Source organism: Arthrobacter sp. 210 2 (assembly GCF_059093025.1).
Map to the genome: position 1 here is coordinate 1 of NZ_JBNHIE010000007.1, position 56427 is coordinate 56427.

55 protein-coding genes and 1 riboswitch (1 of these 56 only partly in view) are annotated in these 56427 nt (G+C 66.8%); of the genes, 30 read left to right on the forward strand and 25 right to left on the reverse strand.

Annotated elements, in window-relative coordinates; translation table 11 throughout:
* Positions 1–181 precede the first annotated feature (181 nt).
* Positions 182–1195 (reverse strand): UDP-glucose 4-epimerase GalE, encoded by a 1014-nt coding sequence (galE, locus tag AC5RWA_RS13875; protein ID WP_494058032.1) that lies wholly within the window; start codon positions 1193–1195, stop codon positions 182–184.
* 107 nt (positions 1196–1302) lie between these two features.
* Between galE and AC5RWA_RS13880 the strand changes: the two genes are divergently transcribed.
* Positions 1303–1911, forward strand: a complete 609-nt coding sequence (locus AC5RWA_RS13880; protein WP_494058033.1) for a TetR/AcrR family transcriptional regulator — start codon at positions 1303–1305, stop codon at positions 1909–1911.
* Positions 1912–2010: 99 nt separating this feature from the next.
* The gene (locus AC5RWA_RS13885) at positions 2011–2622 is read left to right on the forward strand and encodes a hypothetical protein (RefSeq protein WP_079597333.1); all 612 of its coding nucleotides are present in this window, start codon (positions 2011–2013) and stop codon (positions 2620–2622) included.
* Between the two features lies 1 nt (position 2623).
* Here AC5RWA_RS13885 and AC5RWA_RS13890 read toward each other — a convergent pair whose 3' ends face one another.
* Both AC5RWA_RS13890 and dapD read right to left on the reverse strand, forming a co-directional pair.
* The gene (locus AC5RWA_RS13890) at positions 2624–3493 is read right to left on the reverse strand and encodes a transglycosylase SLT domain-containing protein (protein WP_494058034.1); all 870 of its coding nucleotides are present in this window, start codon (positions 3491–3493) and stop codon (positions 2624–2626) included.
* A gap of 3 nt (positions 3494–3496) precedes the next feature.
* On the reverse strand, positions 3497–4525 hold the full coding sequence (gene dapD / locus AC5RWA_RS13895; protein WP_494058035.1) for a 2,3,4,5-tetrahydropyridine-2,6-dicarboxylate N-succinyltransferase: 1029 nt from the start codon (positions 4523–4525) through the stop codon (positions 3497–3499).
* A gap of 51 nt (positions 4526–4576) precedes the next feature.
* Here dapD and dapE point away from each other — a divergent pair, with 51 nt between their 5' ends.
* Positions 4577–5752, forward strand: coding sequence for a succinyl-diaminopimelate desuccinylase (gene dapE / locus AC5RWA_RS13900; protein WP_494058036.1), 1176 nt, complete (start codon positions 4577–4579; stop codon positions 5750–5752).
* A gap of 76 nt (positions 5753–5828) precedes the next feature.
* Here the strand turns inward: dapE and AC5RWA_RS13905 are convergent, their stop codons facing one another.
* The 4 genes from AC5RWA_RS13905 to AC5RWA_RS13920 form a co-directional block, all read right to left on the reverse strand.
* The gene (locus tag AC5RWA_RS13905; RefSeq protein WP_476246091.1) at positions 5829–6668 is read right to left on the reverse strand and encodes an amino acid ABC transporter permease; all 840 of its coding nucleotides are present in this window, start codon (positions 6666–6668) and stop codon (positions 5829–5831) included.
* Positions 6665–7315, reverse strand: coding sequence for an amino acid ABC transporter permease (locus tag AC5RWA_RS13910; protein WP_079597328.1), 651 nt, complete (start codon positions 7313–7315; stop codon positions 6665–6667). The genes AC5RWA_RS13905 and AC5RWA_RS13910 overlap by 4 nt, the downstream gene beginning before the upstream one ends.
* Before the next feature lie 86 nt (positions 7316–7401).
* Entirely contained in the window at positions 7402–8289 is an 888-nt protein-coding gene (locus tag AC5RWA_RS13915) for a glutamate ABC transporter substrate-binding protein (protein ID WP_115525134.1), read from the reverse strand.
* An 85-nt stretch (positions 8290–8374) separates the two neighbouring features.
* Positions 8375–9130: an amino acid ABC transporter ATP-binding protein gene (locus AC5RWA_RS13920; RefSeq protein ID WP_079597326.1), complete on the reverse strand. Its 756-nt coding sequence runs from the start codon at positions 9128–9130 to the stop codon at positions 8375–8377.
* A 103-nt stretch (positions 9131–9233) separates the two neighbouring features.
* On the opposite strand from AC5RWA_RS13920, the gene AC5RWA_RS13925 reads away from it, so the two are divergent.
* The 4 genes from AC5RWA_RS13925 to AC5RWA_RS13940 all read left to right on the forward strand — a co-directional run bounded on the left by AC5RWA_RS13925 (position 9234) and on the right by AC5RWA_RS13940 (position 12129).
* Positions 9234–10016 carry an LOG family protein gene (locus AC5RWA_RS13925; protein ID WP_079597325.1) on the forward strand — a complete coding sequence of 261 codons (783 nt, stop codon included), beginning with the start codon at positions 9234–9236 and terminating at the stop codon, positions 10014–10016.
* A 30-nt stretch (positions 10017–10046) separates the two neighbouring features.
* The gene (locus tag AC5RWA_RS13930; protein ID WP_494058037.1) at positions 10047–10466 is read left to right on the forward strand and encodes a DivIVA domain-containing protein; all 420 of its coding nucleotides are present in this window, start codon (positions 10047–10049) and stop codon (positions 10464–10466) included.
* Positions 10463–11725: a hypothetical protein gene (locus tag AC5RWA_RS13935; RefSeq protein WP_494058038.1), complete on the forward strand. Its 1263-nt coding sequence runs from the start codon at positions 10463–10465 to the stop codon at positions 11723–11725. Before AC5RWA_RS13930 ends, AC5RWA_RS13935 begins: the two co-directional genes overlap by 4 nt.
* A 236-nt stretch (positions 11726–11961) precedes the next feature.
* Complete coding sequence (locus AC5RWA_RS13940) at positions 11962–12129, forward strand: DUF3117 domain-containing protein (protein ID WP_009357720.1); 168 nt, start codon at positions 11962–11964, stop codon at positions 12127–12129.
* Positions 12130–12195: 66 nt separating this feature from the next.
* Here the strand turns inward: AC5RWA_RS13940 and AC5RWA_RS13945 are convergent, their stop codons facing one another.
* Positions 12196–12828 carry an O-methyltransferase gene (locus AC5RWA_RS13945; RefSeq protein WP_079597322.1) on the reverse strand — a complete coding sequence of 211 codons (633 nt, stop codon included), beginning with the start codon at positions 12826–12828 and terminating at the stop codon, positions 12196–12198.
* A gap of 229 nt (positions 12829–13057) precedes the next feature.
* Here AC5RWA_RS13945 and sigE point away from each other — a divergent pair, with 229 nt between their 5' ends.
* The 3 genes from sigE to AC5RWA_RS13960 all read left to right on the forward strand — a co-directional run bounded on the left by sigE (position 13058) and on the right by AC5RWA_RS13960 (position 15002).
* Positions 13058–13672 (forward strand): RNA polymerase sigma factor SigE, encoded by a 615-nt coding sequence (gene sigE / locus AC5RWA_RS13950; protein WP_079597321.1) that lies wholly within the window; start codon positions 13058–13060, stop codon positions 13670–13672.
* Positions 13673–13760: 88 nt separating this feature from the next.
* On the forward strand, positions 13761–14522 hold the full coding sequence (locus AC5RWA_RS13955) for an anti-sigma factor (RefSeq protein ID WP_494058039.1): 762 nt from the start codon (positions 13761–13763) through the stop codon (positions 14520–14522).
* A gap of 69 nt (positions 14523–14591) precedes the next feature.
* A complete protein-coding gene (locus tag AC5RWA_RS13960) occupies positions 14592–15002 on the forward strand; it encodes a twin-arginine translocase TatA/TatE family subunit (protein ID WP_079597319.1) in 411 nt (136 codons plus the stop codon).
* A gap of 27 nt (positions 15003–15029) precedes the next feature.
* Here the strand turns inward: AC5RWA_RS13960 and AC5RWA_RS13965 are convergent, their stop codons facing one another.
* From AC5RWA_RS13965 to AC5RWA_RS13975, 3 genes are read right to left on the reverse strand one after another with little or no spacing between them, the layout of a single operon-like run.
* Entirely contained in the window at positions 15030–16172 is a 1143-nt protein-coding gene (locus tag AC5RWA_RS13965; RefSeq protein ID WP_494058040.1) for an Mrp/NBP35 family ATP-binding protein, read from the reverse strand.
* Positions 16173–16187: 15 nt separating this feature from the next.
* Positions 16188–16892 (reverse strand): DUF1003 domain-containing protein, encoded by a 705-nt coding sequence (locus tag AC5RWA_RS13970; RefSeq protein ID WP_104443484.1) that lies wholly within the window; start codon positions 16890–16892, stop codon positions 16188–16190.
* On the reverse strand, positions 16876–18159 hold the full coding sequence (locus AC5RWA_RS13975; RefSeq protein WP_079597317.1) for a magnesium transporter MgtE N-terminal domain-containing protein: 1284 nt from the start codon (positions 18157–18159) through the stop codon (positions 16876–16878). Before AC5RWA_RS13975 ends, AC5RWA_RS13970 begins: the two co-directional genes overlap by 17 nt.
* Positions 18160–18236: 77 nt before the next feature.
* Here AC5RWA_RS13975 and AC5RWA_RS13980 point away from each other — a divergent pair, with 77 nt between their 5' ends.
* Positions 18237–19187, forward strand: coding sequence for a YflT domain-containing protein (locus AC5RWA_RS13980; protein ID WP_494058041.1), 951 nt, complete (start codon positions 18237–18239; stop codon positions 19185–19187).
* Between the two features lie 105 nt (positions 19188–19292).
* On the opposite strand, the gene AC5RWA_RS13985 is transcribed toward AC5RWA_RS13980, so the two are convergent.
* The gene (locus tag AC5RWA_RS13985) at positions 19293–20873 is read right to left on the reverse strand and encodes an aminopeptidase P family protein (RefSeq protein ID WP_494058042.1); all 1581 of its coding nucleotides are present in this window, start codon (positions 20871–20873) and stop codon (positions 19293–19295) included.
* 80 nt (positions 20874–20953) lie between these two features.
* Here AC5RWA_RS13985 and AC5RWA_RS13990 point away from each other — a divergent pair, with 80 nt between their 5' ends.
* Positions 20954–21802 carry a PHP domain-containing protein gene (locus AC5RWA_RS13990; protein WP_494058043.1) on the forward strand — a complete coding sequence of 283 codons (849 nt, stop codon included), beginning with the start codon at positions 20954–20956 and terminating at the stop codon, positions 21800–21802.
* A 71-nt stretch (positions 21803–21873) separates the two neighbouring features.
* On the opposite strand, the gene AC5RWA_RS13995 is transcribed toward AC5RWA_RS13990, so the two are convergent.
* The 4 genes from AC5RWA_RS13995 to thiE form a co-directional block, all read right to left on the reverse strand.
* Positions 21874–22746, reverse strand: a complete 873-nt coding sequence (locus AC5RWA_RS13995; protein WP_494058044.1) for a DNA-methyltransferase — start codon at positions 22744–22746, stop codon at positions 21874–21876.
* An 8-nt stretch (positions 22747–22754) separates the two neighbouring features.
* The gene (locus AC5RWA_RS14000; RefSeq protein WP_494058045.1) at positions 22755–24437 is read right to left on the reverse strand and encodes a DEAD/DEAH box helicase; all 1683 of its coding nucleotides are present in this window, start codon (positions 24435–24437) and stop codon (positions 22755–22757) included.
* A gap of 300 nt (positions 24438–24737) precedes the next feature.
* Positions 24738–26234, reverse strand: a complete 1497-nt coding sequence (locus AC5RWA_RS14005) for an RNB domain-containing ribonuclease (RefSeq protein ID WP_494058046.1) — start codon at positions 26232–26234, stop codon at positions 24738–24740.
* Positions 26235–26312: 78 nt separating this feature from the next.
* Positions 26313–27047 carry a thiamine phosphate synthase gene (gene thiE, locus AC5RWA_RS14010; RefSeq protein ID WP_115525123.1) on the reverse strand — a complete coding sequence of 245 codons (735 nt, stop codon included), beginning with the start codon at positions 27045–27047 and terminating at the stop codon, positions 26313–26315.
* A 27-nt stretch (positions 27048–27074) separates the two neighbouring features.
* Positions 27075–27193, forward strand: a riboswitch (TPP riboswitch).
* On the opposite strand from thiE, the gene thiO reads away from it, so the two are divergent.
* The 4 genes from thiO to AC5RWA_RS14030 all read left to right on the forward strand — a co-directional run bounded on the left by thiO (position 27186) and on the right by AC5RWA_RS14030 (position 29961).
* On the forward strand, positions 27186–28523 hold the full coding sequence (thiO, locus tag AC5RWA_RS14015; RefSeq protein ID WP_494058047.1) for a glycine oxidase ThiO: 1338 nt from the start codon (positions 27186–27188) through the stop codon (positions 28521–28523). It overlaps the preceding riboswitch by 8 nt.
* On the forward strand, positions 28520–28756 hold the full coding sequence (gene thiS / locus AC5RWA_RS14020; RefSeq protein ID WP_079597308.1) for a sulfur carrier protein ThiS: 237 nt from the start codon (positions 28520–28522) through the stop codon (positions 28754–28756). The genes thiO and thiS overlap by 4 nt, the downstream gene beginning before the upstream one ends.
* Before the next feature lie 4 nt (positions 28757–28760).
* Positions 28761–29576 (forward strand): thiazole synthase, encoded by an 816-nt coding sequence (locus AC5RWA_RS14025; RefSeq protein WP_079597307.1) that lies wholly within the window; start codon positions 28761–28763, stop codon positions 29574–29576.
* Between the two features lie 46 nt (positions 29577–29622).
* Positions 29623–29961, forward strand: coding sequence for a 4a-hydroxytetrahydrobiopterin dehydratase (locus AC5RWA_RS14030; RefSeq protein WP_275728946.1), 339 nt, complete (start codon positions 29623–29625; stop codon positions 29959–29961).
* 95 nt (positions 29962–30056) lie between these two features.
* Here AC5RWA_RS14030 and AC5RWA_RS14035 read toward each other — a convergent pair whose 3' ends face one another.
* From AC5RWA_RS14035 to AC5RWA_RS14045, 3 genes are read right to left on the reverse strand one after another with little or no spacing between them, the layout of a single operon-like run.
* On the reverse strand, positions 30057–30359 hold the full coding sequence (locus AC5RWA_RS14035) for a hypothetical protein (RefSeq protein ID WP_079597305.1): 303 nt from the start codon (positions 30357–30359) through the stop codon (positions 30057–30059).
* A 37-nt stretch (positions 30360–30396) separates the two neighbouring features.
* Positions 30397–30621, reverse strand: a complete 225-nt coding sequence (locus AC5RWA_RS14040) for a DUF3107 domain-containing protein (RefSeq protein ID WP_079597304.1) — start codon at positions 30619–30621, stop codon at positions 30397–30399.
* A 50-nt stretch (positions 30622–30671) separates the two neighbouring features.
* Entirely contained in the window at positions 30672–31337 is a 666-nt protein-coding gene (locus AC5RWA_RS14045) for a TetR/AcrR family transcriptional regulator (RefSeq protein WP_079597303.1), read from the reverse strand.
* Between the two features lie 84 nt (positions 31338–31421).
* On the opposite strand from AC5RWA_RS14045, the gene moeB reads away from it, so the two are divergent.
* Positions 31422–32621 (forward strand): molybdopterin-synthase adenylyltransferase MoeB, encoded by a 1200-nt coding sequence (moeB, locus tag AC5RWA_RS14050; RefSeq protein WP_494058048.1) that lies wholly within the window; start codon positions 31422–31424, stop codon positions 32619–32621.
* 125 nt (positions 32622–32746) lie between these two features.
* On the opposite strand, the gene AC5RWA_RS14055 is transcribed toward moeB, so the two are convergent.
* Positions 32747–34063 (reverse strand): glutamyl-tRNA reductase, encoded by a 1317-nt coding sequence (locus AC5RWA_RS14055; RefSeq protein WP_079597301.1) that lies wholly within the window; start codon positions 34061–34063, stop codon positions 32747–32749.
* A gap of 158 nt (positions 34064–34221) precedes the next feature.
* Between AC5RWA_RS14055 and hemE the strand changes: the two genes are divergently transcribed.
* The 10 genes from hemE to hemL all read left to right on the forward strand — a co-directional run bounded on the left by hemE (position 34222) and on the right by hemL (position 45301).
* The gene (hemE, locus tag AC5RWA_RS14060) at positions 34222–35316 is read left to right on the forward strand and encodes a uroporphyrinogen decarboxylase (RefSeq protein ID WP_115525291.1); all 1095 of its coding nucleotides are present in this window, start codon (positions 34222–34224) and stop codon (positions 35314–35316) included.
* 3 nt (positions 35317–35319) lie between these two features.
* Positions 35320–36777, forward strand: coding sequence for a protoporphyrinogen oxidase (gene hemG, locus AC5RWA_RS14065; RefSeq protein WP_494058049.1), 1458 nt, complete (start codon positions 35320–35322; stop codon positions 36775–36777).
* A gap of 111 nt (positions 36778–36888) precedes the next feature.
* Positions 36889–37878 carry a hypothetical protein gene (locus AC5RWA_RS14070; protein ID WP_494058050.1) on the forward strand — a complete coding sequence of 330 codons (990 nt, stop codon included), beginning with the start codon at positions 36889–36891 and terminating at the stop codon, positions 37876–37878.
* Between the two features lie 114 nt (positions 37879–37992).
* Positions 37993–38694 carry a hydrogen peroxide-dependent heme synthase gene (gene hemQ / locus AC5RWA_RS14075; RefSeq protein ID WP_079597298.1) on the forward strand — a complete coding sequence of 234 codons (702 nt, stop codon included), beginning with the start codon at positions 37993–37995 and terminating at the stop codon, positions 38692–38694.
* Positions 38691–39953 carry a ferrochelatase gene (locus AC5RWA_RS14080; RefSeq protein WP_275725342.1) on the forward strand — a complete coding sequence of 421 codons (1263 nt, stop codon included), beginning with the start codon at positions 38691–38693 and terminating at the stop codon, positions 39951–39953. Before hemQ ends, AC5RWA_RS14080 begins: the two co-directional genes overlap by 4 nt.
* Positions 39950–40948 carry a hydroxymethylbilane synthase gene (gene hemC / locus AC5RWA_RS14085; RefSeq protein WP_079597296.1) on the forward strand — a complete coding sequence of 333 codons (999 nt, stop codon included), beginning with the start codon at positions 39950–39952 and terminating at the stop codon, positions 40946–40948. The genes AC5RWA_RS14080 and hemC overlap by 4 nt, the downstream gene beginning before the upstream one ends.
* Before the next feature lie 7 nt (positions 40949–40955).
* Positions 40956–41840: a uroporphyrinogen-III synthase gene (locus AC5RWA_RS14090; RefSeq protein WP_494058051.1), complete on the forward strand. Its 885-nt coding sequence runs from the start codon at positions 40956–40958 to the stop codon at positions 41838–41840.
* Between the two features lie 10 nt (positions 41841–41850).
* Positions 41851–42834, forward strand: a complete 984-nt coding sequence (hemB, locus tag AC5RWA_RS14095) for a porphobilinogen synthase (RefSeq protein WP_494058052.1) — start codon at positions 41851–41853, stop codon at positions 42832–42834.
* Positions 42831–43940 carry an LLM class flavin-dependent oxidoreductase gene (locus tag AC5RWA_RS14100; RefSeq protein ID WP_494058053.1) on the forward strand — a complete coding sequence of 370 codons (1110 nt, stop codon included), beginning with the start codon at positions 42831–42833 and terminating at the stop codon, positions 43938–43940. Before hemB ends, AC5RWA_RS14100 begins: the two co-directional genes overlap by 4 nt.
* 29 nt (positions 43941–43969) lie before the next feature.
* Positions 43970–45301, forward strand: a complete 1332-nt coding sequence (gene hemL / locus AC5RWA_RS14105; protein WP_494058054.1) for a glutamate-1-semialdehyde 2,1-aminomutase — start codon at positions 43970–43972, stop codon at positions 45299–45301.
* 143 nt (positions 45302–45444) lie between these two features.
* On the opposite strand, the gene AC5RWA_RS14110 is transcribed toward hemL, so the two are convergent.
* From AC5RWA_RS14110 to AC5RWA_RS14125, 4 genes are all read right to left on the reverse strand, one after another.
* Positions 45445–46182, reverse strand: coding sequence for an amino acid ABC transporter ATP-binding protein (locus AC5RWA_RS14110; RefSeq protein ID WP_494058055.1), 738 nt, complete (start codon positions 46180–46182; stop codon positions 45445–45447).
* Complete coding sequence (locus AC5RWA_RS14115; protein WP_494058056.1) at positions 46179–46943, reverse strand: amino acid ABC transporter permease; 765 nt, start codon at positions 46941–46943, stop codon at positions 46179–46181. Before AC5RWA_RS14115 ends, AC5RWA_RS14110 begins: the two co-directional genes overlap by 4 nt.
* Before the next feature lie 16 nt (positions 46944–46959).
* Positions 46960–47895, reverse strand: coding sequence for a substrate-binding periplasmic protein (locus tag AC5RWA_RS14120; protein ID WP_050054486.1), 936 nt, complete (start codon positions 47893–47895; stop codon positions 46960–46962).
* Positions 47896–48219: 324 nt separating this feature from the next.
* Complete coding sequence (locus AC5RWA_RS14125) at positions 48220–48930, reverse strand: 3'-5' exonuclease (protein WP_494058057.1); 711 nt, start codon at positions 48928–48930, stop codon at positions 48220–48222.
* A gap of 63 nt (positions 48931–48993) precedes the next feature.
* On the opposite strand from AC5RWA_RS14125, the gene AC5RWA_RS14130 reads away from it, so the two are divergent.
* The 3 genes from AC5RWA_RS14130 to AC5RWA_RS14140 all read left to right on the forward strand — a co-directional run bounded on the left by AC5RWA_RS14130 (position 48994) and on the right by AC5RWA_RS14140 (position 56281).
* The gene (locus AC5RWA_RS14130) at positions 48994–49410 is read left to right on the forward strand and encodes an MGMT family protein (RefSeq protein ID WP_494058058.1); all 417 of its coding nucleotides are present in this window, start codon (positions 48994–48996) and stop codon (positions 49408–49410) included.
* A 65-nt stretch (positions 49411–49475) separates the two neighbouring features.
* Complete coding sequence (locus AC5RWA_RS14135; protein WP_494058151.1) at positions 49476–52739, forward strand: ATP-dependent helicase; 3264 nt, start codon at positions 49476–49478, stop codon at positions 52737–52739.
* Complete coding sequence (locus tag AC5RWA_RS14140) at positions 52736–56281, forward strand: ATP-dependent helicase (protein WP_494058059.1); 3546 nt, start codon at positions 52736–52738, stop codon at positions 56279–56281. The genes AC5RWA_RS14135 and AC5RWA_RS14140 overlap by 4 nt, the downstream gene beginning before the upstream one ends.
* A 40-nt stretch (positions 56282–56321) precedes the next feature.
* On the opposite strand, the gene AC5RWA_RS14145 is transcribed toward AC5RWA_RS14140, so the two are convergent.
* A protein-coding gene (locus tag AC5RWA_RS14145; RefSeq protein WP_494058060.1) for a macrolide 2'-phosphotransferase crosses the window boundary here: on the reverse strand, positions 56322–56427 show its 3' end. The gene runs 1148 nt beyond the window's last position; 106 of the gene's 1254 nt are visible here — the last part of the coding sequence; its start codon lies beyond the right edge, outside the window; the stop codon is at positions 56322–56324.

A 56427-nucleotide genomic window follows, 5' to 3' on the forward strand; every position in this document is an offset into this window, starting at 1 on the left:
AGCTGTACATCGGCGAGCCGGCCCTGGACTACCCCGCTCGCTGACCTCCCCTTACGACGACGGCCGCCCACCTCCAGGAGGTGGGCGGCCGTCGTCGTTAATCACCAACTACAGGCAACGCGGGGTCATCAAACGCCCAATAGAGTGTCCCCGAAGGGCGTTTAGTGACCCCGCGTTGCTGTCAGGACGAGTAGCCCTGGGGGTTGTTTTTCTGCCACCGCCAGTGGTCCTCGCACATCTGGTCCACGGTCTTGGTGGTGGACCAGCTCAGGTCTGCCAGCGCCGAGGTGGCGTCAGCCCAGAAAGCAGGAAGGTCGCCCGCGCGGCGGCCGGTGATTTCGTAGGGGATGGGCTTGCCCACGGCCTTTTCGAAGGAGCGCAGGACCTCCAGCACCGAGGAGCCCTTGCCGGAGCCGAGGTTCCAGCGGAACACGCCGGCGCGGTCCGCCACGTGGTTCAGGGCGGCCACGTGGCCTTCTGCAAGGTCCACCACGTGGATGTAGTCGCGCAGGCAGGTGCCGTCCGGGGTGTCGTAGTCGCCGCCGAAAACCATGAGCTTTTCGCGCCGGCCAACGGCCACCTGCGCGATGAACGGAACCAGGTTGTTGGGGATGCCCTGCGGATCCTCGCCGATGCGTCCGGAGGGGTGGGCGCCTACCGGGTTGAAGTAGCGCAGCAGGGCTATATGCCAGCGGTCGTCGGCTGCGCCAAGGTCGGAGAGGATGTCCTCGATCTGCTCCTTGGTGCGGCCATAGGGGTTGTTGGCGCCGATCTCCATCTTTTCCACGTAGGGGATGGGGTTGTGTTCGCCGTAAACCGTCGCTGACGAGCTGAACACAAAAGACCGGACGTTGTGCCGGTCCATCACGCGGATCAGGTTCAGGGTGCCCACGAGGTTGTTGTAGTAGTACTTCAGCGGCTCCTGCACCGATTCCCCTACAGCTTTCAGGCCGGCGAAGTGGATGACGGCGTCGATCGCGCTGCCGGCGAAGACTTTCTCAACCGCGGCTTCGTCCACCAGGTCCACGTTATGGAACTCAGCCGTTTTGCCGCTGAGTTCGGCAACCCGGCGCAGTGACTCCTCGCTGGAGTTGATGAGGTTGTCGATGACGACAACATCGTGGCCGGCTTCCTGCAGGGAAAGAACAGTGTGGGAACCGATGTAACCGGTGCCCCCTGTAACCAGAATTTTCATGCCTCAACGCTATCCCACCGGGCCGCGGTGCCGCCGCATGTTCCGGATGCCGGGCAGGGACGGCAGGCGCGGCAAGCGATGGAGCACAACCGTGCTAAAAAGGACCAGTGCCCAAAATCGTAGATGCCGAAGCCCGCCGCCAGGACGTTGTGGAAGCGGTCCTCAGGATCATCGCGGTGGATGGACTGGAACGCGCCTCGCTGCGTGAGGTGGCGGATGAGGCCGGACTCGCCGTCGGATCCGTCCGGCACTACTTCGCCGGCAGCGACGAACTCCTGACCTATTCCTTTGCCACCGTGGTGGACCGGATTGTCCGCCGGCTCAAGGGGGCGTTGCCCGGTGTCGCCGCCGCAGCGCCGCGCAGCCTTGAGCAGCGTGCAGCGGTATTAACCCTGTTGGGTGGCCTGCTGCCCCTGGATGAGTCCCGGGCGGTAGAAGCCTGCGCCTGGATGGCGTTCAAGAACGCGGCCAGGATCCGGCCTTTCCTCGCCCCGGTTGCCGACAGCAGCCACCGGGAGGTGGCAGCGATTGCCGGGCAGGTGGTGGCTGCGCTGATGCCCCAGGACGAACCGCAGGAGAGCCTGGTGGTGGAAGCGGAACGCCTCCTGGCCACACTGGACGGACTATGCATGCATGCCCTGCTGCAAACCGGGTGGATGACCGCGCAAATGTGCTCCGACGTGCTGGAACGCCACGTTGACGGCTTGAGTCGCTGAGGGGCGTTACCGTGGGCAGGGAGCGGGAATAGACTGATAGCCGGGGGCGCGAAACCGGATCAGCAGACCCGGCAGGAGCACGCCAGGGAAGGACTTCGGATGCATCAGGCAAGCGGTTCACGGTGGCAGATCACTACGGACACGTCCGGACCCATGATGATCGCACTCTACGTCCGCGACACGGTCGGGCTGAACGGCGCAGGCCACCCGGCGCTGTCCCATGCCGTTCCCAAGATCCGTCCGGCGGACCACACCCACCTGACAGCCGACGTCGGCGGGCTGAGCGCGCTCAAGACCGAGTGGGAAGCCTGGTGGGAACAACTGGTCAAAGCCCATCCGCAGACCTCGCCGGAACTGTCGCCGCCGGAGTTTGGCGCATTCGGCAACTCACCCGCCCTGCAGCGGGTCCTGCAGGCGCACTTTGGCGCTGCCCTCACCTGGGCGCGGGAGCGGAGGAGCGAGTACGCCCGGCTGGAGGCGGAACGCTTGGCCAGCGGCACGGACCAGCTCCTGGAGGAACTGGTGGACGACCGGCTGATGGAAGTGGGACGGGATTCCCGTGACTTCACACTGACCATCATCGAACTGCCCCTGAACGAGCAGCGGGCCTGGTACCTGGAGCCGGACAAGATCATTATGAGCCACCAGCTGATGGGCCAGCCGGAGCTGTTCCGCAGCTACGTGCAGCCGGTCGTGGAGATCCTCGTCTGAGTCATTGGCCCACACCCGCCTGGGTGCTTTGCGGGGCTACCGTAATCCGGACCTGTCCGTCCGGCGCCGCAGATTCCTGCCAACCGTTCCGATCCGCACGGTCCCAGCTGCGGCCCGCCACCTCCACCCGGGTCACCTCGAGGCCTTTGGCATTCGCCACCGCCCACTGGGCAACGGACCAGGCCTGGCTGCCGCCGGCGTTCACCACCACGGTCTGTCCCTCCACGGAAGCGTCCAGCGCTCCGTACGCCGTGCTGAGTTCGGCGGCCACCGCCGCGGCGTCTCCGGCGGAGCCCGACGAACGCAGCGTGCACTGCACCGCTTCGGGTGTCTGGCCGGACAACCCGGAGGCGAAGGACCGCCCCATATCCTCGTGCTGCGCATAGGCGCTGGGGTACGCGGACCGCTGGACGCGCTGTGCGGCGTCGGTGATGTCAAGCGTCTCGTAGTCCGGGACCTTCACCAGCGCATCGTAGAACGCGTTGACGGCGTAGTACGGGTCCATGACCTCTTCCTCGGTGCCCCATCCCTGCGAAGGCCGCTGCTGGAACAGTCCCCGCGAGTCCGGTCCGGCCTGGTCCCCGTGGGCGATGTTGCGGAGTTTGGACTCCTGCATGGCCGTGGCCAGGGCGATGCTCGCGGCCCGGGGAGGCAGCCCGCGCTGGACTGCGACGGCGGTGATCAGCGAGGCGTAGACCGCTTGGTCGGGTGCCAGTTCGGCTGTCCTGTCGCCGACAACAGCGGTGCAGCGTTCCGAAACCAGGGTTTCGGAACGCTGCACGAAGAACACCGCTGAATAGATGCCGCCGGCCACCAGGGCAAGGGCCAGCAGCAGTACCGCCAGGCGGCGCAGGCCGCGTCGTCGCGCCATAAATTAGTTGGCGTGCAGGGCGTCGTTCAGTTCCACGGTCTGGCCGGCCCGGGGGAGGACCTCCACGGCACCGGTGGTGGAATTGCGGCGGAACAGCAGGTTGGAAACGCCGGACAGCTCGGCCGCCTTGACGATCTTGGTGGTGTCCTCTCCCACCTCATCCTTGGGCCCGGGCACGCGCACGCGGGTGCCGGCCGTGACGTACAGGCCGGCTTCCACCACGGAGTCGTCCCCGATGCTGATGCCAACGCCTGAGTTTGCGCCCAGCAGGACCCGCTCGCCGATGGTGATCTTTTCCTTGCCGCCGCCGGACAGGGTGCCCATGATGGATGCGCCGCCGCCCACGTCGCTGCCATCACCAGTCACGACGCCCGCGGAGATACGGCCTTCCACCATGGAGGTGCCCAGCGTGCCGGCGTTGAAGTTCACGAAGCCTTCGTGCATGACGGTGGTGCCTTCAGCCAGGTGCGCACCCAGGCGCACCCGGTCGGCGTCGGCGATCCGTACGCCGGAGGGCACAACGTAGTCCACCATCCGCGGGAACTTGTCGATGCCGTACACCGTGACGGCGCCGCGGCGGCGGAGCCGGGCACGGGTAAGTTCGAAGCCCTCCACGGCGGCGGGACCGAAGTTGGTCCAGACGACGTTGGGCAGCTTCCCGAAGATGCCGTCCAGGTTGATGGTGTTGGGCTTGACCAGGCGGTGCGAGAGCAGGTGCAGCCGGAGGTAGGCGTCGGCGGTGTCGGCGGGGCCCTCGTCAAGGTTGATCTGGACGAACACCACTTTCTGCTCGGTGCCGCGGTCCTCATCGGTGCCGTTTTCCGCGATCTGCGTCAGGGAATCGTCAGCGTTTTCCACGGCACGCAGGTGCTCGGCGGCGACACCGAGGGCCGGTGCGGGGAACCAGACGTCCAAAACGGTGGCGCTGCCGTTGGCGGTGGCGATGGTGGCCACGCCAAAGCCGTAGGCAGAGCGTTCGTCAGTGGTTGCGTTCAGGGTTTCGGGCACGGCGGAAGAAGCGGTCTCAGTCATGTGCTCCAGTCTATCGAGGGCGGGGCACCGGGTTCGAACTAGACTGGCTTCGTGACTGCCGAAACCGCTCCAGACCCCGCATCCGTCCTGTCCAGCCAGAAATCCGGCCAGGAATCCGTGCCTGCGCGGCTGGACCTGCGGCAGGACGTCGCCCTGTTGACCGCCGCCATCATGGACATCAACAGCGTGTCCGGAAATGAAAAGGAACTGGCCGACGCCGTTGAAACGGCGCTGCTGGGTCTTCCGGAGCTGACGGTGGTCCGCGACGGGGATTCGATCATCGCCCGGACAGAACTGGGGCACCCCGAACGCGTCATCCTGGCAGGGCACCTGGACACTGTACCGCTGCCGCTGACCGAGGGCTCGAAGGGAACGGTGCCTTCCAGCTGGGAGTCCGGCGTCCCGGGCGAAGGCATCCTGTACGGCCGCGGCGCCACCGACATGAAGGGCGGTGTGGCAGTACAGCTGGCGCTGGCGGCCACGCTGTTCGACGGCGGGGCGCAGCCCAAGCGGGACGTCACGTTCGTCTTCTACGACCATGAGGAAGTGGAAGCGGTGAAAAGCGGGCTGGGCCGCCTGGTCCGCAACCACGGCCACCTGCTGCACGGGGACTTCGCCATCCTTCTGGAACCTACGGACGGCATTGTGGAGGGCGGGTGCAACGGCACCAGCCGGTTTGAAGCAACAACAGTGGGCGAGGCGGCGCACTCGGCGCGGGCCTGGATGGGCAGCAATGCCATCCACGCCGCAGCCCCCATCCTGGCAAGGCTCGCGGCCTACGAACCGCAAACGGTCACCGTGGACGGCCTGGACTACCGCGAAAGCCTCAACGCCGTGAAGATCAACGGCGGGACCGCCGGCAACGTCATCCCGGACCGCTGCGTGGTGGAAATCAACTACCGCTTCGCCCCGGACAAGACACCGGACCAGGCCGAAGCCGTGGTGCGGGAACTCCTTGAGGGCTTCGACGTGGTCCGCACGGACGCTGCAGCCGGCGCCCGCCCCGGCCTTCAGCACCCGGCTGCCGCTTCCTTCGTTGCCGCCGTGGGAGGCGAGCCGAAACCCAAATACGGCTGGACCGACGTCGCGCGCTTCAGCGAACTGGGGATACCGGCGGTGAATTTCGGACCCGGTGATGCACTGCTGGCGCACAAGGACAACGAGCACGTCCACGCGGATGCCATCCGCACCTGCCTCCGCGCGCTGCAGGACTGGCTGGCGGGCTGAGCCAGGAGCACGTTGCACGCGCTTAAATGCCGAACGGCCCGGACCTGATGGTCCGGGCCGTTCGCGTAGGAACTGTCTAGGGAACCGGGGCCTCTGCCTTCTCGGGCTCGGCCTTGGCCACGCCGCCGGCTGCCTTCTTCGACCCCCGGCGCTCAATCCAGACCGCAAGCCTGGAAACGAGGATGTTGATGGCGATGTAGATCGCAGCGGCGACGAAGAAGATGGGGAACAGGAACTGCGTGCCCAGGAAGTCCGCCATCACCTGCACGGCGCGCAGCAGCTCGCCGTACGCCACGATGTAGCCCAGCGAGGTGTCCTTCAGGAGCACCACCATCTGCGCCACCAGGGACGGCATCATGCGGCGGATTGCCTGCGGAAGTTCGATGAGCATCCGGGACTTGAAGCTGGTCAGGCCAATGGCAAGGCCTGCTTCGCGCTGCCCCCGGGGCAGCGACTGGATGCCTGCCCGGATGATCTCGGCGAACACTGCCGAGTTGTAGAGCACCAGGCCGGTGACAACGGCAATGAACGGTGACGTGCCGAAGCCCAGCAGGACGAACAGCATCATCAGGACCACGGGCATCCCGCGGAGGAACTCCAGGACCACCCGGGTGGGGATCCGGATGATGGCCGCATCGGAGATGCGGAGCAGGCACAGCAGCAGCCCCAGCGGGAACGCGATGACGGCTGCCAGTGCAGCAGCAGACAGGGTGGCGCTCAGGCCGTTGCCCAGGAGCATCCAGACATCAGCGCGGGTGAAGATCTGCCAGCGCCGGCCTTCGAAAATGCCCTGCTGGGCGAGGGTCATGACAATCCATGCCAGCAAACCCAGGATCAGCACGGAACCTACGATCGAGCCGATCAGGGAGATCCGCCGGGCTTTGGGTCCCGGAACGTCGTAAAGGACTGAGCTCATCGGGCAATCGCCACCTTTCGTTCCACCGTGCTGGCAAGGATGCCGAGCGGAACGGTGAGGAGCAGATAAAAGAACGCGGTACCCAGCAGCACGGCGATGACGGCATCACCGTTGGCGTTGGCCAGCTGGCGGCCGTAGCCGAACAGTTCGAGGACAAAGAAGGCGCCGGCGACGGAAGAGTTCTTCACCAGGGCGATCAGGATGTTGATCAGCGGCGGGACCACCGTCCGCAGGGCCTGGGGGAGGATGATGAGGTTCAGGACCTGCCCGAAGTTCATGCCGATGCTGCGCGCGGCCTCGGCCTGCCCCACGGGAACACTGTTGACACCTGAGCGGACAGCTTCGGCGATGAACGCTGCGGTGTACGTGCTGAGGGCGATGATCGCGGCAATTTCGAACTGCTCAAACTTGACCCCGAGCCGGGGGAGGACGATCGCCGCGAAGAAAAAGGCAATGGTCAACGGGGTGTTCCGGAGAACCTCCACGTACACGGTGCTGAAGCCGCGCAGGGCTGCTACCGGGGACACCCTGGCGGCTGCCAGCAGCGTGCCAAGGACCAGCGCGATGATCCCGGAGACGGCTGACAGGAAGAGGGTGCGGAGAAAACCGTTCCAATACAGGGGCAGGTTTTCAATGATGACGTCCATAGGATCCTTTGGCTTTGGGCGTGGACGGATTTAAAGGCTGAAAGCTGCCGGGGCCGGCCTACCGGCCCCGGCAGCTCCGGACTCACTTAGTAGCGGTCAATCTCGGGGAGCTCGGGTGCAGTCTTGATGACCGAACCTGCAGTGGCTTCCCAGGCCTCCTTGTAGGACCCGTCCTCTTCGAATGCCTCCAGCTGGTCGTTGATCCAGTTGCGGAATTCGGTATCGTCCTTCTTCAGGCCGATGCCGTAGGGCTCCTTGGTGAAGGTTTCATCGGAGGCCAGCTTGAAGGCGTCCGGCTCCTTGTCCACAAAACCGGCGAGGATCACGTTGTCAGTGGTGACAGCCTCCACCTGCTTGTTGCGCAGCGGCTCCAGGCAGGCTGAGTAGGTGGCGGCCGGGACCAGCTCTGCTCCGTACTTCTCCACGATGGTGGCGGCGGGGGTTGAACCGGTGACGGAGCAGACCTTCTTGCCCTTGACGTCCTCGGGGGTCTTGATGGCGTCGTTGTCCTTGTTAACCATCAGGGCCTGGCCGGCTTCGTAGTACGGGCCGGCGAAGCTGACAACCTGCTTGCGCTTGTCGTTGATGGTGTACGTGGCGATGACCAGGTCAACCTTGCCCTGTTCGATGAAGGGTTCGCGGTTGGCCGAGACCGTCTCGGACCATTCGATCTTGTCGGCGGAAATTCCCAGCTTCGCTGCGATCAGCTTGCCGATTTCGACGTCGAAGCCTACGGGCTTGCCGTCCAGGCCCACCTGGCCGAACAGCGGCTGGTCGAACTTGGTGCCGATCTTGATGGTCCCGGCGGAGGAGAGCTTCTCCATGGTGCTGCCGGCGGCGAAGGTGGGTGCTGCTTCAACGGTGGGGTCGCTGCCGGTGCCGGTGCCGCCACCGCCACAGGCGCTCAGGGACAGGGCGATGGCAGCGGTAGCCGCCACGAAGAATGACTTCCGCCGGGTCATAAATGCCTTCATGACATTCCTTTCATTGGTGGCCGTGGGTCACGGCCTGGGTGCGAACTGAAGTGTGGTTGTTCGGTGAATCAGTGAAAGCGGTGCATCAGTGGGTGAGGAGCTTGGACAGGAAATCCTTGGCCCGGTCGCTCTTCGGGTTGGTGAAGAACTCCTCCGGGGTGGCGTCCTCGACGATCTGGCCGTCCGCCATGAAGACCACGCGGTCCGCGGCCTTGCGGGCGAAGCCCATCTCGTGGGTGACCACGATCATGGTCATGCCTTCCTTGGCGAGCTGGATCATCACGTCCAGGACCTCGTTGATCATTTCGGGGTCCAGAGCGGAGGTCGGCTCGTCGAAGAGCATCACCTTGGGCTTCATCGCCAGGGCGCGGGCGATCGCGACACGCTGCTGCTGGCCACCCGAGAGCTGGGCCGGGAGCTTGGGCGCCTGGTGGCCCACGCCCACCCGTTCGAGCAGCGCCATGGCGTCCTTGTCCGCGGCGGCCTTGGCCACGCCCTTGACCTTGATGGGGCCGAGCGTGACGTTTTCCAGGATGGTTTTGTGCGCGAAGAGGTTGAACGACTGGAAGACCATTCCGACGTCGGCGCGGAGCTGGGCGAGTTCCTTGCCTTCCTCCGGAAGCACCTTCCCGTCGATGCTGATGGTTCCGCCCTCGATGGTTTCCAGGCGGTTGATGGCGCGGCACAGGGTGGACTTACCGGAGCCGGAAGGCCCGATGACCACAACAACCTCGCCCTTGCGGACCTGCAGATTGATGTCCTTCAAAACGTGCAGCTGGCCGTAGTGCTTATTTACGGCGTTCAGGGAGACGAGGGTATCGCCGGGCACATGAGTAGTCATAGGAAGAATCTAGCGAACTGCGGGCGGCTATGACGGGAATCACCCCAAGTTCCTGCGGATCGTGATTCAAGAGATACCTGCCGCGGGAGGTTAGCCTAGGTGAATGAGCATCAATGCAGATCCGGCCAAAAATTCCCAGCCGCGCCGTAAGGGGCCCCTTGAACTGCGCCGCAAACAGGCAGCCGTGGAAATGTCCGATCAGCATCTGCTCGATACCAAAGGCCCCGGCCAGTTCGTCCATACCGATCCGTGGCGGGTACTGCGGATCCAAAGCGAATTCGTCGAAGGCTTCGGCGCGCTGGCGGACATCGGCAAGGCTGTCAGCGTTTTCGGTTCCGCCCGCACCAAGCCCGGCAGCCCGTACTACGAGATGGGCGTCGAGGTGGGGCGGAAACTGGCGGAAGCCGGCGTCGCGGTCATCACCGGCGGCGGGCCGGGCTCCATGGAGGCAGCCAACCGCGGCACGGTGGAGGGCAACGGCATATCCGTTGGCCTGGGCATCGAGCTTCCCTTTGAACAGGGGCTGAACCAGTGGGTGGACCTGGGCATCAACTTCAGGTACTTTTTCGCCCGCAAAACCATGTTCGTCAAGTACGCCCAGGGATTCATTGTGCTCCCCGGCGGCCTGGGAACGCTTGATGAGCTCTTCGAAGCCATGGTGCTGGTGCAGACCCGGAAGGTGACGTCGTTCCCCATCGTGCTTCTCGGCGTCGACTTCTGGGGCCCCATGATCGACTGGATCAGGGGAACCCTGGTAGCCGAGGGAATGGTCTCCGAAAAGGACCTGGACCTGATCCAGGTGGTTGACGATCCGGCCGAAGCGGTGGACCGCGTCCTCCATGGGGCCATCACCCCCTCCCTGAACGGGGAGCAGCGTCCGGAGTAGCGGCAGCGCCAGGTCTGGCACGATGGAGCAGTGAGCTTTTTTCTGGTTTTCCTCGCCATCGTGCTGGTAGGGGCGGTTTTGTGGGCCAGCCTGGGGCGGCGCCCCCGGAAGTCGGGCCACCGCCCGTTGCCGGCCCTGCTGGACGGTGGCTTCGAGCAGCCGCCGGCCAACCTTCCCCCGGTGCTGCTTCCGGCCAACGCAGCTGCGGAGGACGTGGACCGCGTGCGCTTCTCGCTGGGCCTGCGCGGCTACCGGATGGACCAGGTGGACCAGGTCCTTGATGAACTGAGGGACCAGCTTGCTGCCAGGCAGCAGGAAGTGGACGAGCTGCGCGCCCGGCTGCTGGCCGTTGAGGAGCCGAACCAGGGCAGCCCCGGCGGAACGCGCGACGACGGAACCGCCGCGGCGCGCGACGGCGGGAATGCGGTGCCAGGGAAGAGCGGGCAGTGAGTACGGTGGCGCGCCGCCGGACGGGCTTTGCTACTGCCGCCCAGGCCTGGGCCGGGCAGGCCGGTTCCGCCTATCGCAGCTGGCCCTGGTGGGCGCAGGTCACGGTCATCTACGCCTCGGCCCGGCTGGTCAGCGCCTGCATCTTCATGGCCGCCGCGCTCCACCAGGGCCCCAATCCCTGGTTCCCGGCCAGGCCCGACTACTGGCACTTCATCAACATCTGGGACGCGCGCTGGTACGGCGAGGTCATCGCCAACGGATACCCGTCAGAGCTCCCCACAGACGCTGCCGGCAACGTCCAGGAAAACGCCTGGGCCTTCTACCCCCTGTTTCCAGCCCTGGCGGGAGGCCTCAGCAGGCTGACGGGACTAATTCCTGCCGCCTCACTCACCCTCCTTGCGATGCTGGCCGGTTGGGGAGCGGCGCTGGTGGTTTACACCCTTTTCAGGCACAGGGTGTCCCACGTCCCGGCGCTGTGGGGCGTTGCCTTCTTCGCCACTTTCCCGGTCTCGGCCATACTGCAGGTTCCCTACGCGGAGTCACTGTCGCTCCTCCTGCTGGCGTCGGCCCTGCTCCTGGTGGTGCGCCGGCATTACCTGTGGGCCATACCGGTGGTGGTGCTCCTGTGCCTCTCGCGTCCCATCGGCGTCCCTTTCGCCGCCATGCTCGGGCTCGTTCTGGTGTATCGCCTGCTGGAACGCCTCCGGAGCGGCGGCGCGGCTGGCCTGCCAGCCGGCAACCACACCTTTGGTGAAATGGCGGCACTTACCGGCCTGACCGCCGTCGCAGGCGTTTCCGCGCTGGCGTGGCCCGCCGCAGCGTGGGCCGCTACCGGCGACTTCCAGGCGTATACCAAAACCGAAACCGTGTGGCGGGGCCATGACCTGGTGCCGTTCAAACCGTGGTTCGATACCGGCGTCGACCTCTTCGGGCCGGTATTGGGACTGCTTGCGCCGTTCGTCTTTGTGGCCCTTTTCGGCCTGATGCTGTTCCTGCCGCCCGTGGTGCGGCTCGGCGTCGAACTCCGCCTGTGGTGCGCCTGCTACATGGGGTACCTCCTGGCGTTCCTGCATCCGCAGACCAGTACCTTTCGCATGCTGCTGCCGCTGTTTCCGCTGGCACTGGGAGCCGTGCTGCTGTCCCGCTCCCGGGCCTACCGGGGCACGGTGGTGACCATGTTCCTGCTGCTGCAGATCGTATGGATTGTGTGGTTGTGGGCCTGGGCGCAATTGCCGGGCGGCGGCGATTACCCGCCCTAGTTTTTTTTTGGACTTCCGTGCAGGTCAGGACAGGAATACCGGCCCGCCGAAAATGTCCATCGATTAGCTACGTGCGGGTAATTCCGCGATAATGGTAAGTAAGCAAGGACAAAAAGCATTCAGAATACGCGCAGCCTTGGCGGTGGAAACTACCGCCGCCATAGCGGCTTGATCGACATGCGGACACAGCCCGCCCGGGCTGATCAGTCCTGGGACAAAATGGAGGGGAATTCCTCATGGCGGCTATGAAACCACGCACCGGCGACGGCCCAATGGAAGTCACCAAGGAGGGCCGCAGCCTGATCATGCGCGTCCCGCTCGAAGGCGGCGGGCGTCTTGTGGTCGAACTGAACGCTGCCGAAGCGGCAAACCTCAAGGAATGCCTCGTCGGCGTTACCGAATAATCGTGAAAAGGACAGGGTCCGCAGCCGTGCTGCGGACCCTGTCCTTTATCTTGGTGCTGGGCGTGGCTACTTCTTGACGGCGACCAGCAGGCCGTCTCCGGTGGGAAGCATGGCTGAAGCGAGCCTGTCGTCGTCGCGGATCGCCTTGCCGACCTGGCGAAGGACCACCGTGGTGGCCTCGCGGCCGGCAGGGTTTGCCACTTTGTCTTTGTCCAGGGCGTCATTGATGATCAGCAGGCCGGCCCGCTTCAGGAGCCTGATGGCTTGCTCCACGTAGCCGGGCAGGCCGGGCTTGTCAGCGTCGATGAACACTAGGTCGTAGGCAGCATCCGTGAGCCGCGGCAGGACATCGCCTGCGCGGCCGGAAATGGTACGGGTACGGTTGGCCGGGCTGCCGGCCTCGGAAAAGGCCTCCCGCGCGGCCTTCAGGTGTTCCACGTCGACGTCGATGGTGGTGAGGACTGCCTGCGGGCCAAGCCCGCGGAGGAGGCACACGCCGGACACTCCCGCCCCCGTTCCAATCTCGACGGCGGTCTGCGCCTTGGACGCGGCAGCGAGGACCGTGAGCACGGCGCCAACGCCCGGTCCGATGGGGGTCACTCCCAGTTCAAAGGAACGCTCCCGGGCCCGAAGCATGACCTCATCCTCAGCGGGCAGATCTTCTGCATAGGACCAGCTGATGGACTTGTCGGCGCTCATGAATTTTCGCTTTCTGGGCGGGAGGGGGAATGTCTTCTACAGCCTACTGTGTCCGGGGCAGCGGGCAGCGGAGGCGGGCTGTTGCGCCCACGGCTGAACTTTCCCGCAGTCAGGAAATTCCCAGCCAAATTTGAAATGATTATTATCCGCTCATCCAAAAGGTGATCGGCGCCGAATCAGAGATGTCAACAGTATCCGGGCGTTAGCAATTCCACGAGGGGAGTGGACGATGTCATCTTCAGTTGTGGCACCTGTCCCTGCAGTACATAATCCCGACGCTGAGTGGGTCCGTCCTACCTGGGAAGAAGTGGTCACCAACCATTCGGCGAAAGTTTACCGGCTGGCATACCGCCTGACCGGTAACAAGTATGACGCCGAGGACCTCACCCAGGAGGTGTTCGTCCGCGTCTTCCGCTCGCTCGAGAACTTCAAGCCCGGGACCTTGGACGGCTGGCTGCACCGCATCACCACCAACCTGTTCCTGGACCAGGCGCGGCGCAAAACACGGATCCGGTTCGATGCCCTGGCCGAGGACGCGGAATCCCGCCTCCCCGGACGCGAACCGGGCCCTGAGCAGAGCTTCGAGCTGAACAACCTGGACCTGGATGTCCAGGCAGCACTGGAGGAACTCCCGCCGGACTTCCGGGCCGCCGTCGTCCTGTGCGACCTGGAAGGGTTGTCCTACGACGAGGTGGCAGAGGCCCTGGGCGTTAAGCTCGGAACCGTCCGCTCGCGCATCCACCGTGGACGGACCATGCTCCGGGAGAAGCTCGCCCACAGGGATCCACGTCCGCAGCAGGCGCGCCGCAAGCTTTCCATGCCGCGCATCGCGGGCATCCTCTGAACGGCGCATGAGGTCCCCGTTTCCCCTTGGCGGCAGGCACCAGCGAACCTCCAGCCATCTTGCCTCGTGCCATGAATGCGCTTCCGCCGTGCGCCGGGAGCGCCAGTACCTGGAACGGCTCCGGGACGCCCCCATCCCGCCCGCCAGTGAGGACCTGACCGCCCGGCTCCTGGCGCGCACATCGGAGCTGGCGGCAGAGCCCCGGCCTGCTGCCGTCCACCCCGCGACGCCCCGGGCAGCGGTCCGTGTGTTGGCCATGACGGCCGGCGGCACGGTAGCGGCAGCCGGTGTGCTGGCCGTTGGCGCCTTTGCTGCAGCCGGTGATCCGCTCACCGGGACGGGCGCCTCAGCGGCGTTGTCGCCCGTTTCGTCGCAGACGCCGGCAGACGGGCGGGCCTTGAGCGCTGAACAGGTCAGCATGCTCCGCTCAGAAGGCTGGGCCTGCCCTGAACTCGAAGCCATGGGGTTCCACCTCGAGTCGGCACAAGCGGTCGTCATCGACGGCCAGCCGGCGGTCCATCTTCGGCTCTCGGACGGATCCCACTACGCCACCGTCACCGAACAGCACCCGCCGGCCCCGGTTGCTGCCAGCCGGCAGGACAACCTACTGCAGGTCCTGGGCTCCTCGCCGTGGTCTGCCACCTACCGGACCGCCGGCCGCACCTTTACCTACGAGTCCAACCTGCCGGCTGAACGCGCTGACGACGCCCTTCCCATCCTGCAGCGCCTGGCCAGCCAGGCCGGAGAGGGTGTCTCAGCCGGAACGGGCGAAAGCAGCAGTGCGCCGGAGTCACTGGCCACCCGGCTGCAGCGCGGAATCAACAAGATCGTGGCCCGTTTTACCCAGTAATAAGGGTGGTTTCCGCCCGCGCGTGACGGGAATCGTCACTGGCAGCCCGGAGAGGGTAATCTTCCTAAAGTGTTTGGAATCAACGGCCCGGAGTTCTTTCTTCTGCTGCTCATCGGCATCCTGGTGATCGGCCCCCAGAGGCTGCCCGAATACACCCAGAAACTTGCGAACCTTGTGAAGGAAGTCCGGCGCATGGCCTCCGGCGCCCGCGAGCAGATCAAGGAAGAAGTGGGGATCGACATCGACGATGTCGACTGGAAGAAGTACGATCCCCGCCAGTACGATCCCCGGCGCATCATCAAGGAAGCGCTCCTCGACGACGATCCCAAGCCTGTCAGTGCCGGGGCGCCTGCCGCCGTCGCAGCTGTTTCCGGCGCAGCGGCTGTTGCCGCCGCGGACGCGGCTCCGGCAAGGCCACAGCGGGTGGTGCAGTCCCTGCCCGCCGGCGAAGCCGCTCCGTTCGACACCGAAGCCACCTGAGCACACCGGGAAGCGGCACGGGGCGGGTCAGCGCGGCTGCAGACCCAGTTTCATTCCTGCCAGGCCGCGCGGCACGGCTGCGAGCCGGGCTGCAATTCCTGCCAGCGACTCCGCCGCGGGAGTCCCCGGCTGCCCGATCACAATCGGAACCCCGGCATCCCCGCCTTCACGGAGCTGGATATCCAGCGGGATCTGTCCCAGCAGGGGAACGTCGGCGCCCACGGTTGCCGTCAACCTCTCGGTAAGTACCGCCCCGCCGCCGCTTCCGAACAGTTCCATCCGGCCGCCGTCGGGCATCTCCAGGTAGGACATGTTCTCGATCACGCCGGCCACTTTCTGGCCAGTCTGGGTGGCGATGGCACCCGCCCGTTCGGCGACGTCCGCGGCTGCGGCCTGCGGCGTGGTGACCACTAGGATTTCGGCCTTGGGAAGCAGCTGGGCCACCGAGATGGCAATGTCCCCCGTGCCCGGCGGAAGATCCAGGAACAGGGCATCCAGGTCCCCGAAGTAGACATCCGTGAGGAACTGTTCAAGGGCCCGGTGCAGCATGGGTCCCCGCCAGGCCACGGGCTGGTTGCCGGTGACGAACATGCCGATAGAGATGACCTTTACGCCATAGGCAACGGGCGGCAGGATCATGTCGTCCACGCGGGTCGGCGCCTGGGTGATGCCCATCAGGCCCGGCACGGAGAAGCCGTACACGTCCGCGTCCACGATGCCCACCCGCAGTCCCTGCGCGGCCAGGGCGCACGCCAGATTGACGGTGACCGAGGACTTGCCCACCCCGCCCTTGCCGCTGGCCACGGCGAAGACCTTGGTCAGGGAGTCGGGCTGGTTGAACGGGATGCCGCGCTGGCCGCCGGGGCCGCGGAGCTTCTCCTTGAGGGCGTCCCGCTGTGCCTGGGACATCACCTTCAGCTCGACGTCGACGGCGGTGACGCCCGGCACGGCGAAGAGGGCCTTTTCGGAGTCGGAGGTGATGGTGTCCCGGAGCGGACAGCCCGCAATGGTGAGCAGCACCGCCAGCCTGACCCTGCCGTCGTCGGACACACTGACGGAGTCCACCATCCCCAACTCGGTGATGGGGCGCCGGAGTTCAGGGTCGATGACAGTCGCGAGGGCGTTGTTGATGGCCTCGGCCAGCTGGGAGTTGGCGATGGGGGTGCTCACTATCGGGTCCTGGGCTTACCTGTCTTGGGTGGAGTGGCCGGGCTTGACCCGGGGAATCTGCTGCGTGCGCGGGTTCCGCTGCCGGTCACGCTGTTCCCGGAGCTTGTCCTTGACCTTGTCCCGCGGGGACTCGTGGCTGCCGGGGCCGGAAGGGTCATGGGTCCTCAGCTCTTCCTGGGCCTCCAGCATGTCCTCCAGCAACGACCGCAGCTCCGCCCGGACGTAGTCGCGGGTGGCCACCTCGCGCAGCGCGATCCGCAGCGAAGCGAGTTCCCGGGTGAGGTATTCGGTGTCCGAGAGGTTGCGTTCGGCGCGCTGGCGGTCCTGCTGCAGCGAAACGCGGTCCCGGTCATCCTGCCTGTTCTGCGCCAGCAGCAGCAGCGGCGCCGCGTACGAGGCCTGCAGGGACAGCATCAGGGTCAGCAGCGTAAAGCCGAGGTCGCGGGAGTCGAACTGCCACTCCAGCGGCGCAAAGGTGTTCCACGCCAGCCAGACCACAACGAACACCGTCATGTACACCAGGAACTGCGGCGTGCCCATGAAGCGCGCGAAACCCTCCGTGGCATGCCCGAAAGCATCCGGGTCCGGGGAGAACTTGGGCAGGATCCGCTGGCGGCCGCTCAGGGGCGTGTCCAGGCTGCCCATGTTGTTCTTGGCCGCCCGGCCCGGGATCCGCTGGTTGGGGGTCTTCGGAGCGGTGTTGTCAGCCAATGCGGCCACCGAGCTTTCTTATCGGGGCTTCGCCATCATGGGCGCGCCAGTCATCCGGCAACAGATGATCAAGGACGTCATCAACAGTCACCGCCCCCACAAGGCGGCCGGTGTCATTGACCACCGGCAGGGAATTCAGGTTGTACGTCGCCAGGGTGCGGGCCACCTCGCTGATGTGTGCCTGGTCGGACAGCGGCTCCAGGTTCTTGTCCACCAGGTTCCCCAGCGGCTCGAACGGCGGGAACCTCAACAGCTGCTGGATGTGCACCACGCCCAGGAAACGCCCGGTGGGTGTTTCCAGCGGGGGCCGGGCAATAAAGATGGAGGAGGCAAGGGCCGGTGACAGTTCCTCACGGCGCACGTGAGCCAGGGCCTCGGCCACGGTTGCTTCCGGAGGCAGGATCACCGGGACCGGTGTCATCAGGCCGCCGGCGGTGTCCTCGTCGTATTCCAGGAGGCGCCGGACGTCCTCGGCACCCTCCGGCTCCATCAGCTGGAGCAGCTCCTCCGCCTGAGCGGAGGGGAGCTCGCCAAGGAGGTCGGCGGCGTCGTCCGGATCCATCTCCTCCAGGACGTCGGCGGCGCGCTGCACGTCCAGGGCGGAGAGAATTTCCACCTGATCATCCTCCGGAAGCTCCTGGAGGACGTCGGCGAGCCTTTCGTCCTGCAGTTCGCTGGCTACCTCGAAACGGCGTTTGTCGCTCATTTCCTGGAGGGCCTCGGCAAAGTCGGCGGGCTTGAGGTCCTCGTGGTTGGCCACGAACTGGGTGGCGGCCTGCGGCTCGGTGCGCGGGCCCTGCAGGGCGTCGGCCCAGTCAATGATCAGGGTTTCGTTGCGGCGCAGCCGGCTGAGCGGAGAGAGGGAGTGGCCGCGGCGGACGAAGAGCTTGCTGACGAACCAGTCGCGGGAGCGTGTCTGGTCCATGGCGATGTCTTCGATGGTGGCGTCGCCGCTGCCGTCCCGCAGCGTCACGCGGCGGTCGAACATCTCGGCCACCACCAGCGTCTCCGCGCCGCGCTGCTCGAAACGGCGCAGATTGACCAGCCCCGTGCAAATGATCTGGGTCTGGTCGATGGAGGTGATGCGTGTCATGGGCACAAAGACGCGCTTTTTTCCCGGTACTTCCACCACGATGCCCACCACGTGGGGCGCGCCCTGGGTTCCGCGGGACAGCACAACAACATCGCGCAGCCGGCCCAGCCGGTCGCCCAGCGGGTCAAAGACGTCGAGGCCCAGCAGGCGGGCCACGAAGACGCGGGTAGGTGTTGTGCTCACCCCTACAGGCTACCGAGTCTGCTCTCTTTTAGCTGAATTCACAGGCAGCATCCATACGGATGGGCAAGAATGGGACCATGGCAAACATTTTTGGTGCTCCCAAGGCAGGTGGCCCCAACGGCATGGACGAAGCCAGGGCCGTTCCCACCGGCGACACCGTCGGCTCCTATACCTCTTACCTGGATGCCCAGAAGGCGGTGGATTACCTCGCGGACCAGCAGTTCCCGGTACACATGGTATCCATCGTGGGCAACGAACTGAAGATGGTTGAGCGGGTGACGGGGCGCCTGAGCTACCCCAGGGTGGCCCTTTCCGGCGCACTGAGCGGCATGTGGTTCGGCCTGTTCGTGGGTGTGCTGCTCTCGTTCTTCGCGCCCTCGCCGGGGTACTTCTCGATCCTCACGTCGGTGCTGATGGGCGCGGCGTTCTTTATGCTCTTCGGCATCGTCACCTATGCCATGCAGCGGGGCAAGCGGGACTTCACCTCCACCAGCCAGGTGGTCGCCACCAGTTACGACGTCGTGGTGTCGCCTGAGGCGGCGCACGAGGCCCGGCGGCTGCTGCATCAGCTGCCCATGAACCGCTCGGACGCGGCCGCGGGCAACGGTCCCTACGCGCAGCGCGACTACCAGAACCAGCCGTTCCAGCAGAACCAGAACTACCAGCAGCCGGGCCAGGGCCCTGCCCGCCCGTCGGGCTGGAACGACCCCTACGGCCAGTCCTCGGGATCCTCCGCCCAGGACGGCGGCTATCCTGCTCCCGGCAGCCAGCAGCAGGGTGCCCAGCAGGACGGACAGAACAACGACGGCGGCCCGCGCCAGGAGCCGGTGCGCACGGTCCGTTACCCTGACCTGCCGGACGGCCGGCCCCAATACGGCGTCCGGTTGCCCCAGGAACCGGCTCCGGGGCAGGCCCAGCCGGACATGGACCAGCCCGGTGCCAGTCAGGTGCCCGGCGGCAACGTGCCCGCCCCGGACGCCGACCGCGACGGAGACGGCCAGCAGGGGCCTGCCGGACCGCGCCAGTAGCCGTTACAGGAACACGAAAAAGCGGGACCACCGGATACTTCCGGGGGTCCCGCTTTTTCGTTTGCCGAATGCCCTAAGCCGGGCGCACTGTCTGCCTAAAGCGGGCTACGAGGCGGCGTCAGCCTCGCGATAGATGCCGGCCATCCAGTCCTCAACCTCTTCCGCCTTGCGCGGCAGGGCGGCACTGAGGTTGACCGGTCCGTCGGCGGTCATCAGGATGTCGTCCTCGATCCGGACACCTATACCGCGGTATTCCTCGGGAATGGCCAGGTCCTCTTCCTTGAAGTAGAGGCCCGGCTCGATGGTGAACACCATGCCTTCTGTAAGGATGCCGTCCAGGTACAGCTCCCGCTTCGCCTGAGCGCAGTCATGGACGTCCAGTCCCAGGTGGTGGCTGGTGCCGTGCGGCATCCAGCGGCGGTGCTGCTGGCCTTCGGGGCTGATGGCCTCCTCCACGCTGACCGGAAGGAGGCCCCATTCGGCGAGCCGTTCGGCCAGGACGGTGGTGGCGGCCGTATGGATGTCCCGGAACTTCGTGCCGGGAAGCGCCGCGGCGAATCCGGCGTCGGCGGCGTCGAGGACTGCCTCGTAGACCTTGCGCTGGACGTCGCTGAACACCCCGCTGGCCGGAAGGGTGCGTGTGATGTCAGCTGTGTAGAGGGAATCGACTTCCACGCCTGCGTCGAGCAGCAGGAGTTCGCCGGCACTGATTTTTCCGGTGTTGCGGGTCCAGTGCAGGACCGTGGCGTTGTTGCCGGATGCCGCGATGGTGTCGTAGCCCAGCTCGTTGCCCACCTCGCGTGCACGGGCGAAGAACGCGCCCTCAACCACCCGTTCGCCACGGGCGTGGGTCAGTGCGCGCGGCAGGACCTTCACCACTTCTTCGAAACCTTCAACGGTGGCGGCCACGGCGGCCTTCATCTGCTCGGTTTCCCAGTCATCCTTGAGCAGGCGCAGCTCGGAGAGGGCTTCGCTGAGCTTCTCGTCGAGGGCATCCAGGACGCCCAGGTCCAGGTTGTCCGGATCCTTCGCCGTGTTGTAGCGGGCCGTGTCCACCAGCGCGTCGATGTTTTCGTCCACCTTCCGGACCAGCCGGATGGAGATGCCGCCGATCTCCGGGGCGCCCACATTCTTGGTGATGGCCGTTTCCAGCTGGTCGATGTGGGCTGTTGCCAGGCCCAGGCGGGCCTCGAACTCGGCCAAGGTGGGCCGGCGCCCGATCCAGAACTCCCCGGAGCGCGCGTCTGCGTAGAACTGCTCGGTATCCCTGCCCGCCAGCGGCCGGAAGTAGAGCGTGGCACGGTGCTGCCCGCCGTCGTCGCCCTTTCCTTCCTCAACAGGCTCCAGGATCAGCACGGCGTCCGGCTCGTGGTCCAGGCCGAGGCCGGTCAGGTGGGCAAAGCCGGAGTGGGGGCGGAACCGGTAATCGCAGTCGTTGGACCGGACCTTCAGCGGGCCGGCGGGGATGACCAGGCGCTCGCCTTTGAACTGGGAGGAGATGGCCTTGCGCCGGTTTGCGGCGTAGCCGGCCACGGCGTCGCGGCCGGGAAGCTCCTCGTTTGACGGCGCCCAGTTGCTGGCCATGAAGGCCTTGAAAGCGTCGGAACTGGGCCGCTGCGAGCGGTTGTTGACCCGCTCTTCCAGCGGCTGGGAAGCAGAGTTCGGGGTGTTATCGGCATGGTTCACGGCACCATCGTCTCACCAGCTTCCCGGCGATGCGAACGGGGCTTCCGGCGGGCCGGCAGCCCGTCTACTAGGCTGGACTGGTGAGGATCGACCTGCATGCCCACTCGAATGTCTCCGACGGCACGGAGAAACCCGCCGACGTCATGGCCTCCGCTGCCCGCGCCGGCCTGGACGTGGTGGCGCTGACCGACCACGACTCCACGGACGGCTGGGCGGAAGCGTCTGCCGCCGCTGCCGAGCACGGGGTGGCGCTGGTGCCCGGCATGGAGGTTTCCTGCCGGACCGGCGAAGGGATCAGTGTCCATCTCCTGAGCTACCTGCACGATCCCGCGCATGCGGGGCTGCTGGAGGAGATTACCAAGGCCAAGGATGCGCGGCTGACCCGCGCCGAGCGGATGGTCACGCTCCTTGCCGAGGACTACCCGCTCACGTGGGACGACGTCATCCACCATGTGGCTCCTGGTGCGACGCTCGGCCGCCCGCACATCGCCGACGCCCTGGTGGCCGCCGGTGTGGTGGAGGACCGCTCCGAGGCCTTCGCTTCCATACTCACCTCGCGGTCGCGCTACTTCATCCAGCATTACGCGCCGGACCCCGCCACCGCCGTCGAACTGGTCCGCGCAGCCGGCGGAGTCCCGGTCTTCGCCCATCCGGTGGCATCCGCCCGGGGCAGGATCGTGGGGGAGCGCGTCTACCAGGAGATGATTGACGCCGGGTTGGCAGGGCTGGAAATCGACCACCGTGACAACCCGGAGGAAGGCCGCGCGTTCCTACGGCGGTTGGCGGCGAAGCATGACCTGCTGATCACGGGCTCCTCCGACTACCACGGCACGGGCAAGCCCAACCTGCTGGGGGAGAACCTGACGGCACCGGAGGTCCTGGCCCGCATCGAGGAGCTCGGCACGGGGACCGCCGTCGTCCGCCCCTGATCCTGCCCGGCTTCCCCAACTGAGTAGCGCCAATTGTCGTTATGGAGCCCCACAACGACAATTGGCGCTACCTAGTTGGGCCGGTGGGTCACGAAGGTGGCGTGGGCACCCAGCCGCTTGGCCATGATGTCCACGGCCGGCTGGTTCTGGTCCACGCAGACGAACCTGCGCCCCAGCTTGGCGGCCACCGCGCCCAGGGTTCCGGAACCGGCGAAGAAGTCCAGGCACCAGTCGCCGGGCCGGCTTGAGGCGGCCACGACCCGGCGTACCAGCCCCTCCGGCTTCTGGGTGGGGTAGCCGGTTTTTTCCTTGCCGGTGGGGGAGACGATGGTGTGCCACCAGACATCCGTGGGCAGCTTGCCCAGCTCACGCTTGGCAGGCGTCACCAGGCCGGGGGCCATGTAGGGTTCCCGGTCCACCTCCGCGCTGTCGAAGTGGTACTTCGCGGGGTTCTTGACGTACACCAGGATGTTGTCGTGCTTCGTGGGCCAGCGGTTCTTGGCGCGGGCGCCGTAGTCATAGGCCCAGATGATCTCGTTCAGGAAGCATTCCCGGCCAAAGATGGCATCCAGCATCACCTTGGCGTAGTGCACCTCGCGGTAGTCCAGGTGCAGGTACAGGGTGCCGTCCTCTGCCAGCAGGCGCCAGGCCTCCACGAGCCGCGGCTCCAGGAAGGACCAGTAGTCGCTGAACGCGTCGTCGTAGCGGTGCAGGGCACCCTTGATGGTGTCGTAGGAGCGGCCCTTGAAGCCCACCCGGTCCCCGCTGCCCTCGGCGTTGGCCACCATCCTGGTTTCCTGGCGCAGCTGCGGCCGGCCCGTGTTGAAAGGCGGATCGACGTAAATCAGTGTGAAGGCGCCGGCCGGCAGGGTGGGGAGGTACTCCGCGTTGTCCGCGTGCACCACCAGGCTGCCGCCGTCCGGCGCCCAAACAGTGTCAGTCATGAAGGCAGTTAGCCCTCGCTGCTGCCAGGCTGTGCGCCCTTGTCCGTGCCGGCAACCACTTCACCGTTGCGGCGGCGGGTACGGGTGCGGGTGCGGCGGGCACGCGAGGGCTGCTCGCCGTCGGTCCCGGTTGGGGACTCGGCGGCAGGTGCGGAGGCTGCGGCAGGCTCGGCAGAACGACGGCGGCGCTCACCAGAGCGGGCGGCGGAATCGCCGCCGCGGCCACCTTCGCGGCCACCGGTCTTGCCTGAGCGCCCACGGCTGTCACGGTCCCGGCCGTCGCCGCTGCGGGGGCTGCGGCTGTTCTTCTTGCCGGTTTCGCCCAGGTCCTCCAGGACTTCGGCGTCGACGCCGGCCAGGGTGCGCTTGTCACGCGGCAGCCGGCCCTTGGTGCCCTCGGGGATATCAAGGTCCGTGTAGAGGTGCGGCGAGGAGGAGTATGTTTCGACGGGCTCGGGCACGCTCAGCCCCAGGGCCTTGTTGATCAGGCCCCAGCGCGGCATGTCGTCCCAGTCCACGAACGTCACGGCGGTGCCCTTGTTGCCGGCGCGGCCGGTGCGGCCCACCCGGTGCAGGTAGATTTTCTCGTCTTCCACGCACTGGTAGTTGATGACGTGGGTGACGTCCTCGACGTCGATGCCGCGGGCAGCAACGTCCGTCGCCACGAGCACGTCCACCTTGTTGTTGCGGAAGGCGCGCAGGGCCTGCTCACGGGCCCCCTGGCCAAGGTCGCCGTGGATGGCGGCAGCGGCGAACCCGCGGTCCACCAGCTCCTCGGCCACCTTCGCGGCGGTGCGCTTGGTCTTTGTGAAGATGATGGTGCGTCCCCGGCCCCTGGCCTGGAGGATGCGGGCCACCACTTCGGTCTTGTCCATGCTGTGTGCACGGTAGATGAGCTGGCGGATGTCCCGCTTGGTCAGGCCCTCGTCCTCGGGGTCCGCGGCACGGATGTGCGTTGGCTGCGTCATGTACCGGCGCGCCATGGCGATGACCGGGCCGGGCATCGTGGCGGAGAACAGCAGGGTCTGCCGGACGGCAGGGGTGCCGGCAATAAGGGTTTCCACGTCCGGCAGGAAGCCCAGGTCCAGCATCTCGTCGGCTTCGTCGAGCACAACAATCTTGACGTTCTTGAGGCTCAGGTGCTTCTGCTTGTAGAGGTCGATCAGGCGGCCGGGCGTGCCCACCACAACCTCCACGCCCTGCTTCAGGGCTTCCACCTGCGGCTCATAGGCGCGGCCGCCGTAGATGGTGGTGATGCGGGCATTGCGCTTGCGGGATGCGGTCTGCAGGTCATTGGCCACCTGCACCGCGAGTTCGCGCGTGGGGACGATGACCAAGGCCTGCGGAGCGCCCGGAACGGCCAGCTTCGCGTAGCCGGGGTCGTCCTGCCCGACGACGCGCTGCAGCGCCGGGATGCCGAAGCCAAGGGTCTTGCCGGTACCGGTCTTGGCCTGTCCGATGATGTCGTGGCCGGACAGCGCCACGGGCAGGGTCATGGCCTGGATGGGGAAGGGGTGGGTGATGCCGGCGTCGGCCAGCGATTCCACGATGTCTTCGCGGACGTTGTAGTCGGCGAAGGACTTTTCCGCGATTTCGTGCGGCTTCTCATCGGAGATGATGGTTTCTTCGGGCTCGATGGTCTCGGTGCCGGTGTCGTCCGTCAGAAGCTGATGGGTATGCAATTCACTCACAGGGAGTTTCCTTATTCATTTGGGCAATGGCGCTGCCTGCTCAACGGGCCGGCCGGGAGGCTGATCCGGAGCACGCTCGGGCGCGCAAGCAATTCCAGTGGAAGCCGATCGCGGGCTATCTAAATGCTGGCACTGGTGACCAGCGGGCAAATCTCAAGATCGCGTAGGGGCGGGCTTGTTGGTTTCAAATCAAGGAAATCAACGACCGGGCATCCATATCTACTTCTCCAGTCTAGCCGTACACGGCCTAAATCCCGGTTTCGGCCCTGCCGCGCCCTGAAGCGTGGTGTCCGCAGGGGACTACTGCACCAGTTCGAAGTGGACCTCGCGGGTGGCAATATCGGAGGAAACCAGGCGCACACGGACCTTAGTGCCGGACTCCAGTTCGCCGGCGCAGCGGGCGGTCACCGCGGGCTCGGACACCTGGATGATTCCGGAACCACCGTTGCCGTTCCCGTTCCTGCCGTTCCCGTTTTTTCCGTTCCCGTTTTTTCCGTTGCCGTTTTGCGGCTTGGACCCGGAGATGACGATTGCGTCGAATTCCTGGCCGATGTGGTTGACCAGCAGCGCCGCCTCCACGGTGTCCAGGGCCATGCGCTCCATCCGGGACGCCAGCTGGTCGGAGCCTGCCATGATGTCCGGCAGTGACGGCAGCGCCTCCCTCGCCCATCCAGGAACGTTGCCGCCGTTGCTCAGGGCCTCGCAGATCACCAGCACGAAGCGGTCCACCAACCGGCGCAGCGGAGCAGTGGTGTGGGCGTAGGCGGCACCGATGGCCGACTGCACCGCGTCTTCCGGGACCACACCGTCAAAGGCGGTGTAGGAGGCGCCCCTGAACAGCATTCCCGCCGAATGCATGATGGCCAGCTGCCGGGGATCGGTAGGGTCCAGGGTGCGCAGGTATTCGCCGTAGCTGACCTCCCCGTCCCATGGTTTGCCCAGCACTTCGGTCTGCAGGCGGAAGTGGTTAAGGGAGCGCTCATCCGGCGCGGGCATAGTGCGCAGGATACCCACCCTGCCCCCCAGCATGAGCTGCGCGGCGGCCATGCCCGTCATCAGCGAAATCTGCGCGTTCCAGTCCTCCACGGGAAGCTGCGGGGCGGCGGCGATGCGGTAGCCGCCGTCGGGAAGCTGGACGATCTCCTGTTCCGGCATGTTCAGGCTGGCACCTTCACGGGCACGTTCCAGCTCCACGCGCTTGAGGCCGACCTCTTTGAGCAGCTGGAGGACGGGGGATGCGTTGCCCGAATCCAGTTCAGCCTGCGCCCCCTTGTAGCTGAGCTTGGCCCGGCTGCGCATGCGGGCCCGCTTCACCGCGACGGAGGTGACTTCGGCGGCGCTGTCCAGCCGGAAATCCCAGACGAAGGCGGAACAGTCCTGCCCCGGCAGCAGGCTCCCGGCTCCCTCGCTGATGACCTCCGGATGCAGCGGAATCCGGCCGTCAGGGGCATAAAAGGTCTGGCCGCGGCGCCGTGTTTCGGCGTCCAGGGGCCCGCCGGGCGTCACGAAGGAGGGAACATCGGCGATGGCGTACAGCACGTGGTACCCATCGCCGTCGGCCTCGATGAACAGGGCCTGGTCCAAATCCGTGGACGATGCAGGATCGATGGTGATGAACCCGACCCCGGTGAGGTCATAGGCCGGCAGCTGCAAGGCCGCGACGGCCGCTTCGGCATCCCTGACTGCGTGTATGGGGTATGGGCCGGGCAGTTCCAGTTCGGTCCGCAGGGCACCCAGGGCTTCCTCGAGGGCATTGTTGTGCTCGTGGACGTTGGGAGCCAGCCGATGATGTGACACGAAAATCAGCCTAGCCCGAAGAACCCCGATTTTGCATGGCATTGACGCCGCACGGGGCTGCGCCGTGTTGCGGCGGCTTTAGGGTGTGGCCCCGTCCAAGGCAGCGAGAAGGGCGGCGGCAGCGGCGGCAGGGTCATCAGCTTCCGTGATGGCACGCACCACAACGATCCGGCTCGCTCCTGCTTCCACAACCTGGTCCACATTGGAGTGGTCGATGCCGCCGATGGCGAACCAGGGCACCCCGCTCCCGGCCTCGGCCGAGGCTTCGGCGGCATACTTCACCAGGTCCAGTCCGACGGCGGCCCTGCCGGGTTTGGTGGGCGTGGCCCAGACCGGTCCGACGCAGAAGTAGTCAAGCGCGGACGGTCCGGCTGCGGCAGCGAGGGCGGCGTCCACCTGCCCGGGGGCATGGCTGGAGAGCCCGATGGCGGCGTTGCCGTTGAGCAGGGTGCGGGCTGCATCCAACGGAAGGTCCTTCTGACCGATGTGGAACACCGGCGCACCGGACAACACGGCGATGTCCGCCCGGTCATTCACAGCCCACAGCCGGCCATGGCGCTGCGCCGCTTCCTTCAAAACCGCCAGCAGCTCCAGCTCCTCGGCCGCCTCGATGGCCTTGTCCCGCAACTGGATGATGTCCACGCCACCGGCAAAGGCAGCATCCACGAACTGCCCGAAGTCCCCGCGGTCCCGGCGGGCATCCGTGCAGAGGTAAAGGCGGGCGCTGTTCAGGCCGGCAGTGCCTTCGGCATGGGTAAAAGCATCGGCGGCGGGGACTGCGGCAGCGGGGGCAGGGGACTGGGACACATTCATGGCTGCAAGCCTAGTTCCTCTACACTGGCCTCGTACTGCGGGAGCCCGCGGCAGCTGTCATAAAGCGCCGGGCTGAGAGGGCGTCAGAGCCGACCGCTTGACCTGATCCGGTTAATGCCGGCGTAGGGAAGGAGACACATGAGCACCCCAAACGTTGCCCCGCCCGGGGCTCCATCCGGCACCATCCGTGCCGACGTGGCCGTGATCGGCGGCGGAGTGGTTGGGCATTCCATCGCCTGGGAGGCGAGGCGGTCCGGGCGGTCCGTCGTGCTGATCGATGACGCGCCCGGAGCCGGGGCCAGCTGGGCGGCTGCCGGAATGCTGGCGCCGGTGAGCGAGCTGCACTACCAGGAGGAGGACCTCCTGGAGCTCATGCTTGCCTCCTCCGCCCGGTGGCCGGGCTTTGCCGCGGAACTGGCCGCCGCTTCCGGCGAAAGTCCCGGGTACCTCACGACGCCGACGCTCGCCGTGGGTGCCGATGCCGCCGACCGCCGCGCCCTGATGGATTTGCGCGGGGTGCAGCAGGCCAGCGGCCTGTCCGTGGAGCCGTTGACTGTCCGGGAGGCCCGGCGCCGGGAACCGCTGCTCAGCCCTGCCATCGCCTGCGCACTGGACACTCCCGCGGACCACCAAGTGGATCCCCGGCGCCTGGTGTCCTGCCTCCGGCGCGCGCTCGCAGTACATGGCCCCGACGTCGAAAGTAATGGAACAGACGTGGCGGGGGCCATCGACGGCTACGCCGTGCCGGACCGGGCCGCCGGGCTGGTCTGGGCGGACGGGGCAGTGGCCGGGGCCCGGCTCGCCGGCGGCGGCACGGTCCTGGCCCGCGAAACGATTGTTGCCAACGGCCTGGAGGCCGCCGCCCTGGCGGGCCTGCCCGACGGCCTGCAGCTGCCGCTGCGGCCGGTGTACGGGGATATCCTGCGCCTGGCAGTGCCCCGGCAGCTCCAGCCGCTCGTAACCTCAACGGTCCGCGGGCTGGTCCACGGCGTCCCGGTGTATATCGTCCCGCGGCAGGACGGGACGGTGGTGATCGGAGCCACCCAGCGTGAGGACGCCCTTGCCGCGACACATAATGCACCGGCGGCCGGTGCCCGGGCTGCAGCGGGCGCCGTATCGGCAGGCGGGGTCTACCAGCTCCTCCGGGATGCCCAGGTCCTGGTGCCCGCCGTCGCCGAACTCGAGCTGCTGGAATACACGGCACGGGCTCGGCCCGGCACCCCGGACAACGCCCCGCTGCTGGGCCGGGTGTCGCTGGCCGGCGATCCGGCAGCCGGGGAATCCGCACACGTTGCGGGACTGATCATTGCCACCGGATTCTTCCGGCACGGCGTCCTCCTGGCCCCCGCAGCGGCGGCCATCTGCCGGGACCTTCTGGACGGCACGGCGGACGTCCGCTGGCAACCTTTCAACCCGGGCCGGTTTTCCGGCCGCGAACCGGCCGCCACCATCTTCAACATCAAGGAGACAGCATGAACATCACCCTGAACGGACAACAACATACGGTGGCTGACGGGGCCTCCATCACCATGCTCGTCAGCCAGGTCACCGGCCGCCCCCTCGCCGCTGACGGCCAGGCCCGCGACGGCGGCAAACTCGGCGTGGCGGTGGCGCACAACGCGCAGGTGGTACCCCGGAGCCAATGGTTCGCAACAGCGCTCGCCGACGGTGACGACGTCGAGCTCGTCACGGCAGTGCAGGGAGGCTGAGACCATGACCGAAACCACCACCACCTCGCCGGCCGGCGCCTCCGGCATGGACGACACGCTGGTCATCGACGGCGTACCCCTGGCATCGCGGCTCATCATGGGCACCGGCGGCGCCCCAAGTCTGGACGGCCTTGGAGCCGCGCTGCTGGCATCCGGGACAGCACTGACCACGGTGGCCATGCGCCGCTATTCGACGGCGGAAACGGGCTCGCTTTTCCAGCTGCTCGTGGACCACGGCATCCGGGTCCTCCCCAACACCGCCGGCTGTTTCACGGCCCGTGATGCGGTCCTCACCGCCGAACTGGCCCGCGAGGCACTGGAAACCGACTGGGTGAAGCTTGAGGTCATCGCCGATGAGCACACCCTCCTCCCGGACGCAGTGGAACTGGTGGACGCCACTGAACAGCTGGTTAACCGCGGGTTCAAGGTGTTTGCGTACACCAACGATGATCCGGTCCTGGCGCTTCGCCTGGAAAACCTGGGAGCCACCGCGGTCATGCCCCTGGGATCACCCATCGGCACGGGCTTGGGGATCCTGAACCCTCACAACATCGAGCTCATCGTGTCCCGCGCCTCCGTCCCGGTGGTGCTCGATGCAGGCATCGGCACGGCGTCGGATGCCGCCCTTGCCATGGAGCTTGGCTGTGACGCGGTGCTGCTGGCCACCGCGGTGACCCGGGCGCAGAACCCGGCGCTGATGGGGGAGGCCTTCAAACACGCTGTCATCGCCGGTAGGCTGGCGAAAGCGGCCGGTCGGATACCGCGCCGCGAGCACGCGCTGGCGTCGTCGGCGATGGAGGGCCGGGCCGAGTTCCTGTAGGGCCTGCTCCATCAGACCGGCCGGCGCCCTGATGCAAGGAGCAGCAGTGGCCGCCAAAGACGCCCTTCCCCGGGAACGCATCGACGAAGCACTCACCGGACTGCCGGACTGGCGTTTCAGCGACGGCGGCCTGGTCACTGTCTTCAAGACGCCGACGGCGGCTGCCGCACTCGAGGTGATTGCCGCCGTCGGACGCCTTGCCGAGGAACAAAACCACCATCCGGACCTCGACTGGCGCTACAACCGCGTCTTCATCCGCTACACCTCCCACGATGCCGGAGGGCAGGTCACCGGGCGGGACCTCACCGCGGCCGCCGGGGCAAGCGACGCGGCGGCAGCGGCCGGGGCTGTGGCCGAGCCTTCGAAATACGCGCCGGACCATTAGGCAGCCGCGTGATCAAGCAGCTGTGCCGTTAAGCATGTGGCCGCCGTCCCAACGGGACGGCGGCCACATGCATGAGGTGCAACAGAAACCGAGGCTCAGCGCCGAAGGATCGCGGTAAGCCGGTGGGTGTCCTGCCGGGCGCGGCTGCGGCCCAGGTAAAGAACAGCCGCGACGGCGGCCGCAGCGCCCAGCACGATGGGCAGGACCCACGGAACCCAGGTCAGCCCCGGCCGGTAGCCGAAGCCGGCGGCCATGAGGATGATCCAGGTGAGGGCCCCTACACCCACGGCTACGCCGGCGGGAAGGCCGGCGCCGTACTTGGCATGCCGCCTGTCATTCGCCCAGACAATAAAGCCGGCGGCGACGGTGGCGAGCACAACGATGGTCAGGGAAAGCAACGGATCTCCTCGGGATTCGCGGCAGCGCGGGACTGGGCTAGAACTGGCCGAACCCTACGCGGCGGACCTCTTCGGCGCCGATCTCCACATAAGCCAGGGCATTTCCGGGAACAATGATCAGGCGTCCCTTGTCATCCGTCAGGCGCAGCTCGCTGCCGGCGTTGATGGCTTCGCCCACAACCTTGGCCACCGTGTCTGCGTCCTGCGCCGATTCGAGCACAATCTCGCGGCCAACATTCTGAACGCCGATCTTAATTTCCACAGGGGGCCTCCCAGCCAGTCAAAGTTCGTTGGTGATGTCTTATTTGTAGTCTAGGACTCTTTGGGGAAGCGAGAGATTCCGCGCCAAGCTAAACGGTAGATGAGGTCACTGGCCACATCGAGGTCAAGATTACCGTCGGTTTCGAGCCAGTAGCGGGCACTGACCTGCGCCATCCCGGCGAGTCCGCGCCCCAAAAGCTCCGCCTCGAGGTGGGGGAGTTTGGTGTCGCCGGCAATGACGCGGGCAATGGCGTCCGCGAAGGTCCGGTTGAAGGTCTCCAGGCGTGAGCTGACGTCAGGATCGTTGATGAGGTCCGACTCGAACACGAGCCGGTGGGCCTGGTCATCGTTGGCAATAAAGCGGAAGTAGGCGCGCATGACGGCCTTCACGCGCTCCTTGTTGTCCGTGGTGGAGTCCAATGCGCCCAGCATCAGCTCGGTGAGGGACGCAAGGTGGCTTTCCAGCAGTGCAAGGTAAAGCTCGCGTTTGGAGGGAAAGTGCTGGTACAGGACCGGTTTGCTGACGTGGGCCGTTTCGGCGATCTCGTCCATCGCGGCGCCGTGGTAGCCGTTGGCTACGAAGACTTCCTGCGCGGCGGAAAGGAGCTGGGCGCGCCGCTCATCGCGGGGAAGCCGGGCGGAGCGCTGGCCTGCTGGACGCGGGGAGGTTTGCGGTTCGGCGGCGGGCGGGCGTTCAGCCCGTGCTTCAGGGACCACGGTTGTCCTTCTTTCCATTGCAGTTACCTCCACTTTACTGCGGGGTAATATGACCGGGCGGTATCCCGGGGCCTACATTGAAGTATGGCTTCGACTTTCACCGCAAATATTTCAACTGTTTCGCTGGATCCGTTGGTGGAACCGTCAGGTGAGCTCACCCCTGCCGAGGTGGAACGCTACTCGCGGCACCTCATTATTCCCGAGATCGGTACCCTGGGGCAGCGGCGGCTCAAGAACTCCAGGGTCCTGGTAATCGGCGCCGGCGGGCTCGGATCGCCGGCCCTGCTGTACCTCGCCGCAGCGGGCGTCGGAACAATCGGGATCATCGATGACGATACGGTGGACCTCAGCAACCTGCAGCGCCAGGTCATCCACGGCGTGGCCGACGTCGGCAGGCCGAAGATCGAGTCGGCCCGGGATGCGATTGCCGCGCTGAACCCGTTGGTGGATGTCCGGCTCCACGACGTGCGCCTGGACGCCGCCAACGCCCTGGAGCTGTTCGCCGGGTACGACCTGATCCTTGACGGGGCGGACAACTTTGCCACGCGCTACCTGGTGAACGACGCAGCCGCCATCCTCGGCAAACCCTACGTGTGGGGTTCAATCTTCCGGTTCGACGGCCAGGTCAGTGTCTTCTGGGAGAAGCACGGGCCCACTTACCGCGACCTCTACCCTGAGGCCCCGCCGGCGGGCTCTGTGCCCTCCTGCGGCGAGGGCGGCGTCTTTGGCATGCTGTGCGCGGCCGTGGGATCGCTGATGGTGACCGAGGCAGTCAAGCTGATCACCGGCGTCGGACGTTCCCTGCTGGGCCGTGTGGCGCTCTTCGACGCCCTGGGCGGCAGCTGGCGGGAAATCCGGGTGTCCAAGGACCCCGCAGCGGAGCCCATCACTGAACTCACGGATTACGAGGCGTTCTGCGGCATCACGCCGGCAGTCCAGTCGGACACGGAACACACCGTCACTGCCACGCAGCTGGCCACTATGCTCGCATCGCGGAAAGCGGGGCTCAAGGACTTTGAGCTCGTGGACGTCCGGGAGCCGGGCGAGTACGACATCGTGCGGATCGACGGGGCGGTCCTCATCCCGCAGGGCAGGATCCTGGCCGGCGACGCCTGGGCGGAGATTCCACAGGACAAGGACATTGTCTTCCACTGCAAGTCCGGGGCCCGCTCGGCGAATGTCCTGGCGGCGGCCCGGAAGGCGGGGTACGAGCGGATCAGCCATCTCGACGGCGGCATTCTCGCCTGGGTGCGTGACGTGGAACCCCAGAAGCCCGTCTACTGACAAACCGCCTCAGCGACGCTCTCTCACTTATTGCCCTTGAAATTGCGACGCTCTCTCACTTTCTAAAAGGAAGTGAGAGAGCGTCGTTGTTTAAGCAACGTTAAGTGAGAGAGCGTCGGTGAGGGTCAGGCGCTTTCGAGGCCCCGGTGGTCCACCGGGCATTCGGCCTGGGCTGTGGGGCTAGCGGGCTGCTCCACGGTGATGCCGTAGAGGGCTTCCAGGGCCGCCACGTATTCGTCCTGCTGGCCGTTGGCCGCCAGCTCGCGGGCGCGGACCGTGGGCACGTGGAGCAGCTGCTTGACCATGCGGCGAAGCGCGAATTCCACTTCCTCGGCAGCGGCGGTGCAGCCGTGCCGGGCCCGGACTTTTTCCATTTCTGCGTCCAGGACGTTCATAGTGTGCCGGCGGAGGGCAACAATCGCCGAATCCACGGAGCGGGCCTCACGTTCCTGCTCAAAGGCCTTCGCGGCGCCGTTGACGATCCCACTTGCTTGCGTCAGCGATTCGGCCTGCTCCTGTGGCGCGGCGAGGCGCACCGATTCCAGGGTGAGGAGTTCGACGCCGTCGAGCTCACCGACGGCGGGATCGAAATCATGTGTCAGTGCCAGGTCAATGGCGATCAGCGGCTGCGGGGAATTGGCGCGCACCTGGGCCAGTTCATCGGCCTCCACCCGGGTATCGGAACCGCTGCACCCGATCATGACGTCCGCGGCAGCAACCGCGGGATACAGTGTTTCGGCGTCGAGGGCGGTACCGCCACGGGTGGCGACGAATCCCTCGGCACGGCCGGAGGACGAAAAGACCGAGATGTCCGTGCAGCCCCGTTCGCGCAGCAGCGCCATGGTTGCACCGGCGTAGGCACCGGTCCCGAACACCACCACTTTTTTGGTGGTCCAGTCCTGGTTCTCGGAAAGGTCTGTTGCCAGGTCCAATGCCACTGACACGATGGACAGGCCACGCGAACCTAGCGCTGTTTGGGCGCCGACGTCCTTGGCGGTCTTGGAGGCGGCCTGGAACAGCCGCACCAGTCCGGAGCTGGCGGTGCCTTCGTGCTGGGCGGTGATCAGTGCCCGCCTGACCTGACCCGCGATTTCCCGTTCACCGACGACGGCGGAGTCCAGTCCGGCGCTGACGGCGAAGAGGTGCTGGCTTACTTCAGGGCCGGTGCGGGTGCTGAAGGAACGGGAGACAAGCGATTCGCTGAGTCCGCTGACATCGCTGATCTGGGCTACAAGGGCCGCGCGGGCGGCCTCGACGTCGTCCGGGTGCGGCGCTTCGCCGTAGATTTCGTAGCGGTTGCAGGTGGCAAGGACAACCGCACCCTTCACTGCCGGTGATCCGGAGAGAGCGGATGTGGCAATACCAGAGGAACCGTTGCTCAACTGGGCAACGGTCTCAAGATCGATGTCGGCGTGTGTAGCCACCAATGAAAAAAGAACCACAACGGATCAATCATAGCTTTTTCGTTCCTCGGTAGAACAACTACCTGCCCCGTCAAGGGCCGGAGGGGCTTGTGATTCCCGCCACGGCGGCCGCGGGGCCCCAACGGGAGACAGTCTGTCGTTATCTTTTGGCGCTGATTTTCGGCACAATCGATGGCATGACTCCTAGCCCTGCCGTCTCCGCTGCCGGCGTACTTGCCGCTGACCATCCACTGCTGGACGGCCGCACCGCGGACTCCCCGCTGATAACGGCCTACCGCGGCGGCAAGCCGTCCCGCCGTCCCGTCTGGTTCATGCGGCAGGCAGGTCGTTCACTGCCCGAATACCTCAAGGTGCGCGAGGGCATCGCCATGCTCGACTCCTGCCTCCGGCCTGAACTGGCATCCGAGATCACGCTGCAGCCGGTCCGCCGCCACGACGTCGATGCGGGGATCTTCTTCTCGGACATCGTCATTCCGCTCAAGCTTGCCGGTGTGGGCGTGGACATCGTCCCGGGCGTGGGCCCTGTCCTCGACAAGCCCGTCCGTACGGCCGCGGACGTCGCGGCGCTGCCCCAGCTGACATGGGAAGCCCTGGAACCCATCCGGGAAGCGGTCCGGCTGACGGTGGCCGAACTGGGCAAGACACCGCTGATCGGGTTCGCCGGCGCCCCCTTCACGCTTGCGGCCTACATGGTTGAAGGCAAGCCTTCCCGCGACCACCTCGGGCCGCGCACCATGATGCACGCCGACCCGGAAACCTGGAACGCCCTGGCCAACTGGGCCGCCGACGCCTCCGGCATGTTCCTCCAGGCGCAGCTGGAAGCCGGCGCGTCCGCCGCGCAGCTGTTCGACTCCTGGGCAGGTTCGCTGGGACTGGCCGATTACACCCGGTTTGTTGCCCCGGCGTCGTCCCGCGCCCTGGACCATGTGCGGCACCTCGGCGCGCCGCTCATCCACTTCGGCACGGGAACTTCCGAGCTCCTCGTTGCCATGCGCGACGTGGGCGTCGACGTGGTGGGCGTGGACTACCGGCTGCCGCTGGATGAAGCGAACCGCCGGCTGGGCGGCACCGTTCCGTTGCAGGGAAACATCGATCCTGCCCTGCTGTCGGCGCCCTGGGACGTCCTTGAAGCGCACGTCCGCGAGGTCATCGCCGCCGGCTCCGCCGCCCCCGGGCACGTCCTCAACCTTGGCCACGGCGTGCCGCCCGAGACGGACCCGGCAGTCCTGACCCGGGTGGTTGAACTCATCCACTCCATCTCCCCGGAGTAACCGGTGGGCAGTGCGCCGCTGGACCCCGGAACCGCGCTGGTGCTGGGCGGCGGTATCTCCGGGCTGCTCTCCGCGCGGGAGCTGGCTGCCGCCGGGTACCGGGTCACCCTCCTGGAGGCCGGCAGCGGGTGGGGCGGCTGCGTGGGCAGCCATGTGGTGGCCGGCCTGACCCTGGACAGCGGTGCCGAGTCCTTTGCCACGCGGTCCAATGCCGTCTCCGGACTTGCCGCTGAACTGGGCCTGGCGGACAGCATTGTGGCTCCAAGGCCCGGCGGGGCATGGGTGCAGCTCCCCGAAGGCCCCCGTGAACTTCCCAAGACCGGGATACTCGGCATCCCGGCCAACCCCTGGGACCCGGAGGTCCGCCGGACCCTTGGCCTCCCGGGTTCCCTGCGTGCTTCCCTGGACCGGTTCCTGCCCGCTTCGGTAGGAAGCGGGCGTGACATAGTCAGCGTCGCCGCCCTCGTCAAGGCCAGGATGGGCGCCCGGGTGCTGGAACGGCTCGTAGCCCCGGTGGTGGGCGGTGTCCATTCTGCCGATCCCGCACTGCTCGACGTCGACATGGTGGCTCCCGGGCTCCGCGCCAGGCTCCGGCAGCACGGCTCCCTCGCCCTCGCCGTCGCCGCCCAGCGGCAAGGCGCCCACGACGCGGCAGGAGTGCCGGGCGCCTTCACCTCCGGCCAACCCGCCAAAGCCGGGTCCGCCGTCGCCGGCCTGACAGGCGGCATGCACACCCTGGTGGATGCGCTGGTTAAGGATCTCCGCGGGCGGGGTGTCACGCTCTTGGCCGACACGTCGGCCGTTTCGGTCGCCCGCTCATCCGAAGGCTGGCGCGTACAGTCCATCGGCGGAACTTTCGACGCCGGTGTGCTGGTGGTGGCGGTGGACGGCCCCACCGCCGTCGACCTGCTGGAAGGGCCGGTCCCCGCGATCGCAGGACAAAAGCCGGCATCAGGACCGGACATAAAGCTTGTCACCCTGGTGCTGGAGAACCCCGGCCTGGACAGCCGCCCCCGCGGCACGGGTGTTCTGGTGGCACCGCAGACTCCCGGGATCGAAGCAAAGGCGCTGACACATGCCACCGGCAAATGGCAGTGGCTGGCAGATGCAGCCGGCCCCGGCCGGCATGTCCTGCGCCTCTCCTATGGCAGGGCGGACGGGGCAGCGGAACCATCCGCCGGGCCGGAGACCGATGACAGCCTCCTGGCCGCCTCCCTGCGCGATGCGGCGGCGCTGCTGGGCGTCGGCATCAGCAGGGAAAGCCTGGTGGATTGGGACGTTGTCCGCTGGCGTGGGTCCCTGCCGTTTGCCGCCGTCGGCCACCGCGCACGGGTGACGGCGATCCGTGAAGCGTGCACCGCGGCCGGCGGCCTGGCCCTGGTGGGCGGCTGGGTGGCGGGCAACGGGCTGGCCGCCGTGGTGTCCGACACTCGGACACAAGTTCGGAACCTGGTCGGCTGAACGTCGTCGCTGGTCAGCGCGCCACCAGCCCAAAACCTGCCTCTCCCGGGCGGCGGTTTGCCCTTTTGCCGGTTTTAAGTTCCCCCGCCGATCTGGTTAGGGTCGGTGACTATGGTTGACAACAGGTCCGAGCTTTCCATGTCCCGGACCGGTATCCATGGGGGAATCCGGCGCGGCTCAGCAGCTGCGGCAATCGGAGCGGTACTGGTTCTAGCCACCGGCGTTTCTGCGTCCCAGGCAGCGGAGGTGACGCCCGACCCTGGTGACCCGGCCGCACCCGTCACGCAGCAGAACAAGATCCTCCCCCTGGAAGCCTCCCTGCAGGGCCAGTCCGTGGCCGCCCGGCAGGATGCCCCCGGGCAGAACCGCGACGGGAAAGATGCCAAGGGCAAGGAATCCGGCGGCAACGGAAACGGAAAGGGAAAGCAGGCCGATCCCGGCAAGGCTCCCAGCCCCAGCCCATCCACAAGTGCCTCTGCGATTGCAGTGCCGCCGGCGCTTCTCCCGGCGGTAACGGCCACCCTGAGTCCCTCAGCAACCGCCGCACCCACCCCCAGCACGGAGCCGTCTGGCGCGCCCACGGCCAGCGCGCCGGGTGCGGGCAAGACTCCCACCACCCCCTCTGCAACATCGGCTCCAGCGCCGTCGCGAACTGCGCCGGCCGCCTCCGCCGCCGCTCCGGCGCCTGCTTCAGCGCCGACTCCGGATGCAGGGGTTTCGGACAGCCCGGAAACCTCCGCGGCCCCCGCAGGCGCACCGGCGGCAAGCCCGGCATCCCAAGAATCCGAGCCCGGCAAACTTGCGGCGCCGGGGGAGGACCAAATCGGGACCGACGCCACGGCAGGACAAGCACCCTTTGCCGGGACGGCTGCAACGGACCGCCAGGCCGCTGCTTCACCCTTGTATTCCTCGCCCTACGCCGCGCCGCAGGCTGCCGGATGGACGCCGTACTCCACGGGCACGCCGGGCAGCACGCCGCGCAGCAAAGCACGGCTTGCTGCACAGCCGGAGCCGCGCAGCGCCATGGTCTGGCTGGGCTCGGGGCTGGTTGGCGTGGCTGGTGCCGCCGGGCTGGTCCTTTTCCGCCTGCGCAACCCCTAGGCCGGCACATGGTCGGTGCCGGCCTGCGTGCACGGTTGTGACCTTGCGCACTTCTACGAGCTGTAGAACTCGTTGGTTTCGACTTGACGCGTACTACAGGGCAAACTTGTAACCATGAGCCACACTTCTGCCGAATCTGTCACTAAAACCGAAGAATCAGCCGAGCAGTTCTTCACTCTTTGGACGGTCTTCAAGCGGTCCGAGGCAGTGGTCCGCAGCGCCAATGCCGCCGCTGACTTCGAGGCCCTGCTGGAACGGCTTGCCGAAGCGGGCGTGACCCACCGCGGCAGCTACGACGTCTCGGCCATGCGCGCCGACGCCGACATTATGGTGTGGCTCCACGGCCCCAAGCCGGAAGCCCTGCAGCAGGCCATCCGCGACATCCGCCGCAGCACCCTTTTCACCGGAACCGAGATCGTCTGGTCTGCCATGGGTGTCCACCGCGAGGCTGAGTTCGCGAAGAACCACACGCCCGCATACTCCCGTGGGGTGGCACCGGCTGAATGGCTGTGCGTCTACCCGTTCGTCCGCTCCTACGAGTGGTACATCCTTCCCGAGGCCGAGCGCGGAAAGATGCTTCGCGACCACGGCCTGCTGGGCCGCGACTTCCCGCAGGTCATCTCCAACACGGTCTCCTCCTTCGCCCTGGGCGACTGGGAGTGGATCCTCGGCCTGGAAGCTCCCGAGCTTGTGGACCTGGTGGACCTGATGCGCCACCTGCGCGCCACGGAAGCACGCAACCACGTCCGCGAGGAAATCCCGTTCTACACCGGACGCCGGATCTCCGCCGAAGAGGTAGCCGAGGTCCTCGCATGAGTCCCCTTGATCCGCAGGGAACCACCGCCGTTAACCCTGTCACCGAGGCCGGCCGGATGGCCCCCAAGGATTACGACGCCGTCCTCCTCGCCTCGTTCGGCGGCCCCGAAGGGCAGGAGGACGTCATCCCGTTCCTCCGCAACGTCACCCGCGGCCGCGGGATCCCGGACGAGCGGCTCGAGGAAGTCTCGCACCATTACCGGGCGAACGGCGGCATCAGCCCCATCAACCAGCAGAACCGCGAGCTCAAGGCGGCGCTCGAAGCCGAACTGGCCGCCCGCGGCATCGAACTTCCGGTGCTGTGGGGCAACCGCAACTGGGCGCCCTACATCCCGCAGACCCTGCAGGACGCGTACGACGCCGGCCACCGCCGGGTGCTGATGATCACCACCAGTGCCTACTCCTGTTACTCCAGCTGCCGCCAGTACCGCGAGGACATCGGCATGGCCCTGACCGAAACCGGCCTGGACGGACGCCTTGAGGTGGACAAGGTCCGCCAGTACTTCGACCACCCCGGCTTCGTGGAGCCGTTCGTGGAAGGTACCGCCGCCGGCCTCGCCGACGTCCGTGCCAAGCTGGCAGAAGCCGGAACCCCGGACGCGCCCATCCAGATCCTCTTCGCCACCCACTCCATCCCCACCCGGGACGCCGACGCAGCGGGCAGGTCCGAGGGCGAACCGCGCGAATTCGAGGAAGGCTCAGCCTATGTGGCCCAGCACCTCGCCACTGCCGCGGCCGTCATCGGCCGGGTCCAGGAAGAATCCGGCCTGACCGCACCCTGGTCACTGGTGTATCAGTCCCGCTCCGGCGCCCCGCACGTGCCGTGGCTTGAGCCTGACATCAACGATGCAATCGAGGAGCTGGCCGGCCAGGGCATCAAGGGCATCGTCATCGTGCCCCTGGGCTTCGTCAGCGACCACATGGAAGTTGTCTGGGACCTGGATACCGAGGCCCTGGAAACCTGCGCCAACCTGGGCCTGGCCGCCACCCGCGTCCCAACCCCCGGAACGCACCGCAAGTTCGTCAACGGCCTGGTGGACCTGATCTCCGAACGCACGGCGGCAAACAACATCAGCGACCGCCCTGCCGTGACGGACCTGGGCCCCTGGTACGACGTCTGCCGGCCCGGGTGCTGCGCAAACTTCCGGGGCGAAAAGCCCACCATCGCCGGGGCGGACACGACGGTGGGCACCGGCCATGACCCCTATCCCGCGGCACCGGCCGGCCGGGACGCAACCCAGGGAGCAGCACAGCAGTGACCGTCCGGATCGGAACGAGGGCCAGCAAGCTGGCCCTGACCCAGACGCAGCAGACCGCGGACCAGCTTGCCGCCGTCGGAGGCTTTCCCGTGGAGCTCGTCCACATCAGGACCGATGGCGACGTCCTCACCGGATCGCTGTCGCAAATGGGCGGCACCGGCGTTTTCGTGGCCGCCCTGCGCGATGCGCTGCTCCGGAACGAGTGTGACGTCGCCGTCCATTCGCTGAAGGACCTGCCCACCGGGGCGGCAGTGGGCCTGAGCCTTGCAGCGACGCCGCGGCGTGTGGATGTCCGTGACGTCCTTTGCGCACGGGACGGGCTGAAGCTCGCCGATCTCCCCGCCGGTGCCACGGTGGGGACGGGTTCGCCCCGCCGCGCCGCCCAGCTCCGCGCGGCCCGGCCCGACCTGGAAATCCTGGACATCCGCGGCAACGTGGACACCCGCCTCGGCAGGGTCCCCGGGCTCCCCGGCAACACCACGGACCAGGTTGTTCCTGGCAAGTCCTGCGACCTTGACGCCGTTGTGCTGGCGGCAGCCGGCCTGGAGCGCATCAACAGGCTGGACGCGGTCAGCGAATACCTCGAGACGGACGTTATGCTCCCCGCCGCCGGACAGGGTTCCCTGGCGATCGAATGCCGCACCGCCGATGCACCTCCGAGGCCCGGTTCAACCGAAGGATCCCGGCGAGTGCTGGCCCAGGCGCTGGCTGCACTCGATGACCCGGACACCCGGCTCGCCGTCACCGCGGAGCGGGCCCTGCTGGCCCGGCTTGAGGCCGGGTGCGCGGCTCCGGTGGGCGCCTACGCCTACCGCAAGGGCAGCATGCTTCACCTGGAAGCCGTGGTGTGTGCCGTGGACGGCACAGCTTCGGTCCGGGACAAGCGCGCAACTGACGGGCTGACCGAAGTGGGGGCCACCCTGCTGGGCATCGAACTGGCCGAAGTCCTCCTTGCCGGCGGGGCCGCCGACATCGCAGACCTGCAGGCTTCCTGACCTGGCCATGGGATCGCCTTCCCGTGCATCCGGTCCGGACCAACCGCTCAGCGGAGCCCGGGTCCTGGTCACGCGCAGCCCCGAACGCTCGCTCTCGCTCGTGGCTGCACTGGAAGAGGCCGGAGCCAGCGCCGTCCTCCTGCCGCTCATCGACTTCGAACGGGCGGCAGACCAGCATTCCCTTGACGTAGCCTGCGATGCCCTGGGCGCCGGCGCCGGCGCCTTCGACTGGCTGGTGGTCACGAGTGCCACCACGGTCCATGTCCTCCTGGACAAGGCAAAGGATCGCGGCGTGGTGCTCAACCAGTGGATCCCTGCCGGCACCCGTATCGCTGCCATCGGTCCGGCGACGCGCGGGCTGCTGGAAGCGAACGGGTTGGTTGTCCACCTGACGCCTTCGGGCGAGCAGTCCGCCGCCGGGTTGCTCGAGGTGTGGCCGGGCGGAGGCAGGGTCCTGCTGCCGCAGGCCGACATCGCTGCACCCCGGCTGGCCGAGGGACTGCTCGCGGCGGGCAGCAACGTTACGGTGGTCACCGCCTACCGGACCGTCGAATACCCGGCGTCAGCGGAGCGCAGGCTCGCCGTCCCGGTGGAAGACGGGGGACCGGGCCAGGCGCCGCCGTCGTACTCGCTGCTGTCACCGGCCGCAGCCGCTGCCGGGATAGCGGACGGAAGCATCCATGCGGTCGTCGCAGCCTCGCCCAGCGCGGTGCGGCGCATCGCTGACCTCACACCGCTGCACCGCTGCCGCCTGGTGGTGATTGGGCGTTCGACGGCGGAGCAGGCGGCCGCGCTTGGCCTGCCGGTGGCCGCGGTGGCGGCTGAGCCCACGCCGGAAGGCCTTGTTGCCGCCGTCGAAGCCGCCCTTGGGCACCAACCTGAAACAACGTGAAGGACAGGACATGACTTTTCCCAGCCAACGCCCCCGCCGCCTCCGCACCACGCCTGCCATGCGCCGGCTGACCGCTGAAACACGCCTGGCGCCGGCCGAGCTCATCCTTCCGGCCTTCATCAGGGAGGGGCTGACCGAACCCAATCCCATCACGTCCATGCCGGGCGTTGTCCAGCACACCACAGACACCCTCAAGCGTGCCGCCGCCGAGGCTGTTGAGCTGGGACTCGGCGGGATCATGCTCTTCGGCATCCCCGAAACCCGCGATGCTGAGGGCTCGGCCTCCCTGGACCCGGAGGGTGTGCTGAACAAGGCCATCCGGGACGTCCGGGCCGAGGTTGGTGATGATCTGGTGATCATGAGCGACGTGTGCCTGGACGAGTTCACGGACCATGGCCACTGCGGCGTGCTCGACGACGACGGGTACGTGGACAACGACCGGACCGTGGAAATCTACGCCCGGATGGCCGTGGCGCAGGCGGATGCCGGAGCGCACATGCTGGGCCCTTCCGGAATGATGGACGGACAGATCGCCGCGATCCGTGCCGCCCTTGACGAAGCCGGCCACACCAACACCTCAGTCATTGCCTATGCCGCGAAGTACGCGTCCGCTTTCTACGGCCCGTTCCGGGAGGCGGTGGATTCGCAGCTGAAGGGTGACCGCCGGACGTACCAGATGGACGCCGGCAACCGCACCGAGGCCCTGCGTGAGGTGGAACTCGACCTGGTGGAGGGCGCCGACATCGTGATGGTGAAGCCGGCCATGAGCTACCTGGACATCGTGGCCGACGTCGCCGCGATGAGCCCCGTGCCGGTAGCCGCCTATCAGATCTCCGGCGAGTACGCCATGATCGAAGCGGCCGCGGCCAACGGCTGGATCGACCGGCGGGCGGCCATCACCGAGTCCGTGCTGGGAATCCGCCGGGCCGGTGCCCACATGGTGCTGACGTACTGGGCGGCCGAACTGGCCGGCTGGCTCAGGGAATCCCGGTGAGTGAGGCCGTTTCCTCCGGGTTCACCACTTCGCCCGGACCCGGTGGGCAGAACCCGACCGCGCCCGTGGGCGATGACCGGATCCTGCTTGGCCTCAATACGTTCGGCGACGTCGGCGAGAAGCCCGACGGCAGCCCGCTCCCGCATGCGCAAGTCCTGCGGCAGCTGCTGGAACAGGCAGAGCTGGCAGACGCCGTCGGACTCCACGCATTTGGCGTGGGGGAGCACCACCGCAAGGACTTCGCGGTGTCCGCCCCGGAAGTCTTCCTGGCGGCGGCAGCCACCCGCACGCAGCAGATCCGGCTCGGCTCCGCGGTCACGGTCCTCAGCTCGGATGATCCCATCCGCGTGTTCCAGCGGTTCTCCACGGTGGACGCCATCTCGAATGGCCGGGCCGAGGTGATGCTGGGCCGCGGGTCCTTCGTTGAATCCTTCCCGCTCTTTGGATTGGACCTGGCCGACTACGAACTCCTGTTCGAGGAGAAGCTGGAACTGTTCAGCAAGGTGCGGTCGCAGAAGCCTGTGCACTGGGAGGGCCGCACCCGGCCGGCCCTGCACGGCCTCAGCGTCTACCCGCCCCTGGAACACCATCTGCTGCCCACCTGGATCGGGGTTGGTGGAACACCCGAATCGGTTCTCCGCTGCGCGCAGTACGGCTATCCGATCATCTTCGCCATCATCGGCGGCCAGCCGCGGGCCTTCCGGCCGCTGGCTGACCTCTACCGCGAAGCCATGTCCAAGTACGGGCACCCGATGCAGCAGATGGCCACGCATTCGCCGGGGCACGTTGCCCCCACCGACGAAGAGGCCAGGGAGGAATTCTTTCCGCATTGGCTGACGCTGCGGAACAGGATTGGAGCCGAACGTGGCTGGGGTCCCGCCGGACGGTCCGAGTTCGACGCGATGTGCGCTCCCGAGGGTGCCCTTTACGTCGGGTCACCGGAGACTGTGGCCCGGAAAATCGTCCTGCTGAAGCAGAACCTTGGAGTGGACCGCTTCGACCTGAAGTACAGCAGTGGGCCGTTGCCGCACGGGGCGATGATGCGGTCCATTGAGCTCCTGGGCACGGCAGTGGCGCCCAAGGTGGCTGAACTGCTCGGCAGCTGACGCGCCGGCTAACTGAGAGAATAGGAACCATGACTTCCAGCAATCCTCGCAACGAGGCACTCTTCGACCGCGCCCGCCAGCTGATGCCGGGCGGCGTCAACTCACCGGTCCGCGCCTTCGGATCCGTCGGCGGGACCCCGCGCTTCATGGTCGCCGCCAAAGGGCCGTACCTGACGGACGCCGACGGCAAGGAATACGTGGACCTGGTGTGCTCCTGGGGCCCCGCCCTGCTGGGCCACGCGCACCCGGCCGTGCTGGATGCCGTTCACGCCGCCGTGGACCGCGGGCTGTCCTTCGGCGCATCCACCCCGGATGAGGCCAACCTGGCCGCCATTGTCCAGGAACGCGTGCCCGCCGTCGAACGCCTCCGCATGGTGTCCACCGGCACCGAAGCCACCATGACCGCCGTCCGCCTTGCCCGCGGCGTCACCGGCCGCAACCTGATCGTCAAATTCGCCGGCTGCTACCACGGGCACCTTGACAGCCTTTTGGCATCGGCGGGGTCGGGCGTGGCAACGCTCGCGCTTCCCGGCTCGGCCGGTGTCACCGAAGCCACCACGGCCGAGACCCTGGTGCTGCCGTACAACGACCTCGCGGCGGTCAAGGAAGCCTTTGCCACCCACGGGCAGAACATCGCGGCCGTCATCACCGAGGCCGCCCCGGCCAACATGGGCGTGGTCACTCCTGAGGAAGGCTTCAACCTGGGGCTGTCGCGCATCACCCGCGAGCACGGCGCGCTGCTCATCGTGGACGAGGTCCTGACCGGCTTCCGCACCGGCTACTCCGGATATTGGGGCCTCACCGGCGGAGCGCCGGACGCCGCCGAACCCTGGACCCCGGACCTGCTCACCTTCGGCAAGGTCATCGGCGGCGGAATGCCGACGGCGGCCCTCGGCGGGCGTGCCGACGTCATGGACCACCTGGCGCCCACCGGTCCGGTCTACCAGGCCGGCACCCTGTCGGGTAACCCTGTGGCGATGGCGGCGGGTGTGGCCACCCTGACCCACGCCACCCGGGACGTGTACTCGTTCATCGACGTCCGCTCCCTGGAGCTCTCCTCAGCCGTGTCCACCGCCCTTGACGCAGCAGGGGTGGACCACTCCATCCAGTTCGCCGGGAACCTGTTCTCCGTGGCCTTCGGTACGTCGGTCCACGGCGTCCACAATTACGCCGACGCCCAGGCCCAGGAGACCTTCCGCTACGCACCGTTCTTCCACTCGATGCTGGAATCGGGCGTCTACCTGCCGCCGTCGGTCTTCGAAGCCTGGTTCCTCTCGGCAGCGCACGACGACGCCGCCATGAACCGGATCTACGACGCCCTTCCGGCAGCAGCAAAGGCCGCGGCGGCCGCCCAGGGCTAGTCCCGCCGCCGGCCCCTTAACTCCCCGCGAGATGGCACTTCACGGCAATCCCGGCGCGTGGAACTGCCGTTAAGTGCCATCTCGGCGCGGACAAAAAATCCCCGGTTGCGGCGCAACCGGGGATTTCTTTTGTGCTGCAGGCGTTACAGGACGTCCGAGAGGAAGCCCTTGAGCCGGTCCGTGCGGGGCGCGGTGAAGAGCTGTTCCGGAGGCCCGGACTCCACCACAACACCGGCATCCATGAACGTCACGATGTCCGACACGTTGCGGGAGAAGCCCATCTCGTGGGTGACCACCACCATGGTCATGCCGCCCTTCGCAAGGTCCGTCATCAGCGCCAGGACACCCTTCACCAGCTCAGGGTCCAGGGCCGAGGTGGCCTCGTCGAAGAACATGACTTCCGGCTTCATGGCCAGCGCACGGGCAATCGCGACGCGCTGCTGCTGGCCGCCGGAGAGGTTGGCCGGGCGGGCGTCAGCCTTGTGCTTCAGGCCCACCAGGTCCAGCTGCTCAAGGGCTTCGGCGCGCGCCTGGTCCGTGGGCAGTTTCCGGAGCTTGCGGAGCGCCAGCGAAACGTTCTCCACCACGGTCTTGTGCGGGAACAGGTTGAACTGCTGGAACACCATGCCGATCCGCTGCCGGAGTTCGTCCGGGTTGTCCTTCAGGACCGAACGGCCATCCAGAAGGATGTCGCCCTGGTCCGGTTCGATCAGCCGGTTCATGACCCGCAGCAGCGTTGATTTGCCGGACCCGGAGGGGCCGATCACCGACGCCGTGGTGCCCTTCTCCACGTGCAGGTCAATGCCGCGGAGAACATGGTTGTGGCCGAACGAGAGGTGCAGGTTCTTGCCGGTCAGGGTTCCGGAAGCGAATTCCGTCATGCCTGTGCCCCCTTGCCGATAGTTGCTGCCAGCTCATCCGGTTCCTTCTTCTCCGGTTTGCCGGTACGCAGCCGGTGGTCGATGAAGTTCACGAAGTGAGTGAGCGGGACGGTCAGGATCAGGTACAGCACACCGGCCGCAACCAGCGGTGAAAGGTTTCCCGTGTTGGCCATGGCGTCGTTTCCGATCCGGAAGATTTCCCGGTCGGAGGCGGCCAGGCCCAGCATGAATACCAGCGAGGAATCCTTCAGCAGCGAGATGAACTGGTTCACCAGGGCCGGAAGGACCCGGCGGATGCCCTGCGGCACCACCACCAGCCGCATGGAGCTGCCGTAGCTGAATCCGAGCGCCCTGGAGGCCTCCAACTGTCCCTTTTCAACACTCTGGATGCCGGACCGGAAGATCTCGCCGATGTAGGCGGCTGCGATCAGGGTCAGGGCCAGGATGCCCAGCGGATAAGGGTTCCGCGAACCCGTGATCTCACGGGCGATCGGGCTCAGTCCGATGCCGATCACCAGGATGACGAGGATGGCCGGGAGGCCGCGGAAAATATCGGTGTAGATACGTGCCACCCACCGGGCTCCCGCGTTGCGGGAGATCCCCATCATGGCCAGCAGCAGCCCCAGCAGGGAACCGAGAACGCCGGAGGCCACAGCCAGAATCAGGGTGTTGGGCAGACCCACCATGAGCAGGGCGGGAATGACTTTCGCCATTTCCTCCCAGTTGAAGAAGGTGTCAGCAAGCTGGTCCAGGAGATCCATAAACGTCCCGGCTCAATCAGCTCTGGGGAACCGTGGCGGCCTTGCTGCCCGGCTTCCAGTCAGTCGGCATTTCGCGGTCCGGGTACCACTCCTTGGTCAGCTTGGACCAGGTCCCGTCTTCAACAACGGCGTCAAGGCCGGAGTTCAGCGCATCAATCAGGGGCTGGTTGTCCTTGGCCACAGCATAGGCAGTGAAGTTCTCGGTATTGATCTTGGACTCGACGATAGCGGTGCCGTCGCCTTCCTTGACCTGGCCCTCAGCCTGCTGGGAAGGTGCCACCCAGGCGTCGACCTGGCCGTTGCGGACGTTGGCGTACACGGTGGCGTAATCCGGGAAGCGGATCGGTTCCATGTTCAGCGTGTTGGTGACGTAGTCGTCCTGGACCGTGCCCTGGACAACGCCGATGCGCAGATCCTCGGTCAGGTCGTCAAAACTCTTGACGTCGCCGTCGGTCTTGGCCACAACGGCCATGAAGCCGAAGTCGTAGCCGTTGGTGAAGCCGACATTCTGGCGGCGGGCTTCCGTGGTGGAGATGGAGGAGGACCCGACGTCAAACTGCCGGGTGGAAACCTGGGAGAGCAGGGCCGAGAAGTCGGTGGCAACGAATTCGACCTCGAGGCCGAGCTTGCCGGCAATAGCGCGCAGCAGTTCGTTGTCGTAGCCCGTGAACTTGCCGGAGGGATCAATGAAGATGTTGGGGGGTGCATCCGAGAGGGTGCCCACCTCGAGCTTGCCTTCGGTGTTGAGGCCGAGCTTGGTCTTGTCGATCTGGTCGATCGGGGTGACGTCGTCAGTGGTGTACTTGTCCAGCGTCTGCTGGTCGCTGCCGGCGAGGGCGTCAGTCGGGGTACCGCTGGGCTGCGAGGATCCTGAGCCGCAGGCTGCCAGGGAAACAGCGAGGGCGAGTGCAACGGGCGCGGTAGTGAGCCACTTCATCGCTTTGATTTTCATCAGGTTGTCACTTTCATTGAGTCATAAGTCAACCGGGCCGCAAGGCTGCGCTGGTGGCGCCTGGCACCTGCCCGGTGCTGGTCAAGCACGTCCAGGGCAGGGGTGACCGCAAAACTTTATTCTCTCACTTCCCCGCTTCAGTGCGGTGAGTTGAATAAGGAAGAGTTACACTCCGTGATGGCCGAAGAATGTTCGGCTGCCGCACGATAGTAGCGCGGTGAACACCGAATTCAGGCGCAGGGAGCGAATAGCCGACGCCACGAGGGTGTACCTGCGGGGCAGCGCGGGCATGTGACTTGCCTCGCACCACGGGCGGTGGGCCGCCTAGAAGCCGCCGATGCTGGCGTCCTGGGGAGGGAGGACCGGCCAGTCACCTTCGATCACTGCGGCCGGCTTGGTCTTGCGGAGGTAGCCCTGAAAGTCTGCTGCCTGGCTGACGGCCCAGTCCACCTGCAATTGGTGAAGCTGGCTGGCGGGCATCATCAGCTTGGGAAACTTGCCCGCCATGGCGTCCAGGACCTTCAGCGTGGCCAGGGCATCAGCCGCCGAGGTGTGCGCGTTGTCCAGGACTACCCCGTACTCCTCGCACAGCGCCGTCAGGGTCCGCTTGCCCTTGCGGTAGCGGTCAACCTGCTTATTCATGATGTACGGGTCCAGGACGGGGAACCGGGTGAGCTGGGGCACACCATACCGGGCGGACTCCGCGGCCAGCACCGTGAAGTCGTAGCTGGCGTTGAAGGCGATGACCGGGACGCCGGCGTCGAAAAGATCCTGCAGGACAGCTGCCAGTTCCCTGGTGACCTCCTGGGCAGGCCGCCCGTCCCGCCGGGCCTGTTCGGTGGTGATCCCGTGCACGTCGCTGGCCTCGGTGGGTATCTCGACGCCCGGGTCCGCCAGCCACTCATGCTCGTCGATGACGTCTCCCTTGTGGTCCACAACAGTCACCGAGGCCGTGACAATCCGCGCGGCACGCGAATTGCGTCCGGTGGTTTCGAGGTCGAAAGCTGCTCGGGGGAGGGTGTTCCAGGTGCTCATGTTTCAACGCTAACGGGCACCTCCGACAATTCCCGGGAGCGCCACTGCGGCTAGATTGGATCAATGCGGATTGAGTACGTGGAGGCGGTGCTGGCGGTAGTGGAGCTGGTACCGCCGGGGTCCGCTGTCTCGTACGGGGATGTCTCCGAACTGCTCGGCTCGGGTGGACCCCGCCAGGTGGGCTCGGTCATGAGCCATTACGGAAGCGGCGTTCCCTGGTGGCGGGTCCTCAAAGCGAGCGGACATCCCCCCGAAGGGCACGAGTCCGAAGCCCTGCGGCATTACCTTGAAGAAGGAACCCCGCTTGCCGGTGCCCACGAATCGTTCCTGCGTACCGGGGAAGGCCGCTGGCGGGTGGATCTTCCGGCCGCCCGGTGGACGCCAACCGACCCGGAGTTTGACCGAATGGACGCCATTGCCGAACAACTGGAGCGGCGGCTTCATCGATTGTCAGTGGCTGATGATGGAATGTCCGTGTGACAGTAACTCTTCCCTTCACGGAACCACGCGACGAGCAACGGCAAAGCCTGGAGTCCGGCCACGCCGTGGCTTCGGACACCGCCAACGCCGTCCAGGACCGGGCCCCTTCGGCGGCCTCCCTGCGCCTGCTGCCGCCGCGCCACCTGCACGCCGCGGCGCCGTCACTGACGTCCGATCAGCAGGCGGCAGTTGATGTTCCCCAGGGGGCCGGGCCCGTGCTGGTCCCCGGGGCGCCGGGGACGGGCAAGACCACGGTCCTGATCGAGGCTGCCGTCAAGCGCGTCCTGCGGGACGGCGTCGATCCCGAACGGATGCTGATTCTGGCGCCGAGCCGTCTGGCGGCGGATTTCCTGCGGGACCGTTTCACAGCCCGGCTGGACAGGAGCCTCAGCACCACGCCGGCGCGGACCTGGGCCTCGTACGCCTTTGACGTGATTCGGCGCGCCAAGGCCGAGGGCGCCATTCCGCTGTCCAGGCCGCCGCGCCTCCTGTCCGGCCCCGAGCAGGACCTCATCATTAAGGAACTCCTGGAAGGCCACCGCCTGCCCGGACTCGAACTGCCCTGGCCCCGCGACCTGGACGGCGCGCTGGAAACCCGGGGGTTCCGCCACGAGGTGCGGCAACTTTTCGACCGGATCATTGAGTCCGGGCGGACTGCGGGGGACCTGGAGCAGCTCGGCCGGGAGTGCGGCAGGCCTGACTGGGTTGCCGCCGCTGCCCTCTACAGCGAGTACCGGGACGTCCTGGACCTGCGGATGCCGGAGGCGTTCGATCCCGCCGGCATCATCACCGCGGCTCGCCAGATCTTCCAGGATGTTCCTGAATTCCTGGCTGCAGAACGCGCACGGCTGCAACTGATCCTGGTGGATGACATCCAGGAGGCAAACCCGGCAGTATTCGAGCTGCTGGCAGATATCGCCGGGGGGCGGGACTGCTTCGTGGCGTTCTCACCTGACACCGTGGTTCAGGGCTTTCGCGGGGCGCGGCCGGACCTGGTGGCTGAACTGCCCCGGCTGCTGTCACCGGAGGCTCTGGTCCTGGAGCGCCCGCTGTCGCATTCCCACCGGCTGGCTCCCGCCTTGGCCGATGCGTGGCTCGACGTTGCCGGGCGGATCTCTCAGCGGGCCGGCGGCCAGTTGGCGCGGCGGCTCCACCATCCGGAGGGAAACGTGCCGCAAGGGTCGGTTGAGGCGCACCTGGTTCCGTCGGCCGTGCACGAGCTGCGCTACGTGGCCCAGCGGATCCTCGACCAGCACATCAACCACGGCCGTGATTTGACGGACATGGCGGTGATTGTGCGCAACGGCGGGCAGGTCAGCGAGCTGCAGCGCTACCTATCCGGGCAGGGGATCCCGGTAAGGGTGCCGGTGGCGGAATCCGCCGTACGGGACGAGGTTGCCGTACGCCCGCTCCTGGACGCATTTGCGGTTGCCCTCGACTCCACGCTCTTGACTCCAGAGGCCGCGGTATCCCTCCTCACGTCACGGATCGGTGGTGCCACCTCGATTGAACTGCGCCGCCTCAGGCAGTCGCTGCGCCGGGAAGAGCTTTTGGGCGGCGGCGGGCGCGCCAGCGATTCGCTCCTCGTCGAAGCGCTTCTGCAGCCCGGTGCGCTCGCCACGCTCGGCATCGAGGGACGCGCCGCCCGCCGCACAGCCCGGATGATCCAGGCCGGCCGGGAAGCAGCATGCCAGCCAGGCGCCAACGCCGAGTCTGTGCTCTGGGCGCTGTGGAGCGCCACCGGTCTCGCCGCCGCCTGGACGGAAACCGCACTGACCGGCGGCCCGCACGGTGCCAGGGCTGACCGCGACCTCGACGCGATGATGGCACTGTTCCACACCGCGGAGCGTTACGTGGACCAAATGCCGGGCGCCGGGCCTGAGCAGTTCCTGGAGTACCTGTTGAACCAGGAACTGCCCATGGATACCCTTGCGGCGCGGGCCCAGGTTGACGATGCCGTGGAGCTGATGACCCCCGCCAGCGCAGCTGGACGGGAGTGGCCTGTGGTCATTGTCGCCTGCCTCCAGGAGGGAGTATGGCCCAACACCCGGCTTCGCGGTGAGCTCCTGGGCAGCACCCTCTACGCCGACGCCGTGGAGCATGGTGTCCAGTACGCGCTGCAACGCGATCCCCTGAGCCGGCTGCGCGACATCCGCTACGACGAACTCCGGAGCTTTTCCACCGCGGTGTCACGGTCCCGGGAGCTGCTGATCTGCACCGCCGTCTCATCCGAGGACGACCAGCCGTCGTCGTTCCTTGATTACGTCGCCCCCTTGGAACGGGACCAGGAAAGCAGGGGTTTTACTACGGTGGAACGCCCCATGACGCTGCGGGCCCTCGTTGCCGAACTCCGCCAACATGCACAATTGGACGGAAGCGGGGCGGCACAGGCCCATGAAGCGGCGAGGGTGCTTGCCCATCTCGCGGCCGCCGAGCCGCCGGTTCCCGGTGCCCACCCTGCCAGCTGGTGGGGGCTTGCCCCGCTCACGTCCGACGCACCCGTGGTGCCGCCCGGCGGAATTGTGTCCGTGTCGCCGTCGAAGGTCGAAACCGTGCAAAAGTCGCCGCTGGACTGGTTTGTGCAGGCAGCAGGCGGCGAAGCGGCGACGGACTTTGCCCGCAGTTTGGGAACACTGGTCCATGCCATCGCCCAGGAGATGCCGGATGCGTCCGGCACGGAGTACGTTGCGGAACTGGTCCGCCGCTGGCCCACCTTGGGCATGAAGGACAACTGGGAGGGCAGGCTTGATTTCCAGCGCGCCGAATCGATGGTGCGCAAGCTCGCGCAGTACCTTGTGGTGATGAGGAGCGAGGGACGCAGCCTCGTGGGAGTGGAACAGGATTTCGAGGTGCCCCTCGGCGAAGTGACGGTGGAGGATGGCCTGCCGCGGGAAGCCATCCTCCGCGGCCAGGTGGACCGCCTGGAGATCGACGGCGAAGGCAGGCTGGTCATCGTGGACCTCAAGACAGGAAAACGGCAGCCGGGCAAAAGTGAGCTGTCCAGGCACCCCCAGCTTGGCGCGTACCAGGCGGCAGTCCTGGCGGGCGGCTTCACGGGCAGCGGAAACAGCCAGGATGCCGGCCTTCCCGGCGGAGCAGTGCTGGCCCAGCTCGGAACAGGCGCGAAAAGCCCGGCAATCCAGCAGCAGGACGCACTTGATCCCCAGGAAAACTGGGCCCTGGACATGGTGAAGGATGCAGCACAAGTGATGGGTGGCAGCGGGTTTGAAGCACGGCATGATCCGGCGAAGGGAAGCCATGGCGGCCATGGCTGCAAACTTCCCGAAGTGTGCCCGTTGTGTGCGCGTGGAAGGCAAGTGACTGAATGAGCCAGGACCTCCAGGTGCTTCAAGACCTCGAATTACCACCCGCTGCAGCGCTTCCCGGCGGGCCCTTACAGTCGCCGCAGGTACGGTTCAGCCCCGAGGAGCTGTCCGGGCTGCTCGGCGAAAAGAACGTGCCCACCCCCGAACAGTCCGGCATCATCTCCTCACCGCTGTCGCCGCGGCTGGTCATTGCCGGGGCCGGGTCGGGAAAGACCGCCACCATGGCGGACCGGGTGGTCTGGCTCGTCGCCAACGGCTGGGTACGGCCCGAAGAAGTCCTCGGGGTGACCTTCACGCGGAAGGCGGCCGGCGAACTCGCGTCCAGGATCCGGGCAAAGCTGGTGGCCCTGCAGCGGCTGGTTTCCGCGGACACCGCAAACAAGGTTTTCCCGAAGGGCCTGCTCAGCAGCGACGCGCTGGAACCGAAGGTGACCACATACCACTCATTCGCCAGCGGCATCGTGTCCGACTACGGGCTGCGCCTGGGGGTGGAACGTGATGTTGTCCTCCTCGGCGGCGCGCAGGCGTGGCAGCTCGCCAGCGAGGTGGTGGAAGCATACGACGGCGAGTACGCACACTTCCGTGCCGCCAAGTCCACCCTGGTGAAGGCTGTCATCCAGCTTGCCGGCGAATGTGCCGAGCACCTCCAGGAGCCGGAGGACGTCGAAGCCTGGCTGATGGCACGGCTCTCGGACTTTGAAGCGCTGCCCTACCTGGCTGACAAGAAGAAGAACCCTCCGCAGGCAGCGGCCGAGCTCGCCGGCATGCTCCGGACCAGGGCCAGCGTGGCGGACATGGTCGGCAGGTATGCGGCGGCCAAGCGGGCCCGCGGCGCGCTTGATTTTGGTGACCTGGTGGCACTTGCAGCCAAAGTCTCCCGGGACGTTCCACTGGCTGCCCAGATGGAGAGGCAGCGCTACAAGGTGGTGCTGCTCGATGAGTTCCAGGACACGTCCCACGCCCAGCTGGTCCTGTTCTCGCGCCTGTTCGGCGGCGGACATGCAGTCACGGCCGTCGGCGACCCCAATCAGTCCATCTACGGCTTCCGCGGGGCCTCAGCCGGTCAGCTGTTCCACTTCGTCCGCGAATTCCCGGTCCGCAACGGGCCGGCGGCAGAGCCCGGAAGCTGGGCACCTGCGCCCACGTCCTACCTGACCACCGCCTGGCGGAACGGACGGTCAATCCTGGCGGCGGCCAACGTCATGTCGGATTCGCTCAGTAAGGCCGAGGCCCACCGGGGACCGGCAGGTGGCGGGGGAGCTGCCCGCGCGAAGGTGCCGCCGCTGCAACCCAGCCCGCATGCCGTCCAGGGCGCCGTTGTCCTCGGCCGCTTCGGCAGCGATGCCGAGGAAGCCTCCGCTCTCGCGGACGATGTCCTGAAGTATCAGGTGACGGACTTCGAGCTGAAGCCCGACGGCTCTCCGGTGCCGCCGGCCATCGCCGTCCTGTGCCGCCGGCGGGCACAGATGGAAACCATACGTCGCCAGTTTGAGGCACGCGGCATCGCCTACGAGATCGTGGGCCTGGGCGGCCTCCTGGATACCCCGGAAGTGGTTGACCTCGTTGCCACCCTCCGTGTCCTGGCCGACCCCGGGCGCTCGGACGCGCTCATGCGGCTGCTGGCGGGGGCCAGGTGGCGGATAGGACCCGCTGACCTGATGGCGTTGCGGGACTGGTCCAGCCAGCTGGCACGCAGGCGCGGACATGCCCCGGACAGATCCGGTGACGGGGAGACCGCCGCCGAGCCGGCGGAAGCGGATGCGACGGTCCTCGAGGGAGACCTCACTGACGGCGCGAGCCTGGTGGAGGCGTTGGACTGGCTGCCCCGGGAGGAATGGACATCCTCCAGCGGCAGGTCCCTCAGCGCCGAAGCCCGCAGTCGGCTGCTCCGGCTTTCGGCAGAGTTGCGGCACTTGCGTGGCTACCTAGGGGATGACCTCACAACCCTCCTGGGGGAAGTGGAAAGGGCCATGCTCCTGGATATCGAGGTCGCAGCCCGTCCCGGCGTCAGCATCCACCAGGCCCGCCGCAACCTTGACGCCTTCCAGGACGCCGCGGCGGGGTTCCTTCGGACGTCACAACGAGTGGACATCCTCGCCTTCCTGGCGTGGCTGGAAGCCGCCGCGACGGAAGAGAACGGCCTTGAGGCGCCTCCCAGCGACGTGAACAGGGAAGCGGTCCAACTCCTTACCGTCCATGCGTCCAAGGGCCTGGAATGGGATGTCGTCTTTGTCCCGGGATTGAACGCCGGCGCGTTTCCCACGGACAAGGACTCCCGCTGGAGCAGCGGGGCGGCGGCATTGCCGTGGCCACTGCGCGGAGACCGTGCGGACCTGCCGCAGTGGGATCTGGACCAGCCTGACCAAAAAGGCTGGCTGGACGCCGAGAAAGACTTCAAAGCAGCCGTCCAGGCCCACGGGGAATCCGAGGAGCGCCGGCTCGCCTACGTGGCCTACACCAGGGCAAAACATGTCCTGTGGGTGTCCAGCGCGGCGTGGGTGGGTTCCCGGGCGGGACGCGCGGAGATGTCGCCGTTCCTTACCGAACTGGAAGCGCTTCTCAGCACCGATGGCGTATCGCCTGCCCGGGCCACAATCCATCCCCGGTCACTGGAAGAAGCCCAGTTGCCGGAGAACAGCCCGCTCACCGCCGAAACGGAGGTCGCCGGCTGGCCATATGATCCGCTGGAGGGTCCGGTGGACCCCCGGACAGGGGAACGGCTCCGCCTTGCCCGCGGGCGCAGGAACACCATGGAAATGGCCGCTGCCCGCGTGCTTGCCGCCCTCGAGTCCGCTACCGGTGATCTGCACCCCGCGTTCCCGGCAGCAGGACGCAAACCTGTGCCTGGCGACGCCACGGGGTTGACGGGAACCGCGGCCGGATGGGCCCGGGAAGCGGCCCTGCTGCTGGAACGGCGGGCCCGGAGGTCCAACGGCCAGGACGTCCACCTGCCCAGCCACATTTCCGCTTCAACCCTGGTGGACCTGGGCCAGGACCCGGCAGAGGTCCTTGCCCGGCTCCGCCGGCCCGTCCCGCGGGAACCTGGAATGTCAGCGCGGAAGGGAACCGCATTCCACGCCTGGGTGGAGGAATACTTCGGTACAGCCGGCATGCTCGACCTCGGGGAAGCCCCCGGCTCGGACGACCACATCGACGCCGCCTACGACCTCGATTCCATGGTTGCCACTTTCCGGGCATCACCATGGGCTGAGCGGTCGCCGGCCTTCGTTGAGGTGCCGGTGGAGACCCGGGTTGGGGAAGTGGTGGTCCGCGGACGCATCGATGCTGTCTTCCAGGACGCTGACGGCCGCTGGGACCTGGTGGACTGGAAGACCGGGCGGCGGCCCTCCGGTGCCCAGCTGAGGGCCCGGTCGGTGCAGCTCGCCGTGTACCGGCTGGCCTGGGCACGGTTGAAGAACGTTCCCCTGGACGATGTGCGGGCCGCCTTCTTCTACGTTGCGGACAACGAGGTTGTGCGGCCCCATGACCTTGGGACGGCGGCGCAGCTGGAGGAAATTGTCGCGGCCGCGCTTCGCTCGCCGTGACGGTCAGCCCGGAGGCTTTGGCCGAAAAGCCTGCGTCCCGCTAGGTCTGCTTGGCGTTGACGATGGAGATCGCGGCGGTGGAGGTGTCGTCCGAGCCCTTGGCATCGGCGTCGTTGCCTGCGCCGGGCTGTGGCTCGACCGGAATG

Coding starts and splice junctions, on each gene's coding strand:
- thiS (WP_079597308.1), top strand. CDS start 28,520: ATGAACATCACCCTGAACGGACAACAACATACGGTGGCTGACGGGGCC.
- AC5RWA_RS14070 (WP_494058050.1), top strand. CDS start 36,889: ATGGTTGACAACAGGTCCGAGCTTTCCATGTCCCGGACCGGTATCCAT.
- sigE (WP_079597321.1), top strand. CDS start 13,058: ATGTCATCTTCAGTTGTGGCACCTGTCCCTGCAGTACATAATCCCGAC.
- thiE (WP_115525123.1), bottom strand. CDS start 27,047: ATGAATGTGTCCCAGTCCCCTGCCCCCGCTGCCGCAGTCCCCGCCGCC.
- dapD (WP_494058035.1), bottom strand. CDS start 4,525: ATGACTGAGACCGCTTCTTCCGCCGTGCCCGAAACCCTGAACGCAACC.
- AC5RWA_RS13980 (WP_494058041.1), top strand. CDS start 18,237: ATGGCAAACATTTTTGGTGCTCCCAAGGCAGGTGGCCCCAACGGCATG.
- AC5RWA_RS14120 (WP_050054486.1), bottom strand. CDS start 47,895: ATGAAAATCAAAGCGATGAAGTGGCTCACTACCGCGCCCGTTGCACTC.
- AC5RWA_RS14110 (WP_494058055.1), bottom strand. CDS start 46,182: ATGACGGAATTCGCTTCCGGAACCCTGACCGGCAAGAACCTGCACCTC.
- AC5RWA_RS13925 (WP_079597325.1), top strand. CDS start 9,234: ATGAGCATCAATGCAGATCCGGCCAAAAATTCCCAGCCGCGCCGTAAG.
- hemE (WP_115525291.1), top strand. CDS start 34,222: ATGACTCCTAGCCCTGCCGTCTCCGCTGCCGGCGTACTTGCCGCTGAC.
- AC5RWA_RS13945 (WP_079597322.1), bottom strand. CDS start 12,828: ATGAGCGCCGACAAGTCCATCAGCTGGTCCTATGCAGAAGATCTGCCC.
- hemQ (WP_079597298.1), top strand. CDS start 37,993: ATGAGCCACACTTCTGCCGAATCTGTCACTAAAACCGAAGAATCAGCC.
- AC5RWA_RS13995 (WP_494058044.1), bottom strand. CDS start 22,746: ATGACTGACACTGTTTGGGCGCCGGACGGCGGCAGCCTGGTGGTGCAC.
- AC5RWA_RS14125 (WP_494058057.1), bottom strand. CDS start 48,930: ATGAGCACCTGGAACACCCTCCCCCGAGCAGCTTTCGACCTCGAAACC.
- galE (WP_494058032.1), bottom strand. CDS start 1,195: ATGAAAATTCTGGTTACAGGGGGCACCGGTTACATCGGTTCCCACACT.
- AC5RWA_RS14130 (WP_494058058.1), top strand. CDS start 48,994: ATGCGGATTGAGTACGTGGAGGCGGTGCTGGCGGTAGTGGAGCTGGTA.
- hemL (WP_494058054.1), top strand. CDS start 43,970: ATGACTTCCAGCAATCCTCGCAACGAGGCACTCTTCGACCGCGCCCGC.
- AC5RWA_RS13885 (WP_079597333.1), top strand. CDS start 2,011: ATGCATCAGGCAAGCGGTTCACGGTGGCAGATCACTACGGACACGTCC.
- AC5RWA_RS14115 (WP_494058056.1), bottom strand. CDS start 46,943: ATGGATCTCCTGGACCAGCTTGCTGACACCTTCTTCAACTGGGAGGAA.
- AC5RWA_RS13890 (WP_494058034.1), bottom strand. CDS start 3,493: ATGGCGCGACGACGCGGCCTGCGCCGCCTGGCGGTACTGCTGCTGGCC.
- AC5RWA_RS13920 (WP_079597326.1), bottom strand. CDS start 9,130: ATGACTACTCATGTGCCCGGCGATACCCTCGTCTCCCTGAACGCCGTA.
- thiO (WP_494058047.1), top strand. CDS start 27,186: ATGAGCACCCCAAACGTTGCCCCGCCCGGGGCTCCATCCGGCACCATC.
- moeB (WP_494058048.1), top strand. CDS start 31,422: ATGGCTTCGACTTTCACCGCAAATATTTCAACTGTTTCGCTGGATCCG.
- AC5RWA_RS13910 (WP_079597328.1), bottom strand. CDS start 7,315: ATGGACGTCATCATTGAAAACCTGCCCCTGTATTGGAACGGTTTTCTC.
- AC5RWA_RS13905 (WP_476246091.1), bottom strand. CDS start 6,668: ATGAGCTCAGTCCTTTACGACGTTCCGGGACCCAAAGCCCGGCGGATC.
- hemB (WP_494058052.1), top strand. CDS start 41,851: ATGACTTTTCCCAGCCAACGCCCCCGCCGCCTCCGCACCACGCCTGCC.
- AC5RWA_RS14080 (WP_275725342.1), top strand. CDS start 38,691: ATGAGTCCCCTTGATCCGCAGGGAACCACCGCCGTTAACCCTGTCACC.
- AC5RWA_RS14090 (WP_494058051.1), top strand. CDS start 40,956: ATGGGATCGCCTTCCCGTGCATCCGGTCCGGACCAACCGCTCAGCGGA.
- AC5RWA_RS14140 (WP_494058059.1), top strand. CDS start 52,736: ATGAGCCAGGACCTCCAGGTGCTTCAAGACCTCGAATTACCACCCGCT.
- AC5RWA_RS13915 (WP_115525134.1), bottom strand. CDS start 8,289: ATGAAGGCATTTATGACCCGGCGGAAGTCATTCTTCGTGGCGGCTACC.
- AC5RWA_RS14025 (WP_079597307.1), top strand. CDS start 28,761: ATGACCGAAACCACCACCACCTCGCCGGCCGGCGCCTCCGGCATGGAC.
- AC5RWA_RS13940 (WP_009357720.1), top strand. CDS start 11,962: ATGGCGGCTATGAAACCACGCACCGGCGACGGCCCAATGGAAGTCACC.